The organism is Clostridium sp. CM74B_53 (assembly GCF_036318045.1).
In the GTDB taxonomy this organism is placed as follows: domain Bacteria; phylum Bacillota; class Clostridia; order Lachnospirales; family Lachnospiraceae; genus Pilosibacter.
In genome coordinates, this window is record NZ_JAWQDE010000010.1 from 57,672 (window position 1) to 115,342 (window position 57,671).

Below are 57,671 nucleotides of genomic sequence, written 5' to 3' on the forward strand. Positions count from 1 at the left end.
AGAGACGCCTCACTGTGATCACAAATTCGATCCCGATCGCACTGGATTTATCAGTGGATGAAAATATCCGGGTGATCATGGTCGGCGGAGAAGTGCGCAAGAATGAACTCTCCGTATCCGGAAACATTGCAGATGAAAATATGCGCTATTTCCAGACGGACAAGATTTTTCTCGGAGTCGGCGGATTGACGGAAAAATTTGGAATTACAGATTACCATGTGGAGGAAACTCCATTTCGCAGGATCGGGGTCAGCCGGACGCAGAAGGTGATCGCACTTGCGGATCACAGTAAATTTGGAGTGACGGCGATGAATCAGGTGTGCAGCCTGGAACAGATCGATGCGCTCGTGACGGATCGGCAGGCGGATAAAAATCTGATCGGGAGACTGAAGGCAAAGGGAATGAAAGTGTATCTTGCGTGAAAGAACAAAATATGTTGGATTTCAGAAAAAAGGCAAAGGGGACTGAGCAGCCATGGTGGGCTGTGGAAGTCCCTTTTTCCATATTTCTGAGAGGCATGATCAGATACAGAAGGATTTGCCGGACAGGTGGATTTACGGAATCAGCCGGAAGGAAAAGACAGAGAAAGCGGAAGAAGACACTGGAAAGTTGCGATTATGTGTGATTGCATAAAAATCACAAATTTTATGTGCAAAATAGCACAAACACACGAGCAATTTTTATAAAAATCATGAATATAATTCTCTAAATCTGTGTGATATTGTAAACACAATAAAAAAACAGAAAATGATTCTGCGTATCAGGAAGGAAGTGAGGGGAACCGTTGAGCAGGAAATACTTTATGGGAGTTGATCAGGGAACGACCGGGACAACGGTACTCCTGCTGGATGAAGACTGGAATCTGACCGCTTCGTCACATAAAGAACATAAACAATATTATCCGCAGCCGGGCTGGGTGGAACACGATCCGAAAGAAATCCTGGCGCAAATAAAAGAGGCGGCAGAAGAGGTGATGGAAAAAGCCCATGTGACAGCTGAACAGGTCGAATGCATGGGAATCGACAATCAGGGAGAGACGGTTGTCGTCTGGGATAAAGTGACAGGCGAACCGCTTTATCCGGCAATCGTCTGGCAGGATCGAAGGACTGCAACATGGATCGAAGAGCTGGAAGAAGATATCCGGTATATGATCCGCCAGAAGACAGGACTTCATGCAGATGCGTATTTTGGCGCGACAAAGATCAAATGGATCCTTGACAATGTGGAAGGCGCGAAGGAAGCTGCGATGGAAGGAAGACTGTTGGCAGGACCGACCGATTCCTGGTTTATCTGGAATCTCACTGACCGAAAAGTCTTTGCTACCGATTATTCGACGGCATCAAGGACCGCACTTTTCAATATCCATACGAATGAATGGGATCACGAATTGCTGGAGCTTTTGGAAATTCCGAAGAGCATTCTTCCGGAGATCCGAAACAGCACAGAAAAATATGGATATGCCACACTGCGGGGGTGTGACGGAAAAGAAGGAAAGATCCTGATTTCCGGAAATATGGTGGACCAGCAGGCGGCCCTGTTTGGACAGGCCTGTCTGAGCGAGGGAATGGTCAAAACGACATATGGAACCGGATGCTTCATGCTGATGAACACAGGAAAAACACCGGTTTATTCCAATACAGGACTTCTTACATGCGTCGGCTGGAAAATGCATGGAAAAGACATGGTATTCGCTCTGGACGGAGGAATCTATGTTGCAGGTTCCGTCATCACATGGATGAAGGACAAGATGCATCTTATTTCCGATGCGAAGGAGACGGGAGAACTCGCGGAATCGGTTCCGGATACAGCCGGTGTCTGTTTTGTACCGGCGCTCACCGGACTTGCAGCGCCGTACTGGGATCCATACGCGAGAGGAATGCTGATCGGGATCACACCAGGAACTGAGCGGGCTCATGTGGTCCGGGCTGCCCTGGAGAGCATCGCTTATCAGGTAAGAGATATTCTTGATCTGATGGAGATGGATTCCGGCATCAGGATCCGTGCGATGCGTGTGGACGGCGGAATTACAGCAAATGAATTTCTGATGCAGTTTCAGGCGGATATTCTTGGAATTCCGGTGGATGTGCCGGAAATCTCCGAGACAACTGCACTGGGAGTTGCCTATATGGCAGCGTATGCATCTGGATTATTTAAAGACCTTGATGAGATCGAAGCGAACTGGAAGCTCAAAAAACGTTATTATCCGAAAATGAGTGAAAAAGAGCGGGAGAAAAAGATGCGGATGTGGCATCGGGCAGTCGCCAGAGCGAAGGAATGGGTCGAGGAAGAAGAGACAGATGGACCGGAACTGACCGGAGAATTTGATTGAATAAAGGTGAAGGAGAGGAAATATGAAAACAGATGTGGTAATTATTGGTGCAGGTGCAGTCGGATGTGCGATCGCCCGTGAGTTATCCAGATATCAGCTGGATGTAACCGTAGTAGAGAAAAATGAAGATGTTGGCGGCGATGCATCAAAGTCCAACAGCGCGATCATCCATACCGGATACGATGCGTCACCGGGAACACTGGAATCCCAGCTTGTTGTAGCGGCAAACCCGATGTATGATCAGCTCACCAGGGATCTTGATATCCCGTTTAAGAGAGTCGGAGCGATCCTTCCGGCGATCACGGAAGAACAGTACGAAAAACTCCCGGAGATCAAGCACAAAGCATTTATGAACCGTGTTTACGATGTTCAGTATAAGACAGCGGAAGAACTTCTTGAGATGGAGCCGAACCTGAATCCGGAGGTCAAAGGCGGACTCTATATTCCGAGAGAGAGTATCATCGATCCGTTTATCCTTGTGCAGGCTCTGGCAGAAAATGCAAATGCAAATGGTGTTCATTTCCTTTTAAATACAAAAGTGACCGATATCAAGGTAAAAGATGGAGCTGTAAGTGAGGTTGTAACGACAGGTGAGACGATCGAGACAAAATATGTCATCAACGCAGCGGCTCTCTACTGCGATGAGATCGCTGCAATGGTAGGAAAGGCTGATTACAAAGTCGTTGCAAGAAGAGGCCAGTTCTATATTCTTGATAAGAACACAAGCTGTAAGGTAAATGAGATCGTACTTCCGATCCCGACCAAGATCACAAAAGGAAAATTAATGTGTCCGACCATTCATGGAAATATGTTAGTGGGACCGACTGCTGAGGATCTTGATAATAAGACGGATAAGTCCGTGACAAAAGAAGGTCTCGACAGCATCTTAAAGGATGTAAAGAACCTGATCCCGAACGTCAATGTCCGCGACAGCATCACCCAGTACAGCGGTTTGCGCCCGAACAGAAATCCGGAAGGACTTCATGTTGATACATATGACGACTTAAAGGGTTATATCAACCTGTCAGGCGTTCGCTCCACAGGTCTTACACTCTCCGTAGCGATGGGTGTATATGTTGCGGATGTTATGAGAGAGATGGGCGCACCGATGGTATTTAAGGAGAACTTCATCTCAACGAGAAAAGGAATCGTCCGTTTCCATGAACTGAGCCGTGAAGAACAGGATGAGATCGTAAAGGAAAATCCGGCGTATGGAAGAGTCATCTGCCGCTGTGAGACGATCACAGAAGGAGAAATCCTGGATGCGATCCACAGACCGCTGGGTGCAAGAAGCGTAGATGCGGTAAAACGCCGTGTAAGAGCAGGAATGGGTCGTTGTCAGGGCGGTTTCTGCGGACCAAAGGTCATCGAGATCTTAGCAAGAGAACTAGGTATTCCGGTGGAAGAAGTCAATAAAAACAATGCGGGTTCCTATATGGTTGCCGGGAAAACGAGATAGGGGAGGATACTATGTACGAGATTCAGACTGATGTGGTAATTGTAGGAGGAGGCCCGGCAGGCTTATCTGCCGCTGTGGCAGCAAAAAAAGAAGGAGCGGAGAAAGTCCTGATCATCGAAAGAGATGAAAAACTGGGTGGCATCTTACAGCAGTGTATCCATCCGGGATTCGGACTTACTTATTTCCATAAAGAGCTGACAGGTCCGGAGTATGCGGGACATTTCAAAGAAGAGGCGCTGGCACTTGGCGCGGAAGTATTATTAAATTCCATGGTGCTGGAGGTTATTCCGGAAGAGAGCGCAGTGATCTGTGTAAACTCCGAATACGGAATGACAAAGGTAAAAGCCGGAAGCATCGTTCTTGCGATGGGATGCCGTGAGAGAACACGTGCGGGCATCATGATCCCGGGAACAAGACCGGCAGGCGTTTACACAGCAGGTGCTGCACAGCGTCTTGTTAACCGCCAGAACGCTGTAGTTGGAAAGAATATCGTGATCCTCGGTTCCGGTGATATCGGAATGATCATGGCGAGAAGAATGACACTGGAAGGTGCCCATGTCATCGCTGTTGTGGAGCTGATGGACTTCCTTGCAGGTTTGACGAGAAATAAAGTTCAGTGCCTGGATGATTTTGGAATTCCGTTAAAACTTTCTCATACGGTGACAAGAATTGTCGGAAACGAGAGAGTAGAGGGAGTTTATATCGCACAGGTTGATAAGGATAAAAAACCGATCCCGGAAACAGAAGAGTTTATTCCGTGTGACACGCTGCTTCTGTCAGTTGGTCTGATCCCGGAGAATGAACTGAGCCGCGGTGCTGATGTGAAGATCTCCCGTATCACAAATGGACCGGAAGTAAACCAGTATATGCAGACATCCTGGGATAACGTATTTGCATGTGGAAATGTTGTTCATGTAAACGATCTTGTTGACAATGTAACCGTTGAGAGTATGAATGCAGGTGCATCTGCAGCCCGTTATGCGATGCACAAACTCCCGGAGGCAAACCGTGAGGTTCCGTCTGTGACAGGTGAAAATGTCCGCTATCTCTGCCCGCAGCGTGTAAAGATCGGTGAAGAAAATGAGACCGTCCGTCTGTTCTTCCGTGTCCTTCATCCGGAACTGGATGTTGTGATCCGTGTAAAGAGCGGAGATAAGGTACTCTCTGAGAAGAAGGCGAAGCGTGTAAATCCTGGTGAGATGTGCCATGTAGAAGTAAAAACAGCTGAAATCACCGGAGATGACGTAACGGTAGAAGTAGTGAAATAGGAAGGATGGAGACAAGATGGAGAAAGAGATTATCTGTACTGTCTGCCCGATGGGATGTCATATCACTGTAACAGGCGAAGGCGACCGGGTGGATTCGATCACTGGATATACATGTAAGCGTGGAGAGGAGTACGGGAAGCAGGAATTTGCACATCCGGTAAGGATCCTCACAAGCACTGTGAAATTAGAGGGCGCAGATCAGCCGCTTCTTCCGGTACGCTCCGAAAAACCGGTTCCGAAGGAGCTGCTTGCGGACTGTATGAAAGTGTTAAAAGCAGTGGATGTGAAAGCACCGGTGAAGAGATATGATGTGATCGTTGAGAACATCTGCGGCTGCGGTGTCAATATCGTGGCATCTGACAGCGTCGGCTAGGAAAAATATATAAGGAAAAGTGAGACGGCTGCTCCGGAGAATGATAAAAGGATTCTCCGGACAGCCGTTTTTTCATGCATTCTTCTCAAGCCATAGTCTGAAATATTTCCTGATGACAGAAAACGGCATGGGTCCGAGATCGAGAAGAAATCTGTGAAATTCTTTTGCGGAGAACCGGTTCCCGAGTGCTTTTTCCGCCTCTTCCCGCATTTCCATGATCTCCACATATCCCCCAGCGTATTCGAGATAGTTCGTGGGACTGTCAATCATTGTCTGCCAGAGCTCTTCTACCAGATCATCGTCTGCGTCAAAACAGGTGCGAATAAACGCGGCGGCCTGATCTTTGGACCAGCCGTCGTAGTTGATCCCGATGTCCAAAAGGGAGTGAAAACAGAGCGAAAAGGACCGCATGGCGGCATGATAGGCGCTGGTTTCTGTGGAAACACCATTATCATAGGACCAGGCCAGATTTTCCACGTAAGTCGCCCAGCCTTCCGCTGCGCCGGAACAGGTCAGCAGGGCGGATAGTGGATGTTTCGCATGTTCCCGGAAATAGACTGTCTGGTAGAGATGTCCGGGGAAACCTTCATGGGCGAGCGTGGGATAAAGTTCATCCTCTGCGCCGGTACTGCCGTTATTGATATAGATCACATTCTGAGCGGGATCATCGAGCGGTGCGGTGAGATAAAATGCAGGACTCAACGCCGCTTCCAGCTGGGCCGGGACATAGCGGATCTCGTACTGCCTGGCAGCATCAGACAGCGCCGGAAAGTCAGAATTCATCTGATCCTGAAGATCTGTAAGGATCTGGTCAGGCTGTGTACAGGAAAAAGTGAGATCGGAAGCGGCAGTTTTGGAAAAAGAGGAGATCGTCTCCAGGTCTTTCTGCATCCGGTAAGACAGCGCAGTTTTCAACTCTTCGATCGTACGATAGGAGAGACCGGGACCTGATCTTACAAGATATTCATAGTACTGCTTTCCGTCCCGGAATCCGGCGAGACCGCTTTCGTTGATCCCGCGCCCTTTTAAGCTTGAAAGCCCGTCGATCAGATGGCGATAAGCGGGCAAAAACGCGTTTTTGATCATGTCAAGATGACGGGAACGAAAGTCAGTTTTCTGCTGTTCTGTCAGAGTGATCTCATGTTCCAGAAATTTCAGGCGGCTTTCAAAGGTCTCCGTCAGGAAATTGTCTTCCGGGTCAATGAGATAACTTTCACAGGATTCGATGATCCGGTCGATCGAAGCGTCGGACAGACCGAGTCCGGCATCAGATTTTTGCTGCTCAAAGAAAAGAATATCACCGTAATAGGAGTCGAGCTGGGAAAGCAGAGAGAGATAGTCTTCGACATCCTGGATAGAATGGAAAGAATACTCCGACAGCAGGATCGGGAGCTGCGCCTGGATCCCGATGGTGGGGGCAAGCGGCTGTTCGTAGAGCTCGAGACCTTCCGCCATCAGAGAAGTATCAGTCATCGCGGAAAGGGAATCGTAAAGGATCTGCTGGTCTGCTGATAAGGAGCCAGGATCAAAGTCGTTGAGTTTTTTTCGGAGATCATGGAGGTCATGGTGATTTGTGATGAGCTCGGACAGGCGGTAAGTGCCAAGGGAGGCATCCCCCGCATCAATTCCGTAATTTTCCGGGTGGAGCAGCGTGTAGTGGAGATCCAGAGTGCTGGAAGACTCCATCTCGGTGTGAAAGAGGTCAGAGCAGAATGAGTCGAAATCTGCCTGGAGCTTTAAAGCTTTTTCAGAAGTAGCGGGATTGCCGGATGAAAAGTCATTGGAAGAGTAAGATTCCCCGGTCTCCGCCGGACTGGCAGAGAAAATCCGCTCATTTCCGCAGGCAGTGAGAATGAACAGGAAAAAGAGTGCCAGAGCAGCTGCCCAAATGTGTTTCCATTTCATAAAAAGAACCTCCCGGATGCAGCTGCCAATAGGATCAATACGGAAGCTGACTGGTTCAATATATGAATCAGATGAGGGAATACAGAACTTTTTTTACTTACAAATACAGGAACTTTTCTTTTCAAGGTTGAAAAGAAGCGCGGAAGAGGATATACTGAGTAGTATCGCGACAGAAAGACAAATGTGCGACACCCAAGAACAAAATGCACATTTGGCACCAGCGTCTGCGGATGGAAGACCCAGCAGACGGGGATCATCTAAGAATGAGGAGAGGGGAACAGAATTATGTGTGAAAGATTAATGCGTCATGTATCAGAATCAGCAGTAGAACAGACACAGATCGTTCTTGCGAGCCATATCAACGGTGCCGGCCGACTTTTCGGCGGACAGCTGATGGAGTGGATCGATATCGTTGCGGGTGTTGTAGCGAGAAGACATTCCCATTGCAACCAGACAACGGCTTCTGTGGACAGCCTTCAGTTTAAGGAAGCAGTGTATATGAATGATACGCTGATCTTATTCGGAAAACTTACTTATGTGGGTCATACTTCCATGGAGGTTCAGGTCGATACCTATGTGGAGGCACTCGACGGAACGAGAAAACTTGTAAATACCGCATATTTTGTAATGGTAGCACTCGACAAGAATGATCATCCGACAACCGTTCCGGGACTGATCATGGAAACCGAGGAAGAAAAAGCTGCATGGGCAGCCGGAGAGCGCAGAAACGCGCTGAGAAAGCAGAGACGGATCGAGAATTATTAAAACAGTGCGTATATATCCGCATAAATAAAGGACTGTGAAACACACAGCCAACAAAAAAGGACCTTAAACAGATCAAAGGTCCTTTTTTGCTGCCATGCATCCGAAAGGCGCTGCCGGGCACCCTTTCAAAAAGTCCAGAATGACGTTCAGATAAAACTGCTTTCTTCCAAACATGGAAGTATGGGTAGCACCGTTCACAAGGACGAGCTGCGCACGCGGGATCAGCCGCGCCATCAGCCGGGAGTGGGAGGTTTTCACGAGATCTCTTGTCCCCGCAAGAAGAAGGACCGGCGCCTGTATCGCATGCAGCTGTTCTTTTGTCATCAGCGGCGAGTTGCAGAGCAGGGAGGCGAGCTGCTGGCAGCGGAAAACATGAGAATAGACCATGTCAGCAAATGCATGCCCTTTTTTCTGCGGATGGGAAGCTGGTGAGTCCACACGGCGCGGACGTTTCTGTGAAAGAAAACATGTGCGGAAAAGCGTGGACAAGATCCGATAAAAATAATACTTCCCAATGCAGAACATCCGGACGGGAAAGATCAGTCCGTCAGGCGTGATATTTCCGCTGACAGCGATCACAGAAAGCGTCCGCTCCGGAAAAAGAGAAGCGAACTCCAGTGCGATGTTCGCCCCGTCACTGAATCCAAAGAGGATACACGACGGGATCCGGAGAACATCCAGAAGCGCCGCCGCATCCTTTGCCATATCGGCAGTCGTAAACTCAGCATCTGCATTGTCTGGCTTGATCCGGGAACGTCCGTGGGCACGGCTGTCCATCAGGATCACCCGGTAGTTTGCAGACAATTTTTTCTCGTAGAAGTCAAAGATCATATGCGTCTCCGCGTTCCCGTGGAGCATCAGGATCGGAACTCCGTGCCCGCTTTCTTTATAATAAATCCAAGCTTTGGGCGTATCCGCCATACCCTGACGACAGATCATTTTTTCCATTTGTGAAGTTCCCCTTTTAAAAGCGTGAGAATATACCCGCGTATCCCATGAGGATTCTGGATCTCAACAGCGGCATACAGCATGCTCGGCGTCGGATATTTCGGAAGGTACGCATAGTAAGACGGAACCCATTCCGTCGGGCTGTATTTTTCTTTTGCCCGGTAAAGATCCCGGAAACCGTAGCACGCGTTTAAATGGTCATAGATAAACTGGAGCAGGCGTTCCATCGGATTTTTACTCTCTGCGTTCAGACCGGCAAGCGGGGCGACTCCGAGACTGCCGTAGCCGATCCCCTCTTCTTTAAGTACCTGGAACGCCTCGTAGATGATCGTCTCCATGACACCGCTCGGCGCATCTTTTCCGTGTCTCGTCACATCGGCCATGTAGCCGTTCTTTCCAAGGAAAGGAACAAAAACGATAAAGGCAACCATTTTTCCATCCGAATTCAGGGCGTAGAAGTAACGCTTGTCCATCGGATCATCGAGTCCGACGGTTCCCATCGTAAACTGAAGCATTCCGCTCTTCTTCCCTTCGAGCCATTCGTCCGTGATCCGGTCAAATTCGCGGTCGAGATCAGGATCCCGTTTCTCCAGCACTTTGTATTCGTGGACCGTGACGCCGGCTTTTGTCGCATGGTTGATGTTCATGCGCATCTTGGCGCCCTTCTTGCCGCTGATCTCATAGTCAGAAAGCTTAAACCGCGCTTCCTCCCCGCTTTTTACGAGACCGAATCCCTGCTTTTCATATTCCGACAGGTAGTAGTCGGTCAGACCGAGAAAGAAAATATTGTGGGCACTGTTCTGGCAGAACTCGCGGAACTCAGCGAGAAGTGCAGGAAAATCTTCATCCTTACAGACCGGATCGCCGTTTACAACGATGGTATCGCCGACGGTCCCATAAGGCAGAACTCCGTCAACAGAATGCCCGAAATACAGACATTTGTCATCTTCCAACGCCAGGTAGGAACATGGATTCTGGCTGTACAGGTTTAAAAGTGTTCTGGCATGCTGGATCTCCTGGGCTCCATGAGCTTGTTTCTGAAGCCATGGACGCAGTGCGCAGAGGATGGCGGCGAGGATGCAGCCCCAGCTGAACCAGAAAAGGACAAATTCTGTTCCATGACGGTCTGCCATGGAAGCAGGAAGATTGCCCATTCCGAAGATCATGCCGATGCCCTGGGCGAAACTGTCCGCAAAGGAGACGGAGGATCCGGCAGCGGTTCCAACCTGCATGTAATGCCAGGTGATCCCGACATTGATCAGGACACCTGCAATGGCAAGAAAAGCAAGTGTTACGGTCTGCTTCCGGTTCTCGCGTCCGGCCGGGATACAGAAATCCTTCCGCAGGGCAAAAAACAGAAGAAACAGAACGAGGTCAAAGATCATGACTCCGTTGTGCAGCGGATGTCCCATCCCGATGAGACCGCGCAGAAAGTTGAGTGTGAAGATCCCCATCGCGATCATCCATGCATTCCGCTTTCTCTTCCATAACTGCAGCGACAGCACGAAAAGAACAATGGAAAAGGCACGCTGGACCATGCGCCCCATCTCAAAAGAGGCCTGCATGGACTGGGAGATCCTTGAAAACGGGAAAAAAGTCAGCAGAAACAGGAAAAAAGAAAATACGGCGAGCAGAACGATCGAGATGTTCTCCAGACGGATCCGGAGCTGCCGTTTTTCATCCAGTCTTTTTTGTGATTCATTCATAAGTCATTCCTCCGAAGCAAAAATCATGAATACGATCTGTTTTATGGTAACACAAAGTGTAGTCTTTTTTGTGTGAAAAATCAACTAAAGGAAGTAAAGTTCCCGCGGAAACCGACGGGATGCCTTGACAAATTTATTTGAACAGGATAGACTAAAGACATCATATGGAAAAAGCTTGGAAGGGAAGAGTACGCCGAAAGGAAGTTTTCAGAGACCCCGGCTGGTGCGAAAGGGGAGCGAAGAGTCGGCGGAAGATGGTCCCGGAGCTGTGCAGGTGAAAAGAAAATCTCCGTTTAGCCTGTGCCGGAAGCGCCCGTTAGCGCGTCAGGCTGTTTGGTGACAGCCGGTGAGGGCGATGACCGTGAGGCATCGCCGAATTTAAAGTGGTAACACGGGGGGACTCGTCTTTAATAATAAAGACGGGCTTTTTTTATGCATTGCGGCACATAACGCGGCAGAAAACGTCCCCAGCGCAGAAAACGTCCTGTGTGCCATTTATGCCTGAAAGATACAGAAAAAGCTGTATTTTGTGAGCAGATAACCGGCAGGAGAAGAGCCGTAAAAAGAGATAAAAAAACAGGAGGAATCAATCCATGTGTACAAACTGTAAGAAACCATACTACATTTCCACAGCGATCGCCTATACATCCGGCAAACCGCATATCGGAAACACTTATGAGATCGTATTAGCAGACGCGATCGCACGCTACAAGAGAGAACAGGGCTATGACGTTTACTTCCAGACAGGAACCGACGAGCACGGTCAGAAGATCGAGTTAAAGGCTGCGGACGCAGGCGTAACTCCGAAGGAGTTCGTTGACAACGTAGCAGGACAGATCAAGGAGATCTGGGACCTCATGAACACTTCCTATGATAAATTCATCCGTACCACAGATGATTACCATGAGAAACAGGTCCAGAAGATCTTCAAGAAATTATATGATCAGGGCGATATCTACAAAGGACATTATGAGGGACTTTACTGCACACCGTGTGAGTCCTTCTGGACTCCGTCCCAGGTCGTTGACGGAAAATGCCCGGACTGCGGACGTCCGGTACAGCCGGCAAAGGAAGAGGCATATTTCTTCCGCATGAGTAAATATGCTCCGAAGCTCATCGAATATATCAACGAGCATCCGGAGTTTATCCAGCCGGTATCCAGAAAGAACGAGATGATGAACAACTTCCTGCTTCCGGGACTTCAGGATCTTTGCGTATCCAGAACCTCCTTCAAGTGGGGAATTCCGGTCACTTTTGATCCGAAGCACGTTACCTATGTATGGCTTGACGCGCTGACCAACTATATCACGGGAATCGGATATGACTGTGACGGAAACAGCGACGAGAAGTTTAAGAAATACTGGCCGGCAGACCTTCACCTGATCGGTAAAGATATTATCCGCTTCCATACCATTTACTGGCCGATCTTCTTAATGGCTCTCGGCCTTCCGCTTCCGAAGCAGGTATTCGGACATCCGTGGCTGTTACAGGGCGATGGCAAGATGAGTAAGTCCAAAGGAAACGTACTCTATGCAGATACGCTCGTTGACTTCTTCGGTGTAGATGCAGTCCGCTACTTCGTACTTCATGAGATGCCGTTTGAGAACGATGGCGTGATCTCCTGGGATCTTATGGTTGAGCGCATGAACTCTGACCTTGCCAACATCCTTGGAAACCTTGTAAACCGTACCGTTTCCATGACAAATAAATATTTTGGCGGAATTGTCGAGAACAAGGGCGTTGCAGAGCCGGTGGATGAAGAGTTAAAGGCAACCGTTCTTGAGACGGTCAAGAAAGTAGACGAGAAGATGAACAAGCTCCGCGTTGCAGACGCGATCACAGAGATCTTCAATATCTTCCGCCGCAGCAACAAATATATCGATGAGACAACTCCGTGGACACTCGCAAAGGACGAGGCAAAGAAGGACCGTCTTGCAACCGTTCTTTACAATCTCACAGAGGCGATCACCATCGGTGCGTCCCTGTTATTCTCCTTCATGCCGGAAACTTCTGAGAAGATCCTCGCTCAGTTAAACACAGAGAAGAGATCGCTGGAGAACATGAATACCTTCGGTCTGTACCCGAATGGAAACAAGGTTACAGAGAAGCCGGAGATCCTGTTTGCCCGTATGGACATCAAGGACGTTATGGAGAAGGTTGAGGCCATGAAGGCAGCAGCCGCAGCAGAGAAACAGGAAGAGAAGAAGGAAGAAGAGAAGCCGGGCATGGACGTTGAGAAGAAGCCGGAGATCACATATGATGATTTCGCAAAGCTTCAGTTCCAGATCGGTGAGATCGTGAAGTGTGAAGAGGTTCCGAAGTCCAAAAAATTACTTTGCTCCCAGGTTAAGATCGGTTCTGAGACAAGACAGATCTTAAGCGGAATCAAGGCATGGTATAAACCGGAAGATATGGTCGGCAGAAAGGTTATGGTCGTTACGAACTTAAAACCGGCGAAGCTCGCAGGCATGTTATCGGAAGGAATGATCCTCTGCGCAGAGGATGATGAGGGCAACCTCGCATTAATGACACCGGCAAAGGATATCAAGTCCGGTTCTGAGGTCTGCTAAGTGAAAGTGCGCTTTTGCTTTTCGGCGGAACAGATAAAAAACATTGCCCTGGTCAGCATGGTCATCGACCATGCTGCCGTTGGGCTTATTGAACAGTCAGAACTGGCTTCGGGCGCTGCCTGGAGTCTCTGTGGGATAGCCATGCGCCTTGTGGGGCGTGTGGCTTTTCCTCTCTTTGCGTTTATGATCGCAGAGGGCGCAGCGCATACGCGGGACCGGAGAAGGTATGCGCTGAGGCTGCTTCTGCTGGCGGTTATTTCGGAGATCCCCTTTGATCTTGTGGCGGGGGGAACATGGCTTTTTCCGGCGGATCAGAATACGGTGTGCACATTACTTCTGGGACTTCTGGCAGTCTGGGCTGGAGATCTGATCTGTGGGACCGGATCTGGAGTGTCATACGGAAACCGGGAAAAAACAGGAGATAGCGGCAGGAAGGCGGTAGGCCAGAGGAGATTTCCGTTGGAATATGAGCGGTATATCCGGGTTCTGGCGGCGGTTCCTTTCGGACTGGGAGCCTATTATCTGAAGACGGATTATGGGTTTATGGGCGTGCTGTTGATCGTTATATTGTATACATTGCGCACGGAACCACAGTTTCGCACGGCTGTCTGCATTGTGTTTTTATTTTGTATGTATATGGATTTCTATGGCGCTGCGGCTTGCGTTGCAATTTTCCTGATAAACCGTTACAATGGAGAAAAAGGCGGTGGGAACGGAAGGATTTTCTATCTGTTTTATCCGCTGCATCTGCTGGTGATCTGGGGAATCAAGATGGCTGTGGGACTGTAGAAAATGAGATGGTGCAAAAAAGTCTTACGGATGCCGGCTCCGGATGAAAAAGAAAACGACATATGACTTGAGGACAGAAAGAATGGACTATATTTTTGACACACATGCCCATTACGACGATGAGGCATTTGACGCGGACCGGGAGGAAGTGCTCACGGGACTGAAAGAACAGGGAATCGGAACCGTTGTGAATGTCGGAGCGAGCATCGCGTCAACAAAGACAACGCTGGCACTGGCCGAGGCGCATCCCTTCATGTATGCGGCGGTGGGCGTACATCCGAACGAGACGGCGGAGCTTACGGATGCGGATATGAAATGGCTGGAATCTCTGGCAGAAAACCCGAAGGTTGTGGCGATCGGTGAGATCGGTCTTGACTACTACTGGGACGAGCCGGAACGGGAGATCCAGAAACACTGGCTTTCGGCGCAGCTTGAGGTCGCAAAGAAGACGGGACTCCCGGTGATCATCCACAGCCGGGACGCGGCGAAGGACACGTTAGATATTATGAAGGTGGAACACAACGGTGCCACCGGCGGCGTGATCCACTGCTTTTCCTACGGAGTGGAGATGGCGAGAGAATACCTGAATATGGGATATTATATCGGGATCGGCGGAGTGCTGACCTTTAAAAACGCGAAAAAACTGATCGAAGTGGCAGAATATGCGCCGCTCGACCGGATCGTTTTGGAAACGGACTGCCCGTATCTGGCTCCGGTGCCAAACCGGGGAAAACGAAATTTCTCCGGAAATCTTCCGTATGTGGTGGAAAAGCTGGCGGAGATCAAGGGCGTTTCCGCGGAAGAGATCATCCGGGAGACAACGAAAAACGCGAGGGAGATGTACCGGATCACGGAGTAGAATTTTCGGGACAATAGTACCGCAGCAGCGGAACGCATTTACCGGATTTTGTATACAAGATGCAACTCATGCAACAAAAGTACCTGCGCAAAAGCGCAGTCCAAAATAGAAAGAGAGAAATAAATGGCGAATCTGGGAAACCCAAAGAATACCATAGAAATCATACAGAAGTATGAATTCATGTTTCAGAAGAAGTTCGGCCAGAACTTCCTGATCGACACCCATGTACTGGAGAAGATCATCTCCGCGGCGGGAATCACAAAGGATGACTGCGTTCTTGAGATCGGACCTGGAATCGGAACCATGACCCAGTATCTGGCAGAAAATGCCGGTCATGTGGTCGCTGTCGAGATCGACCGGAACCTGATCCCCATCTTAAAGGAGACACTGGCGGACTACGACAACGTGACCGTCATCAACGAGGATATCTTAAGAGTCGATATCAAGGCACTGGCCGAGGAATACAACGGCGGAAAGCCGATCAAGGTCGTTGCGAACCTACCGTACTATATCACGACCCCAATCATCATGGGGCTCTTTGAGAGCGGAGTGCCGATCGACAATATTACCGTCATGGTCCAGAAGGAAGTTGCGGACCGCATGAAGGAAGGACCGGGGTCTAAGGATTACGGCGCTCTGTCCCTGGCTGTCCAGTATTACGCGGAGCCGGAGATCGTAGCGAACGTACCGCCGAACTGCTTTATCCCGCGCCCGAATGTGGGATCAGCGGTGATCCGGCTTACAAGACATAAGGAGATGCCGGTTGAGGTGAAGGATCCTGCCCTGATGTTCAAGATCATCCGCGCGTCCTTCAATCAGAGAAGAAAGACGCTGCAGAACGGTCTCGGAAATGCGCCTGAACTTCCGTATACAAAGGAACAGATCGCGGTAGCGATCACAGAGATGGGACTCACTCCGACGATCCGCGGCGAGGCGTTAAGCCTTGCACAGTTCGCGCAGTTGTCTGATATTCTTGGAGAGATGAAATAAGAAGCACGCGGATATCTGGTCATGCGGGAAAAAGAGTCTGTCCGCAGCATGGACTTTGTATACAAGCCAGAGCGCTATGGTGAAGCAGAAGAATAGAATATAGGACGGGAGGAAGCATTATGGGATTTACAGAACTGTCACACGCGTTTATCGCGGCAAAATATTATGTTTACCTGAAGGAAATCTTCGGTGACCGCGGCGAGGCGGCATTTTTGCATGCCACCCGATATTACGGCGAACAGCGTGGACGTCGGATGGCACAGCGGGCGATCCGGGACGGAAAACCTCTGACTTATGAGACATACTGCCAGTACGGTGAATGGGTCAACACGGAAGAGGTGAAAGCACAAGGACTCGGAAACCAGTCCGAGACGACAAGCTTAAGCCCGGACTTTCAGATCCACATCCATGTCTGTCCGTGGCACACCCAGTTTAAGAATATGGGACTCCCGGAAGCGGGGCTTCTCTATTGTAAGGACCTGGATGCGTCCATTTCCCGAGGTTTCAACCCGGAGATTCGCTATGAGGTCTCCCAGACACTCCATGACCATGATTATTGTATACAGACGATCCGGAACGCTGGTTTGACGCCGGAGTCCAATATGGCAAAAAATCCGGCAAGCCTCAGATCTTTCGAGTACCACTGCGCTCACTCCTACTGGGCATACCGGGAAGTCTGTGAAGCAATCTTCGGGGAAGAGGGGAAACAGATCGCTGAAAGAGTCCTTGATGATTTTGCCGCAGAGTATGGAAAAAAGATGGCAGACACGCTGGCAGGATATGCAAGGACGAATTTTAACATCGCAGACTAAGAAATCAGCAGCTTTGCAAAAAGAGCTGCTGAAATATTGCTGTTAGAAAGAAGAACAAGGTATATCGAAATACATTTTGAAGAATATTGAGGAGCAACACTTATGAAACAGATCAATATGCTGGAATCCCCGGTCCGCCAGGTATTTTTCAGTTACCTGGTGCCGTCCATCAGCGCAACACTCGTGACCTCCATTTATATTCTGGCGGACACGATGATGATCGGACGCGGAGTCGGTGGTTCCGGTATTGCGGCGATGAATATTTTACTGCCGCTCTACAACACATATTTCGGGATCGGAATGATGTGCGGAGTCGGCGGCAGCGTTCTCTTTGGGTTTTCCAGAGGACGCGGCGATGAAAAACGCGCCAGAAGTTATTTTACGGCGGCACTCTGTGTGGTGCTTGCTCTGTCAGCAGTCTTTCTGATATTGGGAAGAATCTTTTTCAACCCTCTGATTACTTTTATGGGAAATACCCCACTCTTAAATGAATACACCGTGCCTTACGGAACTGTGCTCACAACAGCGGCTCCCATGTTTGCCCTGTCTTCATTCCTTCAGGCATTCGTCCGAAATGACGGTGCGCCGAAGCTTGCCATGGCGGGCGTGATTAGTGGAGGCGTCACCAATGTGATCCTGGATTATGTATACATTTTTATCATGAAATGGGGAATGGGAGGTGCGGCGCTGGCGACAGCCACCGGAACGACACTCACTGTGCTGATCCTCGCAAGCCATTTTTTCTCGAAAGATAACCACTTGAAGCTGGAATTTAGCGATGTGTGGAGACGGGTGCCGGAGGTGCTCGGAAATGGGCTCGCAAGCTTTATTCTGGAGATTTCCAACGGCTTCGTGATGCTGCTGTTTAACCGCCAGCTTCTCGCTTACGTGGGAGAGATGGGAATCACGGTCTATGGAATCATCACGAACACCGCGCTTGTGGCATCGTCCATTTCTAACGGTATCGCTCAGGCAGTACAGCCGCTGCTCTCCGCAAACTTTGGCGCGGGAAACCTGAAGAGAGTCGGCGAGGCGAGAAAACTGGGAGTCCGGACCGGATTTGCCGCAGGCTTCATATTCACTGCGATCGGCATGCTGATCCCGGTACAGTTGTCCTATCTGTTTCTGGACCCGACACCGGAGATCCTCACAATGGCGGTCCCGGCGATCCGGCTGTATTTCCTCTGCTTCTTAGTCAGTGAGTGGAACATCATCAGCGGAATGTATTTCCAGTCTACTGTGAGACCGCGGTTTTCTTTAACGATCACACTGCTCCGCGGCGTGATCTTAAACAGCGTGTTCGTATTCCTTCTCCCGGCACTCTTTGGCGTAGACGGAATCTGGCTTACGGTGACTGTATCAGAGTTCATCACGGCGGGCGTTGCGTTTGTGCTTATGAAAAGGGAAAAACATTAATATAAAAAAAATATGGTAACTGTTCAGTAGGTCTGCGCACTTGCTGCGCTGACCGTAAGAAAACATAGGCTGGAGGGCAAAAATCCCATCAGCGAAGCTGATCTGGAATGGATTTTTGCGTGTAACTATGAAGGTACTGAATAGTTACAAAATATGTAAACAACGGACTCAGGGATCTTTGAGAAAAAGGATTTCGGATTCCGTTGTTTCTTTTTTCATTGCCGCGTTCCCAGAAGAACCTTCCGGTGGCAGGTTTTGCAGGTGTATCTGGAAGAAACAGGAGATAAATTCGTTAAACTTATTTCAATTGACACTATAACGGCCTATTGGTAAAATGGAGATAGCGACATTAAATAAAGAAAGAAGAGGAGAACAATATGACGATCAGAATCGGAATTATGGGTTATGGAAATCTTGGACGCGGCGTTGAGTGCGCCATCAAACAGAATCCGGATATGGAGCTTGCGGCAGTATTTACAAGAAGAGATCCGAAAAATGTGAGAATCCTGACCGAAGGCGCAAAGGTTTACCATGCGGACGAAGCGAAACATATGACAGATAAGATCGATGTCCTGATCCTTTGCGGCGGAAGTGCGACAGATCTTCCGGTGCAGACACCGGAGTATGCGAAATATTTCACCGTAGTGGACAGCTTTGACACACACGCGAGAATTCCGGAGCATTTTGCAGCTGTCGATGCAGCGGCAAAGGAAGCAGGAAATGTAGCAGTGATCTCCGCAGGCTGGGATCCGGGTATGTTCTCCTTAAATCGTGTATACGCAAATGCAATTCTCCCGGATGGTAAAGACTATACATTCTGGGGCAAAGGTGTAAGCCAGGGGCATTCCGACGCGATCCGCCGCATTGATGGCGTGAAGGACGCAAGACAGTATACAGTCCCGGTTGAGAGTGTACTGGAGAGAATCAGAAACGGCGAGACTCCGGAGCTCACAACGAGAGAGAAACACACAAGAGAGTGCTATGTTGTTGCTGAAGAGGGTGCTGATCTTGCACGCATCGAAAAAGAGATCGTAACGATGCCGAACTACTTCTCCGACTATGATACAACGGTTCATTTCATCAGCGAGGAAGAGATGAAGCGCGACCACTCTACACTCCCGCACGGCGGTTTCGTGATCAGAAACGGAAAGACCGGATGGAATCAGGAGAATACACATGTGATTGAGTATCGTCTGAAACTGGATTCCAACCCGGAGTTCACTTCCTCCGTGATCGTTTGCTGTGCCCGCGCCGCATTCCGCATGAAACAGGAGGGAATGAGCGGATGCAAGACCATTCTTGACATTCCGCCGGCATACCTTTCCGCAAAGAGCGGCGAGGAACTCAGAAAGAATCTCCTGTAATCATAAAAAGAACCTTTAAAGGCGGCGAAAGAGCCGGCCTTTGATCAATCATACCTCCGCCCTGTGTCCGCAGCCGACAGATACAGGGCGGAAGTATCAATTGCCATGCATTCAGAAAAGACCGCAAACGGGATCCATGCATGGCGGATTTTGTAGAGGGTGAAGATATGACACTTAAGAAGAATCATCCGGCAGGCTACAACGGTATCACGGACGGTGTGATCTGGCAGCAGCTTCTGCTCTTTTTCTTTCCGATCCTGTTCGGGACATTTTTCCAGCAGCTTTACAACACGGCAGATGCCATGATCGTTGGAAAGTTTGTGGGAAAAGAGGCACTTTCCGCGGTAGGCGGTACGACGGGAACACTGATCAACCTGCTGGTTGGCTTCTTCGTCGGAATGTCTTCCGGCGCGGCTGTCGTTGTATCCCAGTTCTACGGGGCGAAAGAAGAGCAGCATGTACGAAAATCGGTCCACACGGCATTCTGCCTGGCATTAGCCGGCGGGGTGACGCTTTTAATCATCGGTGAGATTTTTACCCCGGCGGCAATCCGTGCGATGGGCGCACCGGAAGAGATTCTTGGATATTCTGTCACATACCTCAGAATCTATTTCTTAGGTATCATCGGAAACCTGGTCTACAACATGGGTGCGGCGATCCTGCGCGCGGTGGGCGATTCGAAGAAGCCGCTGTATTTCCTGATCGCGAGCTGCCTGACGAATATTGTCCTGGACCTGATCTTCGTTGTCTGTCTGCATCTGGAAGTTGCCGGTGCGGCGCTTGCGACGATCATGTCCCAGCTCTTATCGGCAACGCTGGTTATGGTAACGTTGATCCGGACGAAGGAGTCTTACCGGTTTAATCTGAAAGAACTTCGGGTGGAACCGGTGCTGTTAAAAAAGATCATAAAGATCGGTCTCCCGGCAGGACTGCAGTCCATGATGTACTCGATTTCCAACATCCTGATCCAGGCAAATATCAATGGATATGGAACGAATACGATTGCGTCCTGGGCAGTTTATGGAAAGATTGATGGTATCTTCTGGATGACCATGGATGCCATGGGAATTTCTGTGACGACTTTTGCGGGACAGAATTTCGGTGCAGGAAAGATCAAACGTCTGAAAAAGGGCACCTATGTGGGGCTTCTCATGTCGACGATCATTACGGCAGCACTTGGTGTATTTATGTTTACGGCAGGTCCGGTACTCATCAGTCTCTTTACCAACGATGTGGATGTCATGGCGGAGAGCATGAGTATTATCCGCTTCCTGGTGCCGTTCTGGTTCTGCTACATCTGCGTCAACGTATATCCGTGTACGCTGCGCGGCGTGGGCGATGCCCTGATCCCAATGCTGATCATCTGTGTTGGAACCTGTATCCTGCGTGTGCTCTGGGTATTCGGCGCGGGCGCGGTTCATCCGGGGCTGTATACAACGCTGACGAGTTATCCGTTAAGCTGGACTATCACTTCGCTGGCATTCCTGGTATACTATTACCGGTTTAGTGCGATGAGAAAGTTAAATAAACTGATTGAAGAATAAGCATAACTGTTCGGCAGGTCTGTGAACTAATTGTTCTGGTCTGCTGAACAATTATAATAAGTGTAACTGGAATATGGATGTTGAATTTGAATTTAAAGAGAAAAATGGGGGCGCTTGTGTGACAAAGCTTTTGGCACCAGGCGCCGTCTGCGTGGTACCGGAAAGTCTGGGCGGACTTCCGGTGACAGAACTGGCAGACAAGGTATTTTCGGGGAGCACGGTGGAGAAAGTCTATCTACCGCGGACACTCACCCGGATCGGAAGATATGAATTTTATGGATGTGAGAAGCTTCAGGAGATCCATTTTTACGGGGCACTCCGGGAAGTCGGCGGCGGTGTGTTTACGGGCTGCCGGAATATCAGGAGTCTGACTGTGCATATGGGGGTGGATGAAGAGTCGGCGCTCAGGGATTTTGTGACGGAGATCAATGAGAGAGTCACAGTGCATGTGTTTATACAGGGCGGACAAAATCGAATGCAGGACGAGAGAGACACGGACTTTGAACGAACATCGCTGGCTTCAAGTACTTTTGAGGAAGAGAACGGGGAGACAGAGACTGCGCGTGTGATCTTCCCGGAATACTACGACGAGGCGGTGGAAAATACGCCCGCCAGGATCACGGTATCCAATATCCACGGTGCAGGGCAGAAGTATCGCTACTGTTTTGAGGGACGAAAATTCCGATTTGACAGGTATGATAAAATGTTTGTGTATGAAAAAGCAGAGGAATCGGTTCTCATGGCATCGAAGATCGCGGTGACCCGGCTGCAGTATCCGAAAGGACTGTGGGAGAGCGCGAAAAAGGAATATGAAAAGTTTCTTATGGAGAATCTTTATGAGGTACTTCTTGGAACTCTTGAGGACCCGGAGACCATAAAATGGATTGCGGGACAGTATTTAACACCGGAAAAGAATCCGCTGACGGCGGATAAGATGTCGGGGCTGATCACGGAGATCTCGAAAAAGCATCTGCCGGAGCTTTTGGGGATGTTTATGGAGATCCAGAGGAAGAAGTTTGGCGTAAAGAAGAAAAAGTTTGATTTTGATTTGTGAGGAGGTCAGAAATCGTCATGAGAGAAGATGCGGCATGGTCGCCGATCCTGAGAGAGCAGGGCGCGCTGGAAGAACTGGCGGCGATCGGCGTTGAGATCATACGGAACGCGAGGAATGAGCTGTATCTTTCCATGCGGTTTCTCGACGTGGCTTTAAATGGTCTGTTCCCGGTGGCGGACAACAGCATCAAGGGAATCGGAACGGACGGAACCTTATTATCATTTGAGACAGGATACATCTGCGGCTGGTACCGGAGAAATCCTGTTTATGTAAACCGCATGATCCTGCACGAGACCTTCCACTGTCTCTTTGTCCACCCATGGTCGAGAAAAAAGCGGGCGGAGGAATACTGGAATCTGGCATGCGATATCGCTGTGGAATCCCTGATCGACGGAATCCACAAGCCGTGCGTCCATCTGCCGATGTCCCCGGTGCGGGCGGAATTTTACGGACGTCTGAGGAAAAAGATCAAGGTACTGAACGCGGAGAGCATCTATCACACTATGCAGGAGATGGAGCTTTCGGAGATCGAATATGAGCGGCTCTGCCGGGAATTCTGCCGGGACGATCATTCCAGATGGGAGAAAGAGGACGAGAAGAAATCTCCGAATCCCAACCGGAACCGAAAAAACGATTGGGATGACAAGCGGGAGAAGATGCAGGCGGAGATGGAGGCGTTTTCCAACGAGGCGGCGGATGACTCCAGGGAGCTGATGGATCAGCTGGCGGTGGAGAACCGGGAGCGGTACGATTACCGGAAATTTTTGCAGAAATTTTCGGTGCTGAAGGAGACAGTCCAGATCGATCCGGATGCGTTCGACTATGTATTCTACAATTATGGCATGCAGTTATACGGAAATATGCCGTTGATCGAGCCCCTTGAGACGAAGGAAGTCCGGCGGATCGAGGATTTTGTGGTCGTTATCGACACTTCGATGTCATGTTCCGGGGAGCTGGTGAAGAAATTCCTGGAAGAGACCTATGGGGTGTTGGCCCAATCAGAGAGTTTCTTTAAGAAGGTCAATATCCATATTTTGCAGTGCGACGATAAAGTACGGCAGGATGTGAAGATCGAGAGCGAGGAGGACCTTCGGAATTACATGGACCACATGGAGCTCCATGGCATGGGCGGGACTGATTTCCGCCCGGCATTCCTGCATGTGGACCAGATGATCAAGGCGGGAAAGTTCAGCAGGCTGCGGGGACTTCTCTATTTTACGGACGGATATGGGACATTTCCGGTGAAAATGCCGCCATATGACACGGCCTTCGTGTTTATGCGGGATAATTATACTGACGCGGACGTTCCGCCTTGGGCGATGAAGGTGATTCTGGACCCGGAGTCGATGGAGGACGTGGGGAAAATATTAGATGGAAAATAGTAACTGTTCAGTAGGTCTGCGCATTTACTGCGCTGACCGTAAGAAAACTTAGAATGGAAGGCAAAAATCCTATCGGCATAGCCGATTTGGAATGGATTTTTGCGCGTAACTGTGGGGGTGCTGAACAGTTACGGAAAGTAAAAGGTTTGATAGGCTGGTTCACGGACTGTAAAAATTATACCGGAGTAAAAAGATATGAACATCAAGCGTGCAAAACAGGAAATTAAAAATACGATACAGGTGTATCTGACGAAGAACGAACACGGGGAATACGAGATCCCGTCCATGCGGCAGCGCCCGGTGCTGCTCATCGGTCCGCCAGGAATCGGAAAGACCCAGATCATGGAGCAGGTGGCGCGGGAGTGTGGGATCGGTCTCGTCTCCTACACGATCACACACCATACGAGACAGAGTGCCATCGGTCTCCCGTTTATCTCGGAGAAGACTTACAGTGGGAAGAATGTCCATGTGACGGAATATACCATGAGTGAGATCGTCGCGGCGATCTACAATAAGATCGAAGACACAGGACTCTCCGAGGGACTTCTCTTCATCGATGAGATCAACTGCGTTTCCGAGACGCTGGCCCCGGCCATGCTGCAGTTTTTGCAGTATAAGACTTTCGGAAATCATAAGATCCCGGATGGCTGGATCATCGTGGCAGCAGGAAACCCGCCGGAATACAATAAATCCGTGCGGGAATTCGATATCGCGACCTTAGACCGCATCAAAAAGATCGATGTGGAGGCGGATTTTGAGGTCTGGAAGGAATACGCGAAACAGGCGGATATCCATCCGGCGATCCTGTCGTTCCTCACCGCAAAGCCGCAGTATTTTTACCAGGTGGAGACCACCGTGGACGGAAAAGTGTTCGCGACACCTCGTGGATGGGAAGACCTCTCCGGATTTTTGAAGGTCTGCGAGAAGGTGGGGCTTACCTGCGACCGGGAGGTTGTGGTACAGTATATCGAGCACCCGCGGATCGCGAAAGATTTTGCGAACTATCTGGAATTATATAAGAAGTATCAGGCGAGATACCAGATCGACGAGATCCTGGAAGGAAAGCGGGACGAGCACCTGATGGAACAGGCGGCGAAAGCGCCGTTTGATGAGAAGCTTTCCATCATCAGCCTGATTTTAGCGAAGCTCGATGTGGAGTTCAAGGCTTATGCGCAGAAAGAGGATTATCTGGAAGTGCTGTTTGGAGAGCTGAAAGCATTCAAGAGAAGCTTGGAAGGTAAAGCGGAGGCCGGAGAAACGATAGAGACAGTGCCGCAGACTCCGATCGCCATCTTTTCCCAGCAGATCGAGGCATTCACTGCGGTATCCGAGCAGAAACAGAAAGCTGGACTCCTCACGAGGTCGGAAAAATATCGCTGTGCCGATGTCACAGCGGCCATGAACCGGTATCTACAGACTGTGAAAGCAGAACTGTTATTTGATGGCGGTGAGATATTTGACCGGTTCCGGGAGATGTTTGGTGACGAACGGACAGAACTTGAGGATCTGTGCGCTCATGCCGGACAGACACTGGAGTATGCCTTTGATTTCATGGAAGGAACGTTCGGCAGCAGTCAGGAGATGGTGGTGTTTATCACGGAACTCAACTCCAGTGCCTCGGCAGTGCGGTTCTTACAGGAGAATGAGTGCGAACGGTATTATGAATACAATAAAAATCTATTGTTTGATGAAAAACGGGCAGATATTTTGAGCCGGTTGGACAGATTGGGAGCATTCTTTTAAAGAAATGTGGAGCTGAAAAATCCTTAAAGACAGGATTTGCAAAATAAGTATATAAAATAGGGTTGTGCTTACGGAATCATGTGAGCATGTGTTAAAGAGAAATTGGAAAGGAAAATTATCATATGGAATACGAAGGAACCGTATACCGCCCGCCGAGCGAGGCGAGAAGCTTAATTATTCAGGTGACTGTGGGCTGTGCCCATAACCGGTGCACCTTCTGCAACATGTACCGGGTGAAAAAATTCCGAGTGCGGACAAAAGAAGAGATCATGAAGGATCTGGACGAATGCTGCGATTATTACGGACCGTATGTCAGCCGTGTATTCTTTGCGGACGGTGATGCACTGGTGGTAAAGACAGAACTTCTTTTAGAGCTTTTAGCCTATGTCCACAAAAATTTCCCGTATGTGGAGCGGATCACCTCTTACGGGACTGCAAAGGATGTTCTGGCAAAATCTGAGGAAGATTTAAAAGCCTTAGCGGCAGCAGGACTCGAGATGGTCTATATCGGAGCGGAATCCGGCGATGACCGTGTTCTGGAGCATATCCATAAGGATGTGACGGCGGCCCAGATTGCGGCGGCGGGACAGAAATTGAAGCGCTGCGGTATCAAGACCTCTGTGACGCTGATCTCCGGCCTCGGCGGAAGAAAAGGGATCCGGGAACATGCCATCAAGTCGGCGGAGCTGATCAATCAGATGAATCCGGAGTATGCCTCCTTCCTGACATTGCGCCTCTATGAGGGGACCCAGATGAATGAGGAAGTAAAACGCGGGGAGATGGAGCTTATCACCCCGGACGAGATCGTGGAGGAAATGGAGCTGTTTTTAACACACATTGATTCTCCCGGAACGATCTTCCGGACAAACCACGCGTCCAACTATGTAGTGCTTGCGGGAACTTTTAACGAAGATATTCCGAAAATGCTGGCACAACTGGAGGACGCAAAGAAAAGACAGCGTTACCGCCTTGAAGAATGGCGCAGACATATTTAAGTAAGAAGAGCAGAGAAAACAGTCCCGCGGGCTTTCTGGACGCTTAAAACGGCAGAAAAATGGCTCGCGGGATATGCCTTTCCAGGGCTTTCCGGGACGATCCCGGAGGGGACTCTTCTTGTAGATTGTATTCAAAAAACAACAATATATAGTTTTGAATCATGAATTTTTCACCATATATATGGTTTTGGTATATCATATTTATATAGCAGTACTCCTTGCAATCCGGGAACAATACAGTTATAATAGAATCGTTCTCGCGTGAGTGACTAAAAATAACGTGGCGGGAACATGACATGACCGCCGTAAGAGACTCGTGGCGGCAGGTCCGACAGATCAATCATAAAATATCTAAATCAGATAAAATTTCTGTATAATTCTGAAAAAAACAAACTGTATATACAACCAAGAAAACTATCAGCAACTGAAATGTACAAGCCTGAGGCCGGCCGGTAAATGCGCGGACCTGTAGGTCAGCTGTGTTTTTTAGCAGAATAGACAGAAGAGAAAAACAGACAACGGCAGTTGTGCGTAAAGCGGACAGCTCTGCCAACACAATGAAATGAAACGGGGAATCAGGGATGAAGATCATCAAAAGAAACGGAGCGGAGGAAAGTTTTGACACGCTCAAGATCGTGAATGCGGTCCAGAAGGCATGCAACGCCACAGAAAATGCCTATCTGGCACCGGAACAGCTTACGGATATCGCGGATTATGTAGAGTACAAGTGCAATAAGCTGGGACGTGCGGTGTCCGTAGAAGAGATCCAGGATATGGTTGAGAACCAGTTGATGGCGATCGGTGCTTTTGCGATCGCAAAAAATTATGTGCGCTACCGCTATGACCGCTCTCTGGTGCGGAAAGCAAATACGACGGACAACCGGATCCTGTCCCTGATCGAGTGCAACAACGAAGAGGTTATGCAGGAAAACTCCAACAAGAATCCGACGGTCAACAGCGTACAGCGTGACTATATGGCTGGCGAAGTCAGCAAGGATCTCACGAGAAGACTTCTTCTTCCGGAAGATATTGTTGAGGCGGATAAGCAGGGAATCATCCACTTCCATGACTCCGACTATTTTGCACAGCATATGCACAACTGCGATCTTGTAAACCTGGAGGATATGCTGCAGAACGGCACCGTGATCAGCGAGACACTGATCGAGCGCCCGCACAGCTTCTCCACAGCCTGCAACATTGCGACCCAGATCATCGCGCAGGTTGCCAGCAACCAGTATGGCGGACAGAGCATCAGCCTTGCGCATCTCGCTCCGTTCGTTCAGGTATCGAGAGTGAAGATCCGTCAGGAAGTGATCGGCGAGATGAAGGATCTTGGAATTGCTGTGACAGAGGATCAGATCGATAAGCTCACGGAGGAACGTCTCCGCAGAGAGATCACGAAGGGAATCCAGACGATCCAGTATCAGGTCGTAACACTCCTTACCACAAACGGACAGGCACCGTTCGTTACCGTTTACATGTACCTCGACGAGGCAAAAAACCCGCAGGAGAAAAAAGACCTTGCGATGATCATCGAGGAGACCTTAAAACAGAGATATCTCGGCGTTAAAAATGAAGCCGGCGTATGGATCACACCGGCATTCCCGAAGCTGATCTATGTTCTCGATGAGGACAATATCACTCCGGATGCGCCGTATTACTATTTGACAGAGCTTGCGGCAAAATGTACCGCAAAGCGCATGGTTCCGGACTACATCTCCGCGAAGAAGATGCGGGAATTAAAGGGCGATGTGTATACATGCATGGGCTGCCGTTCCTTCCTGACCCCGGACCGTTCCTATGTAAAAGGAAACCTTGCGAATGCAGGAAACTACCGGGAAGGCGAGCGCAAGTATTATGGGCGCTTCAATCAGGGCGTTGTGACGGTAAACCTTGTTGATATCGGACTCAGCGCAAGAAAAGACATGAACAGGTTCTGGGAGATCTTTGATGAGAGAATGGAACTCTGCCACCGCGCAATGCGCTGCCGCCACGAGAGATTAAAAGGAACCTTATCCGACGCGGCTCCGATCCTCTGGCAGTATGGCGCTCTTGCCCGCTTAAAGAAAGGTGAGACCATCGACAAGCTCCTCTATGACGGATATTCCACACTTTCTCTGGGATATGCAGGCCTATGGGAATGTGTATACAGCTTAATTGAGAAGAAATTAACTGAGCCGGAAGGAAAGAAACTTGGTCTTGAGATCATGCAGAAGTTAAATGACTACTGCACGAAGTGGAAAGAGGCGGAGAATATCGATTACAGCATCTACGGAACCCCGCTGGAGTCCACAACCTACTCTTTTGCGAAGAGTCTCCAGAGACGTTTCGGTATCGTAAAGGGCGTAACCGACAGAAACTACATCACGAACAGCTACCATGTGCATGTAACGGAACCGATCGATGCCTTCAGTAAGTTAAAATTAGAGTCTGAATTTCAGGCACTGTCCCCGGGCGGAGCGATCAGCTACGTGGAAGTTCCGAACATGCAGGATAATATCCCGGCTGTTCTTCAGGTCATCCGCTACATCTATGACAATATCATGTACGCGGAGTTAAATACGAAGAGCGATTACTGTCAGGTATGCGGCTACGACGGCGAGATCAAGATCATCGAGGATGACGGAAAGCTCGTATGGGAATGCCCGCATTGCGGAAACCGTGACCAGAGCAAGCTCAACGTTGCAAGACGTACCTGCGGATACATCGGAACACAGTTCTGGAATCAGGGCAGAACACAGGAAATTAAGGAAAGGGTACTGCACCTGTAATGAATTACGGAGAGATCAAAACATGTGATATTGCAAACGGTGAGGGAGTACGCGTATCTCTCTTCGTGTCCGGCTGTACACATCACTGTAAAAATTGCTTTAATGATGTGGCGTGGGATTTCGGATACGGAAAGCCGTTTACGGAAGAGACGGAAGAAATGTTATTAAAGGCGCTGGAGCCGGATTATGTGGATGGATTATCGCTTCTTGGCGGAGAACCCTTTGAGCCGGAAAACCAGCGGGCACTTCTCCCGTTCTTAAAGAAAGTGCGCGAGAGATTCCCAAAGAAAAATATCTGGTGCTATACCGGTTATCTTTTCGATAAAGAGCTTCTCGGTGAGAGCCGGGCGAGATGTGAGTGTACGGATGAGATGTTAAGCCTGATCGATGTCCTCGTGGACGGCGAGTTTGTTCAGGAGCTCTACAGCGTGGCACTGGCATTCCGCGGTTCGGAGAACCAGAGGATCATCGATGTGAAAAAGTCTCTGGAAACAGGGGAGATCGTCTGGCATGATCTGGTGAGCCGGGGAATCTCGATGAAGTTTAATTAGAATATAAAGCTATATATAGAAAAGATCCGGCAGTTGGGTTGTTTTACAGGGATTTTTGATTCTGTAAGACAACTTGACTGCCGGATTTTTTGATGTAATAGGAAATTCCGAGAAATTCCCTGTCTCACAAAAGGCACTTCTTTTTTTATAAAATCTGTAGTGCAGGTAAGGACATCATGTGAAAAATGAAGTCTGGATATGGCATCTGGATAGATTTAGAGCTGCCGCCGCTCTTGACTTTTGGAGAGTATTCTCGTATACTAATATAGTTCTAAATAGAACAGTTCACTTTTGAACCAGAGGTGATACACATGAAATTTGTTGATTTTATGGCGGACAGTCGGGATTTCTATACGGGGCTCATTGATCCGGTCTGCAAAAAATATGGGATGACCCAGATGGAATTCAATATCCTGCTGTTTCTCGCCAACAATCCGGAGTGCGACACTGCTGCCCAGATCATCAAGAAGCGGGCGTTCACAAAGTCCCATGTCTCCATGTCTGTCCGCTCATTAGAGGAGCGCGGACTGCTCACCGGGGAATATTATGGGACGGACCGGAGGACGATCCATCTGAAACTCACGGACGCTGCTGCGCCGATGGTCTCTGACGGGAAAAACGTCCAGAAACGGGCCGCCGAGATCATCTGCCGCGGATTCACCCCGGAAGAGCACCGGATGCTGTTCGAACTTATGAACCGGATCAATTCAAACATCTCAGATTACAGGAAAGAAGGAAAACTGCATGAACAACAGTAAAGAATTTCTTGGGACAGAGCCGATCGGAAAGCTTCTTTTCAAGCTTGCCGTTCCATCTGTCATCGCACAGATCGTCAACATGCTGTACAACATCGTTGACCGGATCTACATTGGACATATCCCGGGAAGCGGAAGTCTCGCCCTGACCGGTGTCGGCGTCTGCCTGCCGATCATTATGGTGGTCTCCGCCTTCGCGGCCCTCGTCGGCTCCGGCGGTGCGCCGAGAGCGTCGATCTTTATGGGAAAAGATGATATGGATTCCGCGGAAAAGATTCTCAGCGGCTGTTTTACGGTTCAGATCATCATTTCTGCGATCCTGACAGCAGTCTTACTGTTGTTTGGCCGCTCTATGCTCTTGACTTTTGGAGCCAGTGAAAACACTATCGGCTATGCCGTTGATTACATGAGTATTTACGCTGTCGGAACGATCTTTGTCCAGATGACGTTAGGCATGAACATGTTCATCACGGCCCAGGGATTTTCAAAGACCAGTATGCTGACGGTTACCATCGGAGCTGTCTGCAACATCATTCTGGACCCGATCTTTATCTTCGGGTTTGGCATGGGTGTAAAGGGTGCGGCTCTCGCGACGATCATCTCTCAGGCGGTATCCTGCGGATGGGTTCTCGCGTTCCTGACCGGAAAGAAGACCTTCTTACGGATCAAAAAGGAGTATTTAAAGCCGGTTCCATCTATCGTTTTCCCGTGTCTTGCGCTGGGACTTTCTACGTTTGTGATGCAGTCCAGCGAGAGTGTTATCTCGGTATGCTTTAACTCTTCCCTGTTAAAGTACGGCGGAGATCTGGCAGTCGGTGCCATGACGATCCTTACAAGTACGATGCAGTTTGCAATGCTGCCGCTTCAGGGAATCGGCCAGGGCGCACAGCCGATCATGAGCTACAACTACGGAGCGAGAAATATCGACCGTATGAAGAAGACATTCAAGCTCCATCTCGTGATCTCCCTGATCTATTCCACGTTGTTCTGGCTCTTTGTCCAGCTTTTCCCGGCAACCTTCGCGGGAATCTTCAGCTCCGATCCAGAACTCGTTTCCTTCACTGCAGGCGCTCTGCGGATCTACTGCGGTGCGATGTTCCTCTTTGGAATCCAGCTCGCCTGCCAGATGACCTTCGTTGCCATCGGATATGCGGTATGCTCGATCATCGTGGCGGTTGTGCGTAAATTCGTGCTTCTGCTTCCGTTAATCTTCATCGTTCCGATGTTTGTCAGCAATAAAACGATGGGCGTCTACATGGCGGAGCCGATCGCAGATGCGATTGCAGTGACATTCACGGCGATTTTGTTCTCGATCCAGTTCAGGAAAGCACTCAGAAAGCTGGAGAAAGCGTGATAAAAATTATATAATAAAAATCCGGTAATCAGAGATAACCGCAATGTATGGCTGCGTGATATTCTGATTACCGGATTTTTGTATTTCAATGGGATGATACCGACAGATGCTCGATTTGCTTACAGTTGTCGACGCGTTTTTTCCTATTCCGGACAAACGATCTTACCAGCCACCGCGCATGCCGCAGCCGTTCTCGGGGAGGCGAGATAGATCTGGACTTTGGATGTTCCCATTCGTCCAAGGAAGTTACGGTTGTTGGTAGCGACAACACGTTCACCGTCTGTCAGGATGCCGCCTGCGCGTCCGCAGCAGAGACCGCAGCCCGGATGGGTGATCATAGCACCTGACTCGGCCAGTGTCTCAAGGATTCCAAGGTCAGCGGCCTGTCTGTAGATCTTTCGGCTGGCAGGAGTCACGATGAGCTTTACAAATTTCGCGACTTTCTTTCCTTTTAAGACTTCCGCAGCCGCAGCCAGATCCTCAAGCCGTCCGTTTGTGCAGGAACCGATGAATACCTGATCGATCTCTGTGCCCTCAAGTTCGCTGACATTGCGGATCTTGTCGACCTGGGACGGACATGCCATAACCGGAACGAAGTCCTCGGCGTTGTATTCCATCACGCGGCAGTAATTTGCGTCCGGATCGCCGAAAAGACTCTTCTGATAGTCATTTAATGTCACATCACAGTACTCCGCTGTCTTCTCGTCCGGTGTGAACAGAGCGCACTTTGCGCCGGCCTCGATAGCCATATTGGAGATCGTCATACGGCTTGCGACTGTCATGCTCTCCACTGCGCTTCCGGAGAACTCCAGAGCCTTATAAGTAGCGCCGTCCGCGCCGAGATCACCGATGAGACGGAGAATTACGTCCTTGGACATAACATTCTCCGGCAGTTTTCCGTTGATAACGACTTTGATGGTCTCCGGCACACGGATCCACATGGTTCCGGTTCCCAGGATGCTGGCCATCTCCGTATATCCGATTCCGGAGGAGAATGCGCCGACACAGCCGTAGGTCGTTGTGTGGCTGTCTGTACCGAAGGTAACATCGCCCGGTTTTACATATCCGGCCTCTGTCATCAACTGGTGGCAGATTCCGTCGCTTCTGTGGACGTGGGTCATGCCATATTTTGCGGCAAACGCATCGCCGACATGGAAATGTCTTGTATCGTCAAGCTGGCTTGCCGGAACAAGGTGGTCGTAGATCAGAACGACCTTATCCGGATCCCACAGCTTTTCAAAGCCCATCTCTTTAAATTTCTCCGCCACGAACGGAATAAAAATGTCGTGGATCATGACGCGGTCAACATTTACGGTCACGATATCGCCCGGCTTTACGGACCTGCCGGTGTTATGTTCAACGATCTTCTCAATTACAGTCTTTCCCATTTCGTTTTCCTCCCGTTCAGTCCAAACCATTCAGCTTGCGCATGGCCTTGACAAGGCCGCCTGCGCGGATAATGTCCATCAGATTCTCAGGAAGAGACGCAATCGGGTACTCTTTTCCGTTGTAGTCGATGTGCTCGTTCATCACAACGGATACGGTATCGCCCTCTTTGATGTCATCGTAGAGTGTCGGCTGTTCGATGAGGAGCAGGCCGTTGTTGATGGAGTTGCGGAAGAAGATCCTCGCGAAGGATTTCGCAATCACGCACTGGATTCCCAACGCTTTGATGATCTCCGGTGCCTGTTCTCTGGAAGAACCGCAGCCGAAGTTTTTTCCAGCAACGATGATGTCACCGGGCTTGATCTGGGCAGCCAGCTCCGGGCGGAGCGGGGAAAATCCATACTGTTTCATATCGTCAATGGTCTTTAATGCAAGGTACTCGGTCGGGATGATGATATCGGTGTCGATGTCATCGCCCAGAACCCAGACCTTTCCAGTCATTTTTTCCATGTAAATATCCTCGATTTCTATACAAATATAGTGATCATATTCAAAAATGCATATTGCTGTATCATTCTGGCAAATACCAATAAGTAATTTATCCGTAACTGTTCAGTAGGTCTGCGCACTTGCTGCGCTGACCGTAAGAAAACATAGGCTGGAAGGCAAAAATCCCATCAGCGAAGCTGATCTGGAATGGATTTTTGCACGTAACTATGAAGGTACTGAATAGTTACATTTATTCTATGTATAGGGGCATTACTGGTGGAACGACACTTCTGCCTGTATAAAAGTACAGGCAGAAGTGAAAATAGTCTTTACAAATCTGTGCAGATTATAAATCACTCGCTAATGCAATTTCGCCCTTAATAGCAGATGCCGTAACCGTCGCTGCGGATCCAAGATATACCTTGGAGTTTGGATGACCTGCGCGGCCCTTGAAGTTTCTCGTACCGGTGCTGATCAGGACTTCGTTCTCGCCGATCACACCCTGGCAGCTGCCCCAGCATACGCTGCAGTTCGGGTTCATAACAATTGCACCGGCTTCCATAAAGATGTCGATCAGGCCTTCCTTCAGTGCCTGGAGATAGACAGTCTGGCTTGCCGGAACCACAAGGAAACGAACTTTTTCAGCGACTTTCTTTCCTTTAATAATAGAAGCGCCGACTCTCAGATCCTCGATACGTCCGTTGTTGCAGGAACCTAAGAATGCCTCGTCGATCTTCACGCCGCGGACTTCCTCAGCCGGAACCAGGTTGTCAACGAAGTCCGGTTTCGCCACTACCGGCCGGATCTTGGAGAGGTCAAAGGTATATTCTCTTGCGTAGACTGCGTCCGGGTCGCTTGTGAAGAGTGCCTTCGGCTTTCTTCCGTGAGCTTCCAGGTATTCGATGGCTTTCTCGTCCGGCTCGAAGATACCGGTCTTGGCACCTGCCTCGACAGCCATGTTGCAGAGGACCATACGCTCGCTGATGCTCAATGTCTTAGCGCCCTCGCCTGTGAACTCCATAACCTGGTAGTTGCAGCCGTTTGCGCCGATGGTGCCGATGATGGTCAAGATCAGGTCTCTCGCGTAAACGCCTTCCGGCAGCTTTCCGACGAGGTTGAATTTTACAGTCTCCGGAACAAGAACCCAGGATTTTCCTGTCACCATGCCGTAGAGGAGGTCTGTACATCCAACTCCGGTACCGAAGGCGCCGAGAGCGCCGTAAGAGCAGGTGTGGCTGTCAGCACCAAAGATCAGTTCACCCGGACATACATAATGTTCCATCATAACCTGGTGGCAGACGCCTTTTCCCTCCCAGAAATCAATGTTGTTTTCCTTCGCAAAGTCGCGCATCTTCTTCTGGGATGCCGCTGTCTTCGGGCAGTCGGACGGAACATTGTGGTCTACAATGAATACCATCTTCTTTGTGTCCGCGATATGCGGATGTTTTAATTTATTGCGGTACATGTCAACGGTCAGATGGGTAGTTCCGTCGTTACTCATCATACGGTCTAATGTTACAGTATGGATATCTCCCGGTTTTACGTAGTCAACTCCGGCTGCCGCCGCAATGATCTTTTCTGCAATCGTCATTCCCATTGTCTTAGTCCTCCTCACGGTTTAAAGAAGCGATCAGTCCGCCCTGATTTAAGATGTTCTGCATGTATTCCGGCAGCTTTGTGCAGGAATATGTCTTTCCGTTTGCGTGGGCAGTTCCGTCAGACATGGAAAGTTCCATGGTGTCGCCGGTCTTTACATCATCCGGCAGGTCTTTACAGACGATGACCGGAAGTCCGATGTTGATGGCATTTCTGTAGAAGATCCTCGCGAAGGATTTCGCAACAACAGCCTGTACGCCGAGAGCTTTTAAGACGCCCGGTGCCTGTTCTCTGGAAGAACCGCAGCCGAAGTTCTCGCCGCCGACAACAAAATCACCAGGTTTTACTTTTTTCGGGAAATCCGGGTCAAGAGACTCGAATGTGTGCTCTTTCATCTCTTCCAGATTTGGTAAGAGCAGATACTGGGATGCAATGATCTGATCGGTATCAAGGTCATTATGAAATTTAAAGATCGTTCCTTCTGCCATGACTTTATATGTTCCTTTCTTATCTAAGAAATATTAAAAGACAGCTGCAAAAATCCAGACCGTCAGCCGCCTTAACAGTTCATGAATTCTTTCGTTTCCTCATTATAGCATAGGATCAGGCATAAATAAAATGGCGCGTATTGATATGGCACATAACTTAAAGTTATAAAATTATGATGCTTTCCAACGCCGGGAAAAGGCCATAAAAATTGCTGCAGTTAAACTCTGTATTTGAGCGGACATGACAGCTGTATCTTTACACTGCCGGTCGGATCATCACGGAAAACTGCAGCAAAAATGGAACTTATCTGGTTATTTCAGCTTCAAAACCGCCGTTTGCGGTCTCGTCTCAGCCGTCAGCACCAGTGTGTTGGAGTCGTACTCCACCACATTCCGGCAGAGTCCTGTAAATTCCTCAAGACGTCCGATCACCGGATAGCCGAAATGGTCAGAACGGTAGTGCATCGGGATCACAACGCGGGGCGCGAGATCATCCACCACAGCCTTCGCCTGGACCGCATCGATCGTATAATAACCGCCCACAGGGATCAGGATCGCGTCGAGATGCTTTAACAGATCCTTTTGTTCTCTGGTAAGAGGACATCCGATGTCACCCATATGGGCAATTTTAAGTCCATCTGATTCTAAAATGTGGATTCGGTTCGGCCCGCGGAGCGCCCCCTGTTCCGGGTCATGCCAGGTGTCAATCTTCGTGATGGAAAACGGGTTCTTTGTCCCGCTGTGCTTTAAGGTCACTGCGTCCGTGTACCCGTGGTCACTATGTTCGTGGCTGCAGAGTACCATGTCTGCGGTGAGGGAAAGCGGCGCGAGTCCCGGTACCGTATTTGGACCATATGGATCAAAAACAATGGAAAAACCATCTTTTTCAATGGTAAAACAGGAATGACCATTCCAGGTGATAGAAATAGAATTCATAATTATGTCCTCCTCTCGAGCAGTTAGAAATGATTGAGCAGATGACTATATTTTATCATGAAACGCAAGGAGATTCAATGGACGAAAAGCAAGGTTCCCATCTGCGCCGGAGTGGGAAATTCATGTGATCAGTGCTTGAGAAATCAGGAGAAACCGCAGTATAATAGTGGATATAATATCGGGAATAACAGGAGGAAATGACGATGGAGCTTACACAGGTAAAGCACGAGATCGAAACATTGGCGGAGAAACACCGGGATGAGTTTGAGACGGTCAGTGCATACATATTTGCTCATCCGGAGCTGGCATACCATGAAACGCTGGCGCAGGATCAGCTATGCGGGCTGCTGGAAAAGCATGGTTTTAAAGTACAGCGGGGAGCCGGCTCTCTGGAGACCGCATTTGTGGCAGAATACCGGAGCGGAAAGCCGGGAATGACTTTTGCCTTTATGTGCGAGTACGACGCGCTCCCTGAAATTGGACATGCATGCGGACACAATCTGATCGGCACCAGCGGAGCCGGAGCCGGTGTGATATTAAAAGAGATCATGGAAAAATATGGGATCGGCGGAACCCTGAAGGTTCTTGGAACACCGGCAGAGGAAAACGGAAGCGGAAAGATCACGATGCTGGACGAAGGAATCTTCGATGGTGTGGATATGGCGCTGATCATGCATCCGAGTGATATGTCCATGGCAGATGATATCTCATTTGCAGCCGTAAATAAGACCTATACCTTCACCGGTAAACCGGCACATACCGCAGCGTGCCCGTGGATGGGGGCCAGTGCATTAAACGGAGTTCTCCAGATGTTCCATGCGGTAGATTCCCAGAGACTTCATTTTAAGGATTACACGAGGGTTCACGGAATTATATTGGAAGGCGGAACCGTAGTAAATATCGTTCCGGAGAAAGCTGTATGCCGGTTTAATATCCGGGCATTAGACGCAGGCTATTTAGAAGAAGTGATCGCAGTCATTGACCGCTGTGCAAAGGGTGCGGCGATTTGCGCCGGTGTAGAGGTTGAGATCAAACAGGACGGTTATCTCATCAAGGATGTCCGCAACAACAGGGAACTTGTGACAGCAGTGGAAAAGAACATGGATTTCATTGGAGAACATCATATCCCTCGCGATCTGACTCAGGGAATCGGTTCCACGGATGTGGGAAATGTGACTCAGGCACTTCCGGCTGCCCAGTTTTATATCGGTGTGGGCGAAGGCTTGGGAACCCATACAGCAGCATTTGCGGACGCTGCAGGAGGTGAAGCAGGAAGACGTGCTCTCACTGCCGCAGTAAAAGTGCTGGCAATGACAGGACTTGATATGATGTCCGGCCGATCATAAAAAATAACAAAGCATGAAGGTGATTGTTCATGCGATCGGGACGAAGATGAAAGAAATCTAAGAAAACGGAAGAATCGACAGAAATAAAAATCTCTGCCCGGACACGTCGAGGTGTGTCCAGACAGAGATTTTTTGTGCACTGTGCGAAAATATAGATTGTCGCAAACGACCGCGCGAGATGCGAGTAACAAAAAACGGACACAGAATAGATATTTCTGTGTCCGGATGTTTGGCTGTATTACAGTGCCGTCGCCTTCGGCAGCGTAAAGATAAATTCCGACCCGACCCCCTGGGTGCTGATCACATCAATATTTTCCCCGTGTGCCTGTATGATCTCTTTTACGATCGCCAGCCCGAGTCCTGTTCCCTTCTTATCTTTTCCTCTGGAGAGATCCGACTTATAGAAGCGGTCCCAGATCTTCTTGATACTTTCCTTCGGAATACCGATTCCCGTATCCTTCACGGAAACAAAGACTTTCTCGTACTTCAGCGAAGTCTGGATATAGATTACAGAATTCTCACGGCTGAATTTAATGGCGTTGTCGATCAGATTGTAGAGTACCTGCTGGATCTTACCGAGATCTGCATACACCATCTGGATATCCGCAGCGAAGGTGAGATCGAGAACGATATCCTTTGCATTGCAGGTTCCTTCAAAGGTTGCCGCAGTATCTTTAATAACGCGGTTGATGTCGAAGTTGCTGCGGGTCAGGAATCCTTTGCTGTCGAGAGAGTTTAACGTCAGCATGCCCTGCGTGAGCTTGTTCAGACGCTCGGTTTCAGAGATCAGAATGCCGAGGTATTTGTCGTAAAGTTCCGGCGGGATCGTTCCGTCCTTGATCGCCTCGAGGTATCCTTTGATCGAGGTCAGCGGGGAGCGGAAGTCATGGGAGACGTTCGCGATGAAGGAGTGTTGGTATTCCTCCATTTTATTTAACTCACTGGACATATAATTTAAAGTATTAGCAAGATATCCCATCTCGTCGGCGGAAGTTACCTTGATCGTGTGATTTAAGTTCCCGGCCGCATATTCTTTTGCGCCTTCCGTGATCTTCTTTAAAGGGAAGAAAACGGTTTTTGTGAAGACGAGGAGAATGATCAGGGACAGGATGAAGATGACCAGTGCCGTAATGTATACAATGTTCAGAATACGGTCTTTCCCATGAACGATCTGTTCGATAGGCATGTGGATCACCACGTATCCATACGTGTTAAAATTTCCTGTGATCGGTGCGATGACAGACAGCATGTCCTCATCAAACATGCCGAAAAATCTGCCGGTCATGTACGAGCGGTTTCCCGCCGCTGTGGGGTCAAAACCATCGATGGAGGTGCCGATGTGGGAGGCAGGAGATGTCTCCGCAACGACGCTGCCTTTCTGGTTGATGACCCAGGCCTGGGCCTTTAAGTAAGTGGCGACAGCCTGTAGCTGCGGGTTGGCTGTCGAAAGACTGATATTTTTTCCCTGATAGATATCGCTGTAGGTGGAGGCGAGAAGATTTGCCTCATCATAGAGGGATTCGGATCGTTCCTCCAGAAGATACCGGTAAGTGATCTCGGAGGACATGGTCGCGATAAAAATGAATCCCAGAAGACCGAAGACGAGATATCCCAGAAGGAATTTACTGTAAAGAGAACGGGTCATCGTCTTACCTCGAATTTATAACCGATCCCCCAGACGGTGGACAGCGCCCAGTTTTCATCGTCGCGGATCTTCTCGCGAAGGCGTTTGATGTGGACGTCTACGGTCCGGGTATCGCCGATATACTCATATCCCCAGATATGGTCCAGCAGCTGCTCACGGGTGAAGACCTGATTCGGGGAGGAAGCAAGGAAATATAAGAGTTCCAGCTCCTTTGGCGGCATGTCGACCGAATGGCCTTTATAGAGGACTGAATAGTTCGTCAGGTTGACGATCAGGTTCGGATATTCCACATATTCGCCCTGCTGTTTTGTTGCGGCTGCCATGCTGGCCGGAGCCGCCTGGTAGCGTCGGAGAACTGCTTTGACTCTCGCGACGAGCTCTTTGGAGTCAAACGGTTTGATCATATAGTCGTCGGCGCCCAGCTCGAGACCTAAGACCTTGTCGAAAACCTCGCCTTTCGCGGACAGCATGATGATCGGTACCTGGGAAGTCGTGCGGATCTCCCGGCAGACCTGGTAGCCGTCCATGCCCGGCAGCATCAGGTCGAGAAGAATCAGATTCGGCTTAAAGACCGGAACCTCCTTCAATGCGGATTCTCCGTCCCCGACAATTTTTGTCTCATAACATTCCTTCATCAGGTACAGGGAAATTAATTCTGCAATGTTTTCATCGTCATCCACGATGAGGATTCTCTGCTTATCGACCATTTGAGGCCTCCTTCTTATGAGATGGTCCCATGAAAGGACTGACAGCGCGCAACGGCCAGCTTTCATGGAAGTTGAAGTCTGCATCAGCAGACAAATCAGTTTCTTAAGTTACTTGAATGTCACGATCGTGACGCCGGTATCACCTTCTCCGAACTCACCGAGCCGGAATTCTTTCACATATTTGAGCTTTTTCAGATGCTTATGGACCGCAGCTCTCAGAGCACCGGTTCCGCGTCCATGTACAACGCGGACCTGCGGAAGATGGGCGAGGTAAGCGTCATCCAGATATTTGTCGAGGACAGGCATCGCCTCGTCCGTGGTCATTCCGATCAGATTGACTTCCGGGGAGACAGAGAAGGACTTCGCCATCTTGATCTTTCCGCTTCCCGTGTTGTTCCGCTTCATGGCAGCCGGATCGAGTCCCGGTCCGGATACGGATGCCTCGTCTAAAAGTTCCAGATCTTTGATATTCACAAGGGAGCGCAGGATCCCCATCTGCACATAGAGATCGCCTTTTGCGTTCGGCAGTGTGCTGACAGTTCCCTTTAAGTTCATCGTGAGAACTTTGACACCGTCGCCGATCTTTAATTTCTTCGGCGAGATCGTCTTTTTCGGTCCCTTATTGTTCTTGAGACTTAAGTTTTTATCGACTTTGTCCAACTTTTCGCGGAGCTTTGTCCGTTCGGCTTCCAGTTCTTTTCCGACACCGGAACTTGCGGCGAGCTTGTTGATATTCCGGATCGTCTGGTCAGCGGTCTCCTTTGCTTCGCGCAGGATCCGCTGTGCTTCCTCGTTGGCATTCTTTAAGAGCTTTTCTTTCCGCTCGTCAAGACGCTCTTCCTTCTGCTCGATATTCTTCTTTAAGCGGGAGATTTCTTCTTTATAGCTTGCAATCTCTTCACGCTCTTTCTCGATCGTCACGCGGCTCTGTTCGAGGTTCGCGAGAAGATCCTCAAATGCCTCATCATTGGATTCGAGGTGTGTTTTCGCGTCGTCGATAATATAATCCGGCAGACCGAGCTGCTTGGAGATCGCGAACGCGTTGCTCTTTCCCGGAATTCCGATGAGGAGCTTGTAGGTCGGACGAAGTGTCTCGACATTGAACTCGCAGCATGCATTTTCGACACCCGGAGTAGACAGGGCAAATACCTTTAACTCACTGTAGTGGGTGGTCGCCATGGTCCGGCACTTCATATTGTGAAGGAAGGACAGGATGGAGATCGCCAGTGCAGCACCTTCCGTCGGGTCTGTTCCGGCACACAGCTCATCGAAAAGACAGAGAGAGTGGCTGTCTGCCTGATTTAAGATCTTCACGATATTCGTCATATGGGCGGAGAAGGTACTTAAACTCTGCTCGATGCTCTGCTCGTCGCCGATATCCGCGAAGACTTCATCGAAGACGGAAAGTTCTGATCCGTCAAAAGCCGGGATCTGAAGTCCGGACTGTCCCATCAGGGTAAACAGGCCGACCGTCTTTAGGGAGACGGTCTTACCGCCGGTATTCGGTCCGGTCACGATCAGCAGGTCGAAATCTCTTCCCATCCAGATATTGATCGGAACGACCTTTTTCGGGTCGAGGAGCGGATGACGGCCGTCTTTGATATGGATGTAACCTTTCCGGTTGAATTTCGGCATGGAACAGTTATAGATCCTGGCCAGGGCCGCCTTCGCGAAGATGAAATCCAGCTTTGTCAGGATCTCAAAATCTGTTGTGATCGGCTCGATATACGGAACAAGTTCGGTACTCAGGGCAGCCAGGATCATCTCGATCTCTTTCTGCTCTTTTAATTCCAGTTCACGCAGCTCATTGTTCAATTTGATGATCGCCATCGGCTCGATAAAGAGTGTGGAACCGGTGGAGGACTGGTCGTGGACCATTCCGGCAAACTGGCTCTTGTACTCCGCGCGGACCGGGAGACAGTAACGCCCGTCGCGCATCGTAATTACGGCGTCCTGCAGCATGGTCCGGCTGGAATTTAAGATCGCGTTCAGCTGAGTGTGGACTTTGTCCGCGGTGATCTTCATCTGGCGGCGGACATGGTGGAGTCCCGGACTTGCGTCATCGGCGATCTCATCTTCTCCGAGAATACAGCGGGTGATCTCACTGTTGACATTTGTCAGTGGTTCCAGTGTCCGGAACATCTCATCAAGAGAATCGTCAGGCAGCTCTGTATTTTCCGGGTGACGGCCGTAGTTTTTCGCACGCGCCGCGCATGTCAGAAGTCCGCTGACGGAGAGGAGTTCCATAATGCTTAAGGAACTGCCGATCTCCAGGCGTTTTAAGGAATCTCTCACATCCCGGACTCCGGCCAGTGAGAGACTTCCTTTCTGGCGGACACGGGTCACAGCGTCCGCGGTTTCCGTCTGCGCCTGAACGATCCCGTTAAAATCTGAGGACGGGGTCAGTTCCCGGCACATCTTCTTTCCGGGTTCAGACGCCGCACAGTCAATCAGGCGTTCAATGATTTTATAATATTCAAGTGTTTTTAATACTTTCTGATTCATAGGTCGATCCTTTTTCCTTTCAATGGCAGATATTTGATTTCATTCACTGCCAGTTACAGTGCGCGGGCAGGGACGCCCGTGTCCGGTAACAAGATTCCTTTTTATGGAATATGCAGAGATTTCAGGCGAAGATGCCTGTCTGCACAGAAAAAGTATAACACAAACAGTTCAAATATCATAGGGATTTTTTCCTGTGAAAAGTAACAGGGATGCTCTCACTCAGGACCCGTGGACACCAAGTTTTTCTTGCATAATAAGTAGAAAAAAATTATAATGGAAAAAAGATAGGCTAAAAGCAAAGAATCCGCAAATGTGACAGGATCTTGATGGATATTTGCCCGCAGCAGAAAGAATTCCGGATTGCTGCGAGATATGAAAAGGAGATTTTTTCATGTCAGATACACCTAACGAAAAAAATTTTATGAGAGAAAAGATCGTAAAACCCCCGATCGATAAGCGCAGGGCCGCAGGCCGGATCCTGTGCTATGTTCTTTTTGCGGTTGTTTTCGGCGGCGTTGCGGCGGTAAGCTTTGTGGTATCCCTTCCGACAGCAAAAAAAATCCTGGGAAAAGACCAGCCGGCAACATCCGCGCCGATCACGATCGAGCGCGACCAGGATCCGTCCGGCGAACCGACACCGGTGGAGACGATGGCGGAGACCACAGGAGAGGGGATCCGCTCGGAAGACCTGAAGGACGAGGTGGAAAAGATCGTTGGGGATGCCATGGAAAAATTCCCCTGGACGACGAAAAACCTGACCGAGTTCAACGATGCGTTCCGGAATATCTACCTGGAATCAGAAAAAAGCATCGTGACAGTCTCGGCGGTGAAAAACGATGTGGACTGGTTTGACAACCCTATCGAGACGACGGGACAGTACGCCGGGATCATTATCGCGGTAAACCCAAGCGAAGCGCTGATCTTAACAGAACAGAGCGCAGTGGCGGGAGCTGATTCCCTGCGTGTGACCTTCGGGGATGGATCAATAGCGGCAGTGGAATTAAAATCCCAGGATTCAACAGCCGGGATGGCGGTTGTCAGTGCGAAGATCGCTGATATTGAAGAACAGACGGTAAACTGGATGAAGGCGGTGGAGCTTGGAAATTCCTATTCCGTCCGCACCGGGGACATGGTCCTCGCAGTGGGAAGTCCGTCCGGACATGTCCATTCCGTCAAACAGGGACTGATCTCCTATGTGGCGAAAGGTGTCCAGGCAGTGGACGGTCAGACCCGTATCCTGTATACAGAATTTGAGAGTCATGCGGATGAGGGGACATTCCTTATAAATCTTTCCGGTCAGCTTGTGGGTTGGGCGACGTCCATTTATCAGGCCGGGGACAACACACAGGCGGAAGATAGGACGATGGCAATGCCGATCTCGGAGTACAAGGGCGTGCTCCAGAAACTCACAAACGGACAGTCCGCTCCGTATTTTGGAATCCGCGGCCAGGATGTGACCTCCGCGATGATGGAGAGCGGGATCCCGAGCGGTGTGTATATTACAGATTCCATTGCAGATGGGCCGGCTTATAATGTGGGAATCCAGAACGGGGATATCCTGACAAAGTTTGATGATCTGGAGATCCAGACGATCCGGGACTTCCAGAACCGGCTGGAGGAGACAAAGACCGGGGATACCGTGAAAGTTACAGTAAAACGGAAGTCTATTGATGAATATAAAGAAATAGAGTATCAGGTAACGATCGGAGCCAGGTAAACATACCTGGCTCAGCGATTGTGTGAGAAGTATGACCGATCAGAAAAGGAGAAATTATGAGATTTATTGAAACATTCCGGGAAGGAAATCACATTTCGGATGTATATCTGTGCAAAACAAAACAGATCGCACTTACAAAAAATGGAAAAGAGTACGGCTCTCTTGTACTTCAGGATAAGACGGGAACCGTTGACGCGAAGATCTGGGAGCTGAGTTCTCCGGGGATCAATGAGTTTTCCGCTCTGGATTATGTATATGTCGATGCGGATGTGACCCTGTTCCAGGGACAGAACCAGTTAAACGTAAAGAGGATCCGCAAGGCAGACGAAGGTGAGTACCATCCGGCAGATTATCTTCCGGTGACGACGAAGGATATCCCTGCGATGCAGCATGAACTGATTCAGTACATTACGACGATCAAAAATGAATATCTGAGAAAACTTGCATCCGGTTATTTTAATGATCCGGAATTTATGAAGGCATTTTCCTTCCACTCAGCGGCAAAGAGTGTTCACCACGGTTTTGTCGGCGGACTTTTAGAGCATACGTTAAGTGTCGTGAAGATGTGCGACTATTTCAGCAAACAGTATCCGCTGATCAACCGCGATCTTCTTCTAACAGCAGCGATGTTCCATGATATCGGAAAGACAAAGGAACTTTCTGCATTCCCGGCCAATGATTATACGGATGACGGACAGCTTCTCGGACATATCATCATTGGTTCCCAGATGGTAAAGGAACGGATCGATGCGATGCCGGGATTCCCGAAAAAACTGGAGAGTGAGTTGATCCACTGCATTCTTGCCCACCATGGCGAGCTGGAATACGGTTCCCCGAAGAAACCGGCGCTGATCGAGGCGATGGCGCTGAACCTTGCGGACAATGCGGACGCGAGAATGGAGACGATGACAGAGGTGTTAAGAGGAGCCGGTGACAACATGGGATGGCTCGGTTATAACCGCTTCATGGAGACAAATGTTCGCCGTACGAGCGAAGAATAGAAGATAGAGAATAGAGAGAACCTGCCGTTATGCACTGAAAAAGATGCAGACGGCAGGTTTTGTAAGTTGTAGAAAAATTGGTCCGTCCAATTCGATAAATCGTGCAAAATTTCACTGTGAATTTGCTGGAGACGGACACATAAGAAAGTATGTCCGCTATACAAAGACTTATGTGCGCTGGAAAGCGATAAGAACGTGCAAAGATAAAAAAGAAGCGGTTGACAAAATCAATTTTCTGACTAAAATGATTGTTGTTCATATTCAAATGCGATGAACGGGACAGGACTTTCAATCGAAATCTTATTCAGAGAACTGCCGGATGGTGCGAGGCAGGTAAGAAGGGTGGAAGTTATCACCTGCAAGCAGCCGGGGTGAACAAAACGTTTTAGTAATCCCGGACGGAAACCTCACCGTTAAAAGGGGACCGATTCATCTGAAGGTACTGCAGATACTTGAGGAGGATGGGACTGAGAGGCCGGTTTTCCGGCAACAGAAGTGGTAACGCGGAGAATGTTAGATCCTTCGTCTTCTAAGGGAGTGATCCCTGTGGAGACGAGGGATTTTTTGTTTTGTACGTAGATTCCACAGCGATTTCTGCCGTATTTTCAGGATCGTTTGAATATGGATGGACTACAGGGACCGGAATTCGCGACATTCCGGTATGACGAAATGAATTTACAAAGGAGCGAAATGACATGAACACATTAGTAATCGTTCTCATCTCAGCTGTGTGTCTGTTATGCGGATATATGGTATACGGACGCTGGCTGGCAAAGACCTGGGGTATCGACCCGAAGGCAAAGACACCTGCCTATACACATGAAGATGGACAGGATTATGTACCTACAAACGGCTGGATCGTTTTCTCACACCAGTTTTCCTCTATCGCAGGTGCCGGCCCTGTAACGGGCGCTATCCAGGCGGCTGCATTCGGCTGGGTCCCGGTTCTTCTCTGGATTCTTGTCGGCGGTATCTTCTTCGGAGCGGTCACAGACTTCGGCGCTCTTTACGCAAGCGTAAAGAACGAAGGTAAGTCCATGGGACTCCTGATCGAAAAGTACATCGGTAAGACAGGTAAGAGATTATTCCTGATCTTCTGCTGGCTCTTCACTTTGATCGTAATCGCTGCTTTCGCAGATATGGTTGCAGGCACATTCAACGCTTACACCGTTAAGGACGGCGTTACAGAGCTTGCGGCAGCAGCCCAGACAAACGGAGCTGCAGGTTCCATCTCCATCGCATTCATCGTATTTGCAATGTTCTTCGGCGTTCTTCAGAAGAAGCTCAACCTGGAAGGAAAGAGCGAGTTCTTTGTAGGACTTGCTTGCACAGTTGCATCTCTTGCGATCGGTATGGCATTTCCGTTAATTGGCGGTAAGGACGCATGGACAGGATTCACATTTGCGTATATCTTCTTTGCATCTGTTCTTCCGATGTGGCTCTTAAAGCAGCCGCGTGACTACATGACAACATTCATGTTTGCAGGAATGATCCTCGGCGCTGTTGTCGGTATTGTTGTTGCGCATCCGAACATGAACCTTCCGATGTACACAGGCTTCACAAATGAGAAGCTTGGAAACATGTTCCCAATCCTTTTCGTAACCGTAGCCTGCGGAGCCGTTTCCGGTTTCCACAGCCTCGTTTCCTCCGGTACTTCCTCCAAGACCGTTGAGAACGAGAAGGATATGTTAAAAGTTGGTTACGGCGCAATGGTTCTTGAGAGCCTCTTAGCCGTACTTGCACTCTGCGTGGCGGGTGCCGCTGCAGCCGCTGACGGTACCGCAGCAGTAGGAACTCCGTTCCAGATCTTCTCCTCCGGCGTTGCTGGACTTCTTGAGATGTTCGGTCTTCCGATCTATGTTGCACAGTGCTTCATGACCATGTGTGTATCCGCTCTTGCTCTTACAAGCCTTGATGCAGTAGCACGTATCGGACGTATGTCCTTCCAGGAGCTTTTCTCCGTAGACGATATGGAGAATGCGGAGGGTTGGAGAAAATTCCTCTGCAACAAATATGTATCCACGATCATTACACTTGCATTCGGCTATATCCTTACAAGAGTCGGTTACTCCAACATCTGGCCGTTATTCGGAAGCGCAAACCAGCTCTTAAGCGCCCTTGTTCTGATCACACTCTGCGTATTCTTAAAGGTAACGGGAAGACAGAACAAGACCCTGATCGTACCGTGTGTGATCATGCTCTGCGTAACCTTCACAGCACTGGTTCAGAGAACGCTTGCTCTTGTAAACGCATTCAGCGCAGGTACTGCAGTATTTATGGTTGAAGGACTTCAGCTGATCGTTGCGATCCTTCTTATGGTTCTCGGTGTGATCATCGTTGTTACATCCGGTAAGGAGCTGTTAAGCAAGAAGGCAGGTTCTGAGGCAAGAGCATAATCGAATTAGGTAAGCAGCAAAGTGGATTGCGAATACCCACTGGACATTGCGATTTACATAATGTTTAACGTATAGAGTTGATATGTTAAGACCGGTTTTCCGGTTCCGGGGACTTCTGAATGGGAGTTTTCGGGGCGCGGGGAGCCGGTTTTTTATATTGACGTAAAAACGTGACTCATTTGAAAATGCGGATCGGATTCACTTTTTCACTGTTGTTTTGCCTGTATGCGGTATAGGGCAGAGATTTTCACGTTCGTTTATGTGATGGGGGTTGCAAATGTGGGAGTAATTCTTGTATACTTAAGAAAAACTGAGCATTGAGACTCATTTTTAGGTCTGTTCTGCACTTTGTGTATTCGGTATATTCTCAGTACGGGATATACGCTATTAGTTTGGGATAGTGAGGTGAAAGGACAGAGTGGGCTCAGCGATAAAAATGTACAACAAGAATATTTATATAGAAGGAACGAATTATGGAAATCAAGAAGAACGATAAATTTACAGTGACCATCGAGGACATGGGAGAGGACGGTGCAGGGATCGGCCGCGTGGACGGATATATCTGGTTCGTGAAGGACGCCCTGATCGGGGATACGATCGAGGCGTCAGCCATGAAAATGAAAAAAAATTACGGCTTTGCCCGCCTCGTGCGCGTCATCACCCCGGCAAAAGGCCGCGTGGAGGCGAAATGTCCGGTGGCGAGAGCTTGCGGCGGATGCCAGCTTCAGGAACTGGACTATAAAGAACAGTTAAAATTCAAGGAAAAGAAAGTATACAATCATTTAAAACGCATCGGCGGCATGGAAAACCTGTTCCTGCCGGAAGAGGCGGACCAGGCAGCAGGAGTGCCGGACGCAGTCATCATGGAACCGATCATCGGAATGGAAGACCCGTGGAGATACCGCAACAAAGCGCAGTATCCGATCGGCCGCGGAAAAGACGGAAAACCAACGGCCGGATTCTTTGCCGGACGGACCCACTCCCTGATCCCGGTACCGGAGCTGGACTGTTTGCTTGGCTGTGGGGAAAATAAGGATTATCTGGCGGCAGTGCTGAAATTTATGGAAGATTTCGGCGTTGAGCCGTATGATGAGACGGGGCATAAAGGTCTTGTCCGCCATGTTCTCCTGAGAAAAGGATTCGCCAGCGGCGAGCACATGGTATGCCTTGTGATCAACGGAAAGAAACTGCCGCACGAGAAAGAGTTCATCGAGCGGATGCGGGAAGTTGGCGCGGACAGTATTTCTCTCTCCTTTAATATGGAAAAGACGAACGTGATTCTCGGAACGGAGATCAAAAATCTCTACGGACCTGGCTACATCAGAGATAAAATCGGAAACATCGAATACCGGATTTCTCCGTTATCCTTCTACCAGGTAAATCCGGTACAGACGGAACGCCTCTACGGAACAGCGCTGGAATTTGCTGACCTGAACGGCGGTGAGACTGTCTGGGATCTCTACTGCGGGATCGGAACGATCTCCTCATTCCTCGCCCAGAAAGCGGGAAAAGTCTGCGGAGTCGAGATTATTCCGGCGGCCATCCAGGACGCAAGAGAAAATGCGAAGCGCAACGGCCTGGATAACGTAGAATTCTTCGTCGGAAAAGCTGAGGAAGTTCTTCCGGAACAGTATGAAAAGAACCACATTAAAGCCGATGTCATCGTTGTAGATCCGCCGAGAAAAGGTTGCGACGAACTCTGCCTCGAGACGATTGTAAAAATGGAACCAGAGAAAGTTGTCTATGTGAGCTGCGATTCCTCGACTCTGGCGCGGGATGTGAAGTATCTTGGGGAACATGGATACGAGGTGAAGCGAGTCCGGACAGTTGACATGTTTGGAATGTCGGGGCATGTGGAAACGGTGGCGCTTCTGACTAAGGCAGATTAGCGTGAGGTTATTGAAGAAGAGGTGAAACCATGCAACCTGAATTACAATGCACGATCCTTCAGATCCAGGAAGATGATTATGGCTGTGAGGAACGGTCGGAAGGTTCGAAAAGAACGGTTCTTGTCCGCTTAAGGGACTCAGAGGAAAATGAGCACATGATCCGTCAGGAAGATGACTGGCTTTATGAGCAGGAAATCAATGAAGGGGATCAGGTGATATTTGTGGAGAACCGGCTGTATAAGAACTTGCCGGAGATTACAGGAGAAAAGAAAATGAAATTAGAGACAACACGCCTACTCCTGCGTCCATGGCAGGAGAGCGATGCAGAGAGCTGCTATGAATACGCGAAAGACCCGCAGGTCGGTCCATCTGCCGGCTGGCCGGTACACACGAGTGTGGAGAACAGCAGAGAGACGATTAAAAACGTATTGTCGGCCGATGGAACGTATGCGGTCGTATTAAAAGCTTCCGGAAAACCGGTCGGCTGCGCGGGATTAACTGTGGGAGCTGCCAGCAATTTAAAGCTTCCGGAAGATGAAGGTGAGATTGGCTGCTGGCTCGGCGTTCCGTACTGGGGACAGGGAATCATCCCGGAGGCAGTACAGGAGCTGATCCGTTATGGATTTGAGGATCTGGGATTAAAACGGATCTGGTATGCGTTTTTTGATGGGAATGAAAAATCAAAGCGCGTGGCGGAGAAATGCGGATTCAGCTATCATCACACGAATGAAAACCTGGAATGGAAATTACTGAACAGGACAGTTACAGAGCATGTGTATGTTCTTGACAGGCATAGAAAGTTATCTGGTGCGCAGTAATTCTGAGAGAAATTTGTCAGCTTGCGCTGACAGGAATTAAACGCCAAGTCTTACGTGTGCTCGACTTAAAAGAAAGAAGGAACCCCGAGAATGAAAAAACTTATGATCGCGTCCGACATCCACGGCTCCGCATACTATTGCCGGAAAATGCTGGAGGCATTTGACCGGGAACAGGCAGACCGCCTGTTGCTTTTGGGCGATATTTTGTACCATGGACCGAGAAATGATCTTCCGAAAGAGTATGCGCCGAAGGAAGTCATCAAAATGTTAAATGAGCGGAAAACGAAAATCTTCTGTGTCCGCGGAAACTGCGATACGGAGGTTGACCAGATGGTGCTGGAGTTCCCGATCCTTGCGGATTATGCGGTATTTCCGGCGGCAGACCGCCTGATCTACGCTACTCATGGCCATCACTTTCATATGAACCAGCTCCCGCCTCTCCAGCCGGGAGACATTCTCCTCCACGGCCACACGCATATCCCGGCGTGGGAACCGTTCGGGGATGGAAATCTGTACCTGAATCCGGGTTCCGTGTCGATCCCGAAAGCGGAAAGTGAACATAGCTATATGCTCCTTCAGGATGGGAAAGTGATCTGGAAAACACTGGAAGGAACTGCTTATCATAGTGAATGTTTATAAAAACGTCTCAATGGTCCTTGCATAATAAACCCGAAGATGCTAAAATATCTCCCATAACAATTGAAGAGGCATCCGGTGCTGCTGCCGCCCTGAAGGGGGCGGACAGCAGGTAAAAGGGAAACAGGTGAAAGACCTGTGCGATCTCGTCACTGTGAGCAGGGAATACAAAGCCATACGCGAACGCGCGGTCACTGAAAAAACGGAGCAGCCTGACAGGACTGTTTTGAAATATTTGGGAAGGCGGCTTTGTGTGATGATCTGTGAGTCAGGAAACCTGCCGGAATGCTGGTACAGGAAGAAAAATTCCAGATCACGAGGCATTGATCGTACCGTTTATATGTCGGCTGATTCCAGCGGACATCTTTTTCTGATGCTTAAGCATTCGGTATTCGAAAAAATTCTCAGATGGAACATCTCCATACTAACTCCGAAATTGTAAAAACAATGAAACTGTTCAGAACTTTCATGATTACGGGCAAAAAATGTATTTCAGATGGCTGAACCAATAGGACTTTTGCTTTAAAACCAATGGGGTTATTACAGTCGGCGCAGCAAGTGCGCAGGCCTGGTGAACAGTTGCAAAAAAACATTATAATCTTTACACAACATGGAGGACAACATGAAGAAGAAACATGTAAGTCTGCTCTTAGCGGCAGCAATGGCGGCATCCGTAATTTCCGGATGCGGAAGCAGCGCGAATAACAGCACGGCTGAGACGACAAAAGCAGAAGGAGCTGCAGCGGAGACAACGGCTGCAGGAGAGACAGAAGCCACAGCAGAGGCAGTGGAAGACACAGAGAAAAACGAGACAGATGAGGTTGTCATCGCGACTCCGCGTGATGCTGTGCAGGGAAGCGGCGATGCGTATTACTGCTGGGAAGGCGCTTATGTATGGGAAGCTCTCACAGCAAACAACGGTGGTGTGATCGATCCGTGGCTTGCAAAATCCTGGGAGCACAACGATGACTGTACCGAGTGGACTTTCAGCCTGCGCGATGACGCATATTTTACAGACGGTGTTCAGTTTAATGCCGATGTGTGCCTGAAAAACATTGAGCGTTGGGGCCATGGGATCAATTCTACATACACAACACTCAGCATCGAAAAATCTCTCCCGAATCTCGACAAGATGGAGAAAGTCGACGACTTCACTGTAAAGTTCACATTTACACAGCCGATCACAACACTTGAGTATGTCCTTTCCGACTATGGCAGCCCGATGTACAGCCCGAACTGCTTCGACGAGGAGACAGGTGTGATCTCCGACTATGCGATCGGAACCGGTCCATATAAGATCGTTGACCATGTGGAGTCCGAGTATGTGACACTTGAGAGAAATGACAACTATTATGGCGAGAACGGCAAGGTAAAGACCTTCAAGATCCGCTGCATCCCGGATGCCGAGACTCGTGTATCCGCGTTAAAATCCGGCGAAGTCATGGGACTTGCAGACAACGGCGCGATCACCATGGATGCTGCAAAGAATCTCTGCGACACAGACTCCAACTTTGAGATGGACAGCACTCCGAGCCATATGACTGAGTACATCATGTTCAACGATAAAAACGAGTACCTTGCGGATAAGCGCATGAGAGAGACGTTCAACCTTGCGACAGACCGCGACAGCATCTGCAGTGTGATCTACGGAGGACTTTTACAGCCGGCATACTCCTTCTTAAGCACCCAGTCCACCTTCCATCTGGACATCCAGGGAACTTATGATATGGAGAAGGCAAAATCTCTCGCAAAAGAAGTTCTCGGAGACAAGACGGCCGACATGACCATGATCATCCGTTCCAGCACCGCGTCCGATTACAACTGCAAGGCTGTTGCAGAATACTTAAAGCAGGTTTACGCGGAGCTTGGCGTCAACATCAATATTGAGATCGTGGACTCCTCCCTCTACAAAGAGAGACAGCAGGAAGGCACCTACGACATGACACTTACTGTATTCGGTATCAACAATGCGGATCCGACTTCCACATTTAAGCAGTACTTCGCAAGCGAAGGAAACAGCAACACGACATTAAACTACAACTACTACAACGAGAAGATCGATGAACTTGTCGCAAAAGCTCCGACGATCGCTGATGTGAGCGAGCGCAGCAAGATCTATGATGAGATCCAGCAGGAACTCTTCGATGACAGCGCGTGCGTTCCGATCTGCTACCAGATCAACGTAAACATCCACAACAAGGCGATCACACACTATGCAGGAAAGACCTTCGGTGTTGGACTTCCGACAATTTCCTGGGTGAAATAATCAATATGTCACTTTTAAAGTACATCCTGAAAAAAATGCTGATGCTTTTGCCGGTGCTCGTCGGGATCAGTATCATTGCATTTGCACTTGGGATCATGTCACCGGGGGATCCGGTGGACCAGGTGTTAAATCCAAACGGAAACGAATCCTACACGCAGGAAGAATATGATGCCATGGCTGCAAAGATGGGGCTGGACCAGCCTGCCGTCGTCCAGTATTTTAACTGGGTCGACGGCCTGGCTCACGGCGATCTGGGCAGGTCCTTTTTCACGAACAAAAGTGTCATGGACCAGCTCGCAAAGCGGATCCCGATCTCATTGAAGCTTGCGGGTTTCAGCATGATCCTGACCATCGTGTTCGGTGTGGGATTCGGAGTCCTGATGGCGGTGGGAAAAGACCGGCTGCCGGATCATGTGCTGGGAACATTTTCAACGGTTGCATTGTCCGTTCCGGGGTTCTGGATCGCCATTGTCCTGATCTTTATCTTTGCGGAACAGTGGAAGATCCTGCCGAGCAGCGGGATCTCCGACGGATCCGGCTTTATTCTCCCGGCGGTCACGCTGGCACTCCCGAGTATCGGAGTCTGTGCGAGACTGACAAGGAGCGCGATCCTCGATGAGATCGGAAGACAGTACATGACTGTGGCGGATGCAAAAGGAATGAGCCGCCGCCGCGCAGTGGTCCGCCATGCGTTCGGAAACGCGCTGATCCCGATCATCACCTACCTGGGAACCCATATGGCGGGCATCATCGGCGGCGCCTCGATCGTGGAGACGATCTTTGCGATCCCCGGGATCGGAAGCTACGCGATCGCGGGTGTGCAGTCGAAGGATTATTATGTGGTGCAGGCGTATGTTCTGTTTTCAGGCTGTATCTATGTGCTGACAAACATTCTGATCGACCTGATCTATATCGCACTTGATCCGAAGATCCGGGCGGGAGAGGCGGTGGAATCATGAATAAATTAAAGGAACTCCACCTGTCAGGAAAAGCAAAGACCGGTCTGGTAATCTTATTATTGATCCTTTTGACCAGCGTACTCGCGCCGGTCCTTGCTCCCTATGATCCGCTGGTCTCGAACCTGTCGGAAGCACTTCAGAAACCGTCTGCCGCGCATCTTTTAGGCACGGATAATATCGGAAGAGATACGCTGAGCCGTGTTCTCTACGGCGGAAGACAGTCGATCCTTCTCGCCCTGGTGGCGACCGTCCTCTCGATGCTGCTCGGTTTTGCACTGGGACTTTTCGCGGGATATTTCGGCGGCTGGATCGACGGGATCATCACGACGATCTCCAGCATTTTCCAGGGACTTCCCGGCTTGACGCTGATGATCGCGGTGGCCGGACTTCTTGGACAGGGCGTGAAGAGCATGCTGATCGCGATCGTGATCAATTCCTGGGTCGGATTTTCCAGGATCGTCCGCGGTGAAGTTATGAAACTGAAACAGGAGAGCTTTATTAAAGGACTGAGAACCATCGGAGCCGGAGACCTCCGGATCCTGTTCCTGCATATTTCTCCGAATATTTTAGGAACTCTGAGCGTCCTTTTTGCCACCAGGATCGCCGGAAATGTGATCTCGGTGGCGTCCATGAGTTATCTTGGTCTGGGACTTCAGCCCCCGACACCGGACTGGGGCGTCATGATCAACGATGCGAGACAGTATTTCCGCCAGGAACCGCTGCTCGTCATCGCTCCGGGACTCTGTATTTTGCTTCTTTCCCTCAGCATCAACCTTCTGGCAGATGAACTGCGTGACCGGCTGGATGTGCGGAAAGATGTGATGAAGACGATGTGATGTCGGAAAGCATGCAAAGAAAGGCAAAATTTCCTCAGCATAGCTGAGCCGGAACAGATTTTTGCCTGTAACTGTGAAAAAACGGAACAGCCAGGAGAGAAGATCAGATGGAAGATAAAAAAGAATGGAAAACAGAAGAAAAAAGTGACATTGAGATCCGCGACCTCTCCGTCACCTTCCAGGACGGCGGCGAGATGATCCATGCCATGGAAGATGTCAGCGCATACTTTCCGTCGGGCAGTATCACAGGACTCATCGGGGAGAGTGGAAGCGGAAAATCGCTTTTAGGCATGTCCATCCTGGGACTTCTTTCCGGGCAGGCCCGGATGGAAGGAAGCTGTATGTATAAAGGGATGGATTTGTACCGGCTGCCGGAAAAAGAGATGCAGAAGATCCGTGGAAAAGAGATCGCCCTGATCCCACAGAATCCCACGGAATCCTTAAACCCGATCCGCAGGATCGGAAAACAGCTCACGGAGTGCATGACAGTCCACGGAAATAAGGACAAAGAGCTTGCCGATTCCCGGAGGGATGAGTTTCTCCGCAGATTTGGCTTTTCAGATCCGGACCGGATCAACCGCGCTTACTCATTCCAGCTGAGCGGCGGCATGAACCAGCGCGTGATCTCTGCCATGGGACTCATGAACCGGCCGAAATGGGTCATCGCCGATGAGCCGACAAAAGGCCTGGATGCGATTCTCCGGCGCCAGGTCTACCGGGTCCTGAAAGAGATATCAGAGACGGACACCGAAGGCATGATCGTGATCACCCATGATATTGCCCTGGCAGGGGCATTGTGTGACCGGCTGATGGTGCTCTATAAAGGAAGCATCATGGAAGCCGGGGAGACAAAGACGATCCTTGAACATCCGGCACATCCATACACGAAAGGACTGATCGCATCGCTCCCGGGGAAGGGAATGAACCCGATCGGGCGCGCAGTGAGAAAAAAAGAGGGAAATTCCGGCTGCAGTTTTTACCCGAGATGTGCGCATGCAGTGGACGCATGCAAAAATGGACGGATCCCGGAGGCGGAACTTCCGGACGGAAGGAAAGTGAGGTGCGTCCGGTATGCTTAAAGTCAGCCATATCAGCAAGACATTTACTGGCGGGATCATTAAAAAGACCCGCGTGGAAGCGGTGAAGGACGTGTCTTTTACGGTACAGGACGGGAAAACATTCGGGATCGTAGGAAATTCCGGCTGCGGAAAATCGACGATCGCGAACATGCTCCTGTCACTGATAAAGCCGGACTCCGGAACCATCGAGATTGATGGAACGATCCAGATCATCTTCCAGCATCCGGAGACATCCCTGGATCCTGCAAAAAAGATCGGATACAGCCTGGAAGAGCCGATGATCATCCACAGGATGTATGACAAAGCGGGGAGAAAAGCGCGGGTCAGAGAACTTCTGGATCTGGTAGATCTCGGAGAGGAACTTCTGGACCGCTATCCGCACCAGATCAGCGGAGGTGAGGCGCAGAGGATCATGATCGCCCGGGCACTCTCACTGGATCCGAAGATCCTGATCCTGGATGAACCGACCAGCATGTTAGATGTCTCCGTGCAGGCCCAGGTCATGACACTCTTAAAGGAACTCCAGGAAAAGCTGGGATTGAGCTATCTGTTTATCTCCCATGACCTCGATGTGGTCCGCTGGTTCTGCGATGAGATCGCAGTGATGGAAGAAGGAAAGTTCGTGGAGACAGGGCGGACGGAGGATGTGATCGGACATCCGAAGATGGAGTTCACGAAAAAACTGGTGGAAAATTTTATACTGGAATAAAAGATACGGCGTGGAGAGAAAGTTACAGTAACGAGAGAAATTTCTACGCCGTTTTTTAGGCTGCTTTTTTATTGACATTTCATACTTTCAAGTGATACGATTCCAGCATGATAAAGCAATAAACGGACTTTCTGTTTATTGCGGTACACTTACAACCCAGGAATAAATGGCTTGATCAGGAGGAAATGGATATGCTGAAATTTGATGCGCAGAAATATGATTATCCATCACGAAGAAGTGTTGTGTACGGGAAAAAAGGTATGGTCTGCACGAGCCAGCCTTTGGCGGCCCAGGCGGGACTCGACATCATAAAACGGGGCGGAAACGCAGTTGACGCGGCGATCGCGACAGCGGCGTGCATGACAGTTCTGGAGCCGACGTCCAACGGGATCGGAAGCGACGCCTTCGCCCTGGTCTGGACAAAGGGAGAACTTCACGGGCTGAATGCCAGCGGAAGATCACCTATGGCGATCACTGCAGAAGAAGTGAAAAAACAGGGATACACCGAAATGCCGAAACGAGGCTGGATCCCGGTGATGGTCCCGGGCGCCCCGTCCGCATGGGC

At 49.6% G+C, this 57,671-nt stretch carries 46 protein-coding genes, 1 riboswitch and 2 other annotated features (2 of these 49 cut by a window edge); of the genes, 35 read left to right on the forward strand and 11 right to left on the reverse strand.

The window, feature by feature from the left end; genetic code table 11:
* The 5 genes from V2546_RS09930 to V2546_RS09950 all read left to right on the forward strand — a co-directional run.
* On the forward strand, positions 1-422 hold the 3' portion of the coding sequence (locus V2546_RS09930; protein ID WP_243016132.1) for a DeoR/GlpR family DNA-binding transcription regulator. Its footprint begins 349 nt before the window's first position; 422 of the gene's 771 nt are visible here — the last part of the coding sequence; its start codon lies off the left edge, out of view; the stop codon is at positions 420-422.
* A gap of 380 nt (positions 423-802) precedes the next feature.
* The gene (gene glpK, locus V2546_RS09935; RefSeq protein WP_329752222.1) at positions 803-2,329 is read left to right on the forward strand and encodes a glycerol kinase GlpK; all 1,527 of its coding nucleotides are present in this window, start codon (positions 803-805) and stop codon (positions 2,327-2,329) included.
* Positions 2,330-2,351: 22 nt separating this feature from the next.
* Positions 2,352-3,788 (forward strand): NAD(P)/FAD-dependent oxidoreductase, encoded by a 1,437-nt coding sequence (locus V2546_RS09940; protein ID WP_118298242.1) that lies wholly within the window; start codon positions 2,352-2,354, stop codon positions 3,786-3,788.
* Between the two features lie 11 nt (positions 3,789-3,799).
* Positions 3,800-5,056 (forward strand): NAD(P)/FAD-dependent oxidoreductase, encoded by a 1,257-nt coding sequence (locus tag V2546_RS09945; RefSeq protein WP_118532194.1) that lies wholly within the window; start codon positions 3,800-3,802, stop codon positions 5,054-5,056.
* Between the two features lie 16 nt (positions 5,057-5,072).
* Positions 5,073-5,429, forward strand: a complete 357-nt coding sequence (locus V2546_RS09950) for a DUF1667 domain-containing protein (RefSeq protein ID WP_118298240.1) — start codon at positions 5,073-5,075, stop codon at positions 5,427-5,429.
* A gap of 72 nt (positions 5,430-5,501) precedes the next feature.
* Here the strand turns inward: V2546_RS09950 and V2546_RS09955 are convergent, their stop codons facing one another.
* A complete protein-coding gene (locus tag V2546_RS09955) occupies positions 5,502-7,334 on the reverse strand; it encodes a DUF885 domain-containing protein (RefSeq protein ID WP_118532196.1) in 1,833 nt (610 codons plus the stop codon).
* Between the two features lie 285 nt (positions 7,335-7,619).
* Between V2546_RS09955 and V2546_RS09960 the strand changes: the two genes are divergently transcribed.
* Entirely contained in the window at positions 7,620-8,099 is a 480-nt protein-coding gene (locus V2546_RS09960) for an acyl-CoA thioesterase (RefSeq protein ID WP_329752223.1), read from the forward strand.
* A gap of 72 nt (positions 8,100-8,171) precedes the next feature.
* Here V2546_RS09960 and V2546_RS09965 read toward each other — a convergent pair whose 3' ends face one another.
* Both V2546_RS09965 and V2546_RS09970 read right to left on the reverse strand, forming a co-directional pair.
* Positions 8,172-9,047: an alpha/beta fold hydrolase gene (locus V2546_RS09965; protein ID WP_118532198.1), complete on the reverse strand. Its 876-nt coding sequence runs from the start codon at positions 9,045-9,047 to the stop codon at positions 8,172-8,174.
* Positions 9,035-10,753, reverse strand: a complete 1,719-nt coding sequence (locus tag V2546_RS09970) for a DUF2156 domain-containing protein (RefSeq protein ID WP_329752224.1) — start codon at positions 10,751-10,753, stop codon at positions 9,035-9,037. Before V2546_RS09970 ends, V2546_RS09965 begins: the two co-directional genes overlap by 13 nt.
* A gap of 167 nt (positions 10,754-10,920) precedes the next feature.
* Positions 10,921-11,165, forward strand: a binding site (T-box leader).
* Positions 11,166-11,346: 181 nt separating this feature from the next.
* On the opposite strand from V2546_RS09970, the gene metG reads away from it, so the two are divergent.
* From metG to V2546_RS10050, 16 genes are all read left to right on the forward strand, one after another.
* The gene (gene metG / locus V2546_RS09975) at positions 11,347-13,323 is read left to right on the forward strand and encodes a methionine--tRNA ligase (protein ID WP_118298234.1); all 1,977 of its coding nucleotides are present in this window, start codon (positions 11,347-11,349) and stop codon (positions 13,321-13,323) included.
* Entirely contained in the window at positions 13,324-14,112 is a 789-nt protein-coding gene (locus tag V2546_RS09980) for a TraX family protein (RefSeq protein ID WP_329752225.1), read from the forward strand.
* 82 nt (positions 14,113-14,194) lie between these two features.
* Positions 14,195-14,971, forward strand: coding sequence for a TatD family hydrolase (locus tag V2546_RS09985; protein WP_329752226.1), 777 nt, complete (start codon positions 14,195-14,197; stop codon positions 14,969-14,971).
* 123 nt (positions 14,972-15,094) lie between these two features.
* Complete coding sequence (gene rsmA / locus V2546_RS09990) at positions 15,095-15,961, forward strand: 16S rRNA (adenine(1518)-N(6)/adenine(1519)-N(6))-dimethyltransferase RsmA (RefSeq protein WP_329752227.1); 867 nt, start codon at positions 15,095-15,097, stop codon at positions 15,959-15,961.
* A gap of 119 nt (positions 15,962-16,080) precedes the next feature.
* Positions 16,081-16,773, forward strand: a complete 693-nt coding sequence (locus V2546_RS09995; protein WP_329752228.1) for an L-2-amino-thiazoline-4-carboxylic acid hydrolase — start codon at positions 16,081-16,083, stop codon at positions 16,771-16,773.
* 102 nt (positions 16,774-16,875) lie between these two features.
* Complete coding sequence (locus V2546_RS10000; RefSeq protein WP_117503785.1) at positions 16,876-18,189, forward strand: MATE family efflux transporter; 1,314 nt, start codon at positions 16,876-16,878, stop codon at positions 18,187-18,189.
* A gap of 377 nt (positions 18,190-18,566) precedes the next feature.
* On the forward strand, positions 18,567-19,553 hold the full coding sequence (locus V2546_RS10005; RefSeq protein WP_015553985.1) for a diaminopimelate dehydrogenase: 987 nt from the start codon (positions 18,567-18,569) through the stop codon (positions 19,551-19,553).
* A gap of 167 nt (positions 19,554-19,720) precedes the next feature.
* A complete protein-coding gene (locus V2546_RS10010; protein ID WP_329752229.1) occupies positions 19,721-21,097 on the forward strand; it encodes an MATE family efflux transporter in 1,377 nt (458 codons plus the stop codon).
* 118 nt (positions 21,098-21,215) lie between these two features.
* On the forward strand, positions 21,216-22,151 hold the full coding sequence (locus tag V2546_RS10015) for a leucine-rich repeat domain-containing protein (protein ID WP_329752230.1): 936 nt from the start codon (positions 21,216-21,218) through the stop codon (positions 22,149-22,151).
* A 17-nt stretch (positions 22,152-22,168) separates the two neighbouring features.
* Positions 22,169-23,533 (forward strand): VWA-like domain-containing protein, encoded by a 1,365-nt coding sequence (locus tag V2546_RS10020; RefSeq protein ID WP_329752231.1) that lies wholly within the window; start codon positions 22,169-22,171, stop codon positions 23,531-23,533.
* A 195-nt stretch (positions 23,534-23,728) separates the two neighbouring features.
* Positions 23,729-25,276, forward strand: a complete 1,548-nt coding sequence (locus V2546_RS10025) for an ATP-binding protein (protein ID WP_329752232.1) — start codon at positions 23,729-23,731, stop codon at positions 25,274-25,276.
* A 122-nt stretch (positions 25,277-25,398) separates the two neighbouring features.
* On the forward strand, positions 25,399-26,271 hold the full coding sequence (locus V2546_RS10030) for a radical SAM protein (protein WP_329752233.1): 873 nt from the start codon (positions 25,399-25,401) through the stop codon (positions 26,269-26,271).
* A 581-nt stretch (positions 26,272-26,852) separates the two neighbouring features.
* Positions 26,853-29,042 carry an anaerobic ribonucleoside-triphosphate reductase gene (nrdD, locus tag V2546_RS10035; RefSeq protein ID WP_117503797.1) on the forward strand — a complete coding sequence of 730 codons (2,190 nt, stop codon included), beginning with the start codon at positions 26,853-26,855 and terminating at the stop codon, positions 29,040-29,042.
* Complete coding sequence (gene nrdG / locus V2546_RS10040) at positions 29,042-29,593, forward strand: anaerobic ribonucleoside-triphosphate reductase activating protein (RefSeq protein WP_117552743.1); 552 nt, start codon at positions 29,042-29,044, stop codon at positions 29,591-29,593. The genes nrdD and nrdG overlap by 1 nt, the downstream gene beginning before the upstream one ends.
* A 311-nt stretch (positions 29,594-29,904) precedes the next feature.
* Positions 29,905-30,351: a MarR family transcriptional regulator gene (locus V2546_RS10045; protein ID WP_329752234.1), complete on the forward strand. Its 447-nt coding sequence runs from the start codon at positions 29,905-29,907 to the stop codon at positions 30,349-30,351.
* On the forward strand, positions 30,338-31,702 hold the full coding sequence (locus V2546_RS10050; protein ID WP_329752235.1) for an MATE family efflux transporter: 1,365 nt from the start codon (positions 30,338-30,340) through the stop codon (positions 31,700-31,702). Before V2546_RS10045 ends, V2546_RS10050 begins: the two co-directional genes overlap by 14 nt.
* Positions 31,703-31,845: 143 nt before the next feature.
* Here the strand turns inward: V2546_RS10050 and V2546_RS10055 are convergent, their stop codons facing one another.
* The 5 genes from V2546_RS10055 to V2546_RS10075 form a co-directional block, all read right to left on the reverse strand.
* The gene (locus tag V2546_RS10055; RefSeq protein WP_329752236.1) at positions 31,846-33,090 is read right to left on the reverse strand and encodes a 3-isopropylmalate dehydratase large subunit; all 1,245 of its coding nucleotides are present in this window, start codon (positions 33,088-33,090) and stop codon (positions 31,846-31,848) included.
* Between the two features lie 16 nt (positions 33,091-33,106).
* Positions 33,107-33,598 (reverse strand): LeuD/DmdB family oxidoreductase small subunit, encoded by a 492-nt coding sequence (locus V2546_RS10060; RefSeq protein ID WP_021903932.1) that lies wholly within the window; start codon positions 33,596-33,598, stop codon positions 33,107-33,109.
* A 325-nt stretch (positions 33,599-33,923) separates the two neighbouring features.
* Positions 33,924-35,174, reverse strand: a complete 1,251-nt coding sequence (locus tag V2546_RS10065) for a 3-isopropylmalate dehydratase large subunit (protein ID WP_329752237.1) — start codon at positions 35,172-35,174, stop codon at positions 33,924-33,926.
* 4 nt (positions 35,175-35,178) lie between these two features.
* The gene (locus V2546_RS10070) at positions 35,179-35,661 is read right to left on the reverse strand and encodes a LeuD/DmdB family oxidoreductase small subunit (RefSeq protein WP_015553998.1); all 483 of its coding nucleotides are present in this window, start codon (positions 35,659-35,661) and stop codon (positions 35,179-35,181) included.
* Positions 35,662-35,973: 312 nt separating this feature from the next.
* A complete protein-coding gene (locus tag V2546_RS10075) occupies positions 35,974-36,597 on the reverse strand; it encodes an MBL fold metallo-hydrolase (protein WP_329752238.1) in 624 nt (207 codons plus the stop codon).
* Between the two features lie 203 nt (positions 36,598-36,800).
* On the opposite strand from V2546_RS10075, the gene V2546_RS10080 reads away from it, so the two are divergent.
* A complete protein-coding gene (locus tag V2546_RS10080) occupies positions 36,801-37,943 on the forward strand; it encodes a M20 family metallopeptidase (protein ID WP_329752239.1) in 1,143 nt (380 codons plus the stop codon).
* Between the two features lie 238 nt (positions 37,944-38,181).
* On the opposite strand, the gene V2546_RS10085 is transcribed toward V2546_RS10080, so the two are convergent.
* The 3 genes from V2546_RS10085 to V2546_RS10095 all read right to left on the reverse strand — a co-directional run bounded on the left by V2546_RS10085 (position 38,182) and on the right by V2546_RS10095 (position 42,800).
* Positions 38,182-39,588 (reverse strand): HAMP domain-containing sensor histidine kinase, encoded by a 1,407-nt coding sequence (locus V2546_RS10085; protein ID WP_329752240.1) that lies wholly within the window; start codon positions 39,586-39,588, stop codon positions 38,182-38,184.
* On the reverse strand, positions 39,585-40,295 hold the full coding sequence (locus V2546_RS10090; protein ID WP_118532235.1) for a response regulator transcription factor: 711 nt from the start codon (positions 40,293-40,295) through the stop codon (positions 39,585-39,587). The genes V2546_RS10085 and V2546_RS10090 overlap by 4 nt, the downstream gene beginning before the upstream one ends.
* 108 nt (positions 40,296-40,403) lie before the next feature.
* Positions 40,404-42,800, reverse strand: a complete 2,397-nt coding sequence (locus V2546_RS10095) for an endonuclease MutS2 (protein ID WP_329752241.1) — start codon at positions 42,798-42,800, stop codon at positions 40,404-40,406.
* A 391-nt stretch (positions 42,801-43,191) separates the two neighbouring features.
* Between V2546_RS10095 and V2546_RS10100 the strand changes: the two genes are divergently transcribed.
* The 12 genes from V2546_RS10100 to V2546_RS10155 form a co-directional block, all read left to right on the forward strand.
* The gene (locus V2546_RS10100) at positions 43,192-44,517 is read left to right on the forward strand and encodes a S1C family serine protease (protein ID WP_215702017.1); all 1,326 of its coding nucleotides are present in this window, start codon (positions 43,192-43,194) and stop codon (positions 44,515-44,517) included.
* 56 nt (positions 44,518-44,573) lie between these two features.
* Complete coding sequence (locus V2546_RS10105) at positions 44,574-45,518, forward strand: 3'-5' exoribonuclease YhaM family protein (RefSeq protein ID WP_118321794.1); 945 nt, start codon at positions 44,574-44,576, stop codon at positions 45,516-45,518.
* 261 nt (positions 45,519-45,779) lie between these two features.
* Positions 45,780-46,051, forward strand: a binding site (T-box leader).
* Positions 46,052-46,213: 162 nt separating this feature from the next.
* A complete protein-coding gene (locus V2546_RS10110) occupies positions 46,214-47,914 on the forward strand; it encodes a carbon starvation CstA family protein (protein WP_329752242.1) in 1,701 nt (566 codons plus the stop codon).
* A gap of 473 nt (positions 47,915-48,387) precedes the next feature.
* Complete coding sequence (gene rlmD, locus V2546_RS10115; protein ID WP_329752243.1) at positions 48,388-49,803, forward strand: 23S rRNA (uracil(1939)-C(5))-methyltransferase RlmD; 1,416 nt, start codon at positions 48,388-48,390, stop codon at positions 49,801-49,803.
* Between the two features lie 272 nt (positions 49,804-50,075).
* Positions 50,076-50,621 (forward strand): GNAT family N-acetyltransferase, encoded by a 546-nt coding sequence (locus V2546_RS10120; RefSeq protein WP_329752252.1) that lies wholly within the window; start codon positions 50,076-50,078, stop codon positions 50,619-50,621.
* Between the two features lie 90 nt (positions 50,622-50,711).
* Complete coding sequence (gene yfcE, locus V2546_RS10125) at positions 50,712-51,260, forward strand: phosphodiesterase (protein WP_118532245.1); 549 nt, start codon at positions 50,712-50,714, stop codon at positions 51,258-51,260.
* A gap of 56 nt (positions 51,261-51,316) precedes the next feature.
* Positions 51,317-51,556: riboswitch (cobalamin riboswitch) on the forward strand.
* Between the two features lie 323 nt (positions 51,557-51,879).
* Positions 51,880-53,523, forward strand: coding sequence for an ABC transporter substrate-binding protein (locus V2546_RS10130; protein WP_329752244.1), 1,644 nt, complete (start codon positions 51,880-51,882; stop codon positions 53,521-53,523).
* A gap of 5 nt (positions 53,524-53,528) precedes the next feature.
* A complete protein-coding gene (locus V2546_RS10135) occupies positions 53,529-54,482 on the forward strand; it encodes an ABC transporter permease (RefSeq protein WP_118298207.1) in 954 nt (317 codons plus the stop codon).
* The gene (locus V2546_RS10140; RefSeq protein WP_118532249.1) at positions 54,479-55,318 is read left to right on the forward strand and encodes an ABC transporter permease; all 840 of its coding nucleotides are present in this window, start codon (positions 54,479-54,481) and stop codon (positions 55,316-55,318) included. The genes V2546_RS10135 and V2546_RS10140 overlap by 4 nt, the downstream gene beginning before the upstream one ends.
* Positions 55,319-55,425: 107 nt before the next feature.
* On the forward strand, positions 55,426-56,397 hold the full coding sequence (locus V2546_RS10145) for an ABC transporter ATP-binding protein (protein ID WP_329752245.1): 972 nt from the start codon (positions 55,426-55,428) through the stop codon (positions 56,395-56,397).
* On the forward strand, positions 56,390-57,106 hold the full coding sequence (locus V2546_RS10150; RefSeq protein ID WP_118532253.1) for an ABC transporter ATP-binding protein: 717 nt from the start codon (positions 56,390-56,392) through the stop codon (positions 57,104-57,106). The genes V2546_RS10145 and V2546_RS10150 overlap by 8 nt, the downstream gene beginning before the upstream one ends.
* A 194-nt stretch (positions 57,107-57,300) precedes the next feature.
* Positions 57,301-57,671: the 5' portion of a gamma-glutamyltransferase family protein gene (locus tag V2546_RS10155; RefSeq protein WP_486463580.1), read on the forward strand. It continues 1,237 nt past the right edge of the window; only the first 371 of its 1,608 coding nucleotides appear in the window; the start codon lies at positions 57,301-57,303; its stop codon lies beyond the right edge, outside the window.

Bases quoted from the DNA above. Each gene is read 5' to 3' on its own strand.
- V2546_RS10135 (WP_118298207.1), top strand. From the start codon at position 53,529: ATGTCACTTTTAAAGTACATCCTGAAAAAAATGCTGATGCTTTTGCCG.
- rlmD (WP_329752243.1), top strand. From the start codon at position 48,388: ATGGAAATCAAGAAGAACGATAAATTTACAGTGACCATCGAGGACATG.
- metG (WP_118298234.1), top strand. From the start codon at position 11,347: ATGTGTACAAACTGTAAGAAACCATACTACATTTCCACAGCGATCGCC.
- V2546_RS09995 (WP_329752228.1), top strand. From the start codon at position 16,081: ATGGGATTTACAGAACTGTCACACGCGTTTATCGCGGCAAAATATTAT.
- V2546_RS10150 (WP_118532253.1), top strand. From the start codon at position 56,390: ATGCTTAAAGTCAGCCATATCAGCAAGACATTTACTGGCGGGATCATT.
- V2546_RS10060 (WP_021903932.1), bottom strand. From the start codon at position 33,598: ATGGAAAAAATGACTGGAAAGGTCTGGGTTCTGGGCGATGACATCGAC.
- V2546_RS10005 (WP_015553985.1), top strand. From the start codon at position 18,567: ATGACGATCAGAATCGGAATTATGGGTTATGGAAATCTTGGACGCGGC.
- V2546_RS10090 (WP_118532235.1), bottom strand. From the start codon at position 40,295: ATGGTCGATAAGCAGAGAATCCTCATCGTGGATGACGATGAAAACATT.
- rsmA (WP_329752227.1), top strand. From the start codon at position 15,095: ATGGCGAATCTGGGAAACCCAAAGAATACCATAGAAATCATACAGAAG.
- V2546_RS09945 (WP_118532194.1), top strand. From the start codon at position 3,800: ATGTACGAGATTCAGACTGATGTGGTAATTGTAGGAGGAGGCCCGGCA.
- nrdG (WP_117552743.1), top strand. From the start codon at position 29,042: ATGAATTACGGAGAGATCAAAACATGTGATATTGCAAACGGTGAGGGA.
- V2546_RS10030 (WP_329752233.1), top strand. From the start codon at position 25,399: ATGGAATACGAAGGAACCGTATACCGCCCGCCGAGCGAGGCGAGAAGC.
- V2546_RS10075 (WP_329752238.1), bottom strand. From the start codon at position 36,597: ATGAATTCTATTTCTATCACCTGGAATGGTCATTCCTGTTTTACCATT.
- V2546_RS10080 (WP_329752239.1), top strand. From the start codon at position 36,801: ATGGAGCTTACACAGGTAAAGCACGAGATCGAAACATTGGCGGAGAAA.
- V2546_RS10055 (WP_329752236.1), bottom strand. From the start codon at position 33,090: ATGGGAAAGACTGTAATTGAGAAGATCGTTGAACATAACACCGGCAGG.
- V2546_RS10070 (WP_015553998.1), bottom strand. From the start codon at position 35,661: ATGGCAGAAGGAACGATCTTTAAATTTCATAATGACCTTGATACCGAT.
- V2546_RS10025 (WP_329752232.1), top strand. From the start codon at position 23,729: ATGAACATCAAGCGTGCAAAACAGGAAATTAAAAATACGATACAGGTG.
- V2546_RS10000 (WP_117503785.1), top strand. From the start codon at position 16,876: ATGAAACAGATCAATATGCTGGAATCCCCGGTCCGCCAGGTATTTTTC.
- V2546_RS10020 (WP_329752231.1), top strand. From the start codon at position 22,169: ATGAGAGAAGATGCGGCATGGTCGCCGATCCTGAGAGAGCAGGGCGCG.
- V2546_RS10100 (WP_215702017.1), top strand. From the start codon at position 43,192: ATGTCAGATACACCTAACGAAAAAAATTTTATGAGAGAAAAGATCGTA.
- V2546_RS10120 (WP_329752252.1), top strand. From the start codon at position 50,076: ATGAAATTAGAGACAACACGCCTACTCCTGCGTCCATGGCAGGAGAGC.
- V2546_RS10110 (WP_329752242.1), top strand. From the start codon at position 46,214: ATGAACACATTAGTAATCGTTCTCATCTCAGCTGTGTGTCTGTTATGC.
- V2546_RS10140 (WP_118532249.1), top strand. From the start codon at position 54,479: ATGAATAAATTAAAGGAACTCCACCTGTCAGGAAAAGCAAAGACCGGT.
- V2546_RS09985 (WP_329752226.1), top strand. From the start codon at position 14,195: ATGGACTATATTTTTGACACACATGCCCATTACGACGATGAGGCATTT.
- yfcE (WP_118532245.1), top strand. From the start codon at position 50,712: ATGAAAAAACTTATGATCGCGTCCGACATCCACGGCTCCGCATACTAT.
- V2546_RS10085 (WP_329752240.1), bottom strand. From the start codon at position 39,588: ATGACCCGTTCTCTTTACAGTAAATTCCTTCTGGGATATCTCGTCTTC.
- V2546_RS10050 (WP_329752235.1), top strand. From the start codon at position 30,338: ATGAACAACAGTAAAGAATTTCTTGGGACAGAGCCGATCGGAAAGCTT.
- nrdD (WP_117503797.1), top strand. From the start codon at position 26,853: ATGAAGATCATCAAAAGAAACGGAGCGGAGGAAAGTTTTGACACGCTC.
- V2546_RS09960 (WP_329752223.1), top strand. From the start codon at position 7,620: ATGTGTGAAAGATTAATGCGTCATGTATCAGAATCAGCAGTAGAACAG.
- V2546_RS09940 (WP_118298242.1), top strand. From the start codon at position 2,352: ATGAAAACAGATGTGGTAATTATTGGTGCAGGTGCAGTCGGATGTGCG.
- V2546_RS10105 (WP_118321794.1), top strand. From the start codon at position 44,574: ATGAGATTTATTGAAACATTCCGGGAAGGAAATCACATTTCGGATGTA.
- V2546_RS10145 (WP_329752245.1), top strand. From the start codon at position 55,426: ATGGAAGATAAAAAAGAATGGAAAACAGAAGAAAAAAGTGACATTGAG.
- V2546_RS10010 (WP_329752229.1), top strand. From the start codon at position 19,721: ATGACACTTAAGAAGAATCATCCGGCAGGCTACAACGGTATCACGGAC.
- glpK (WP_329752222.1), top strand. From the start codon at position 803: ATGGGAGTTGATCAGGGAACGACCGGGACAACGGTACTCCTGCTGGAT.
- V2546_RS10130 (WP_329752244.1), top strand. From the start codon at position 51,880: ATGAAGAAGAAACATGTAAGTCTGCTCTTAGCGGCAGCAATGGCGGCA.
- V2546_RS10065 (WP_329752237.1), bottom strand. From the start codon at position 35,174: ATGGGAATGACGATTGCAGAAAAGATCATTGCGGCGGCAGCCGGAGTT.
- V2546_RS09970 (WP_329752224.1), bottom strand. From the start codon at position 10,753: ATGAATGAATCACAAAAAAGACTGGATGAAAAACGGCAGCTCCGGATC.
- V2546_RS10095 (WP_329752241.1), bottom strand. From the start codon at position 42,800: ATGAATCAGAAAGTATTAAAAACACTTGAATATTATAAAATCATTGAA.
- V2546_RS09950 (WP_118298240.1), top strand. From the start codon at position 5,073: ATGGAGAAAGAGATTATCTGTACTGTCTGCCCGATGGGATGTCATATC.
- V2546_RS10045 (WP_329752234.1), top strand. From the start codon at position 29,905: ATGAAATTTGTTGATTTTATGGCGGACAGTCGGGATTTCTATACGGGG.
- V2546_RS09955 (WP_118532196.1), bottom strand. From the start codon at position 7,334: ATGAAATGGAAACACATTTGGGCAGCTGCTCTGGCACTCTTTTTCCTG.
- V2546_RS09965 (WP_118532198.1), bottom strand. From the start codon at position 9,047: ATGGAAAAAATGATCTGTCGTCAGGGTATGGCGGATACGCCCAAAGCT.